The 57,671-nt window shown below is 73.0% G+C and carries 49 protein-coding genes (2 of these 49 only partly in view); 36 read left to right on the top strand and 13 right to left on the bottom strand.

Annotated elements, in window-relative coordinates:
• Both ribH and Plo01_RS03095 read left to right on the top strand, forming a co-directional pair.
• Nucleotides 1–45 carry the final stretch of a 6,7-dimethyl-8-ribityllumazine synthase gene (gene ribH / locus Plo01_RS03100; RefSeq protein ID WP_203888916.1) on the top strand. It extends 426 nt beyond the left edge of the window, so the window shows 45 of its 471 coding nt (coding positions 427–471); its start codon lies off the left edge, out of view; the stop codon is at nt 43–45.
• Nucleotides 46–182: 137 nt separating this feature from the next.
• Nucleotides 183–641, top strand: a complete 459-nt coding sequence (locus tag Plo01_RS03095; RefSeq protein ID WP_203888915.1) for a PH domain-containing protein — start codon at nt 183–185, stop codon at nt 639–641.
• Nucleotides 642–787: 146 nt separating this feature from the next.
• Here the strand turns inward: Plo01_RS03095 and Plo01_RS03090 are convergent, their stop codons facing one another.
• The 3 genes from Plo01_RS03090 to Plo01_RS03080 all read right to left on the bottom strand — a co-directional run bounded on the left by Plo01_RS03090 (nt 788) and on the right by Plo01_RS03080 (nt 5,261).
• Nucleotides 788–3,145 carry a putative bifunctional diguanylate cyclase/phosphodiesterase gene (locus tag Plo01_RS03090; RefSeq protein ID WP_203888914.1) on the bottom strand — a complete coding sequence of 786 codons (2,358 nt, stop codon included), beginning with the start codon at nt 3,143–3,145 and terminating at the stop codon, nt 788–790.
• 114 nt (nt 3,146–3,259) lie between these two features.
• Nucleotides 3,260–3,928, bottom strand: coding sequence for a potassium channel family protein (locus Plo01_RS03085; protein ID WP_239315831.1), 669 nt, complete (start codon nt 3,926–3,928; stop codon nt 3,260–3,262).
• A complete protein-coding gene (locus Plo01_RS03080) occupies nt 3,921–5,261 on the bottom strand; it encodes a TrkH family potassium uptake protein (protein WP_203888913.1) in 1,341 nt (446 codons plus the stop codon). Before Plo01_RS03080 ends, Plo01_RS03085 begins: the two co-directional genes overlap by 8 nt.
• 119 nt (nt 5,262–5,380) lie before the next feature.
• On the opposite strand from Plo01_RS03080, the gene Plo01_RS03075 reads away from it, so the two are divergent.
• Genes Plo01_RS03075 through Plo01_RS03065 form a run of 3 tightly spaced genes read left to right on the top strand, consistent with a single transcriptional unit; the run spans nt 5,381 to nt 8,053 of the window.
• Entirely contained in the window at nt 5,381–6,277 is an 897-nt protein-coding gene (locus tag Plo01_RS03075) for an AAA family ATPase (RefSeq protein WP_239315830.1), read from the top strand.
• Nucleotides 6,261–7,493 carry a vWA domain-containing protein gene (locus Plo01_RS03070; RefSeq protein WP_307837355.1) on the top strand — a complete coding sequence of 411 codons (1,233 nt, stop codon included), beginning with the start codon at nt 6,261–6,263 and terminating at the stop codon, nt 7,491–7,493. The genes Plo01_RS03075 and Plo01_RS03070 overlap by 17 nt, the downstream gene beginning before the upstream one ends.
• On the top strand, nt 7,490–8,053 hold the full coding sequence (locus Plo01_RS03065) for a nucleotidyltransferase family protein (protein ID WP_203888912.1): 564 nt from the start codon (nt 7,490–7,492) through the stop codon (nt 8,051–8,053). The genes Plo01_RS03070 and Plo01_RS03065 overlap by 4 nt, the downstream gene beginning before the upstream one ends.
• A 145-nt stretch (nt 8,054–8,198) precedes the next feature.
• On the opposite strand, the gene Plo01_RS03060 is transcribed toward Plo01_RS03065, so the two are convergent.
• A complete protein-coding gene (locus Plo01_RS03060) occupies nt 8,199–9,074 on the bottom strand; it encodes an endonuclease/exonuclease/phosphatase family protein (protein WP_239315829.1) in 876 nt (291 codons plus the stop codon).
• 186 nt (nt 9,075–9,260) lie between these two features.
• Here Plo01_RS03060 and Plo01_RS03055 point away from each other — a divergent pair, with 186 nt between their 5' ends.
• The 8 genes from Plo01_RS03055 (at nt 9,261) to Plo01_RS03020 (ending at nt 17,132) form a co-directional block, all read left to right on the top strand.
• A complete protein-coding gene (locus Plo01_RS03055; protein WP_203888910.1) occupies nt 9,261–10,301 on the top strand; it encodes an LLM class F420-dependent oxidoreductase in 1,041 nt (346 codons plus the stop codon).
• 459 nt (nt 10,302–10,760) lie between these two features.
• Nucleotides 10,761–12,086 carry a dicarboxylate/amino acid:cation symporter gene (locus Plo01_RS03050; RefSeq protein ID WP_203888909.1) on the top strand — a complete coding sequence of 442 codons (1,326 nt, stop codon included), beginning with the start codon at nt 10,761–10,763 and terminating at the stop codon, nt 12,084–12,086.
• Nucleotides 12,087–12,319: 233 nt separating this feature from the next.
• Nucleotides 12,320–13,423, top strand: a complete 1,104-nt coding sequence (locus tag Plo01_RS03045) for a M24 family metallopeptidase (protein WP_203888908.1) — start codon at nt 12,320–12,322, stop codon at nt 13,421–13,423.
• A 26-nt stretch (nt 13,424–13,449) separates the two neighbouring features.
• On the top strand, nt 13,450–14,010 hold the full coding sequence (gene efp / locus Plo01_RS03040) for an elongation factor P (RefSeq protein ID WP_203888907.1): 561 nt from the start codon (nt 13,450–13,452) through the stop codon (nt 14,008–14,010).
• Nucleotides 14,010–14,420 carry a transcription antitermination factor NusB gene (gene nusB / locus Plo01_RS03035; protein WP_203888906.1) on the top strand — a complete coding sequence of 137 codons (411 nt, stop codon included), beginning with the start codon at nt 14,010–14,012 and terminating at the stop codon, nt 14,418–14,420. Before efp ends, nusB begins: the two co-directional genes overlap by 1 nt.
• A gap of 131 nt (nt 14,421–14,551) precedes the next feature.
• Nucleotides 14,552–15,310, top strand: a complete 759-nt coding sequence (locus Plo01_RS03030) for a class I SAM-dependent methyltransferase (protein ID WP_203888905.1) — start codon at nt 14,552–14,554, stop codon at nt 15,308–15,310.
• Between the two features lie 37 nt (nt 15,311–15,347).
• Nucleotides 15,348–16,586, top strand: coding sequence for a DNA polymerase IV (locus Plo01_RS03025; RefSeq protein WP_203888904.1), 1,239 nt, complete (start codon nt 15,348–15,350; stop codon nt 16,584–16,586).
• Nucleotides 16,587–16,733: 147 nt separating this feature from the next.
• Complete coding sequence (locus tag Plo01_RS03020; RefSeq protein WP_203888903.1) at nt 16,734–17,132, top strand: SCO2097 family morphological protein; 399 nt, start codon at nt 16,734–16,736, stop codon at nt 17,130–17,132.
• 319 nt (nt 17,133–17,451) lie between these two features.
• Here Plo01_RS03020 and Plo01_RS03015 read toward each other — a convergent pair whose 3' ends face one another.
• Genes Plo01_RS03015 through Plo01_RS03005 form a run of 3 tightly spaced genes read right to left on the bottom strand, consistent with a single transcriptional unit; the run spans nt 17,452 to nt 22,170 of the window.
• Nucleotides 17,452–19,884 (bottom strand): transglutaminase TgpA family protein, encoded by a 2,433-nt coding sequence (locus Plo01_RS03015; protein ID WP_203888902.1) that lies wholly within the window; start codon nt 19,882–19,884, stop codon nt 17,452–17,454.
• The gene (locus Plo01_RS03010; protein WP_307837353.1) at nt 19,881–21,137 is read right to left on the bottom strand and encodes a DUF58 domain-containing protein; all 1,257 of its coding nucleotides are present in this window, start codon (nt 21,135–21,137) and stop codon (nt 19,881–19,883) included. Before Plo01_RS03010 ends, Plo01_RS03015 begins: the two co-directional genes overlap by 4 nt.
• Before the next feature lie 55 nt (nt 21,138–21,192).
• Nucleotides 21,193–22,170 (bottom strand): AAA family ATPase, encoded by a 978-nt coding sequence (locus tag Plo01_RS03005; protein ID WP_203888900.1) that lies wholly within the window; start codon nt 22,168–22,170, stop codon nt 21,193–21,195.
• A 597-nt stretch (nt 22,171–22,767) separates the two neighbouring features.
• Between Plo01_RS03005 and mraZ the strand changes: the two genes are divergently transcribed.
• The 18 genes from mraZ to Plo01_RS40825 all read left to right on the top strand — a co-directional run bounded on the left by mraZ (nt 22,768) and on the right by Plo01_RS40825 (nt 43,874).
• The gene (gene mraZ, locus Plo01_RS03000) at nt 22,768–23,199 is read left to right on the top strand and encodes a division/cell wall cluster transcriptional repressor MraZ (RefSeq protein ID WP_203888899.1); all 432 of its coding nucleotides are present in this window, start codon (nt 22,768–22,770) and stop codon (nt 23,197–23,199) included.
• Nucleotides 23,200–23,565: 366 nt separating this feature from the next.
• On the top strand, nt 23,566–24,564 hold the full coding sequence (gene rsmH, locus Plo01_RS02995) for a 16S rRNA (cytosine(1402)-N(4))-methyltransferase RsmH (protein ID WP_203888935.1): 999 nt from the start codon (nt 23,566–23,568) through the stop codon (nt 24,562–24,564).
• Nucleotides 24,551–25,111 carry a cell division protein FtsL gene (gene ftsL, locus Plo01_RS02990; protein WP_203888898.1) on the top strand — a complete coding sequence of 187 codons (561 nt, stop codon included), beginning with the start codon at nt 24,551–24,553 and terminating at the stop codon, nt 25,109–25,111. The genes rsmH and ftsL overlap by 14 nt, the downstream gene beginning before the upstream one ends.
• Before the next feature lie 683 nt (nt 25,112–25,794).
• Nucleotides 25,795–27,522: a peptidoglycan D,D-transpeptidase FtsI family protein gene (locus Plo01_RS02985; RefSeq protein ID WP_203888897.1), complete on the top strand. Its 1,728-nt coding sequence runs from the start codon at nt 25,795–25,797 to the stop codon at nt 27,520–27,522.
• Between the two features lie 40 nt (nt 27,523–27,562).
• On the top strand, nt 27,563–29,107 hold the full coding sequence (locus Plo01_RS02980) for a UDP-N-acetylmuramoyl-L-alanyl-D-glutamate--2,6-diaminopimelate ligase (RefSeq protein WP_203888896.1): 1,545 nt from the start codon (nt 27,563–27,565) through the stop codon (nt 29,105–29,107).
• Nucleotides 29,108–29,119: 12 nt separating this feature from the next.
• On the top strand, nt 29,120–30,607 hold the full coding sequence (locus Plo01_RS02975) for a UDP-N-acetylmuramoyl-tripeptide--D-alanyl-D-alanine ligase (RefSeq protein WP_203888895.1): 1,488 nt from the start codon (nt 29,120–29,122) through the stop codon (nt 30,605–30,607).
• Entirely contained in the window at nt 30,604–31,659 is a 1,056-nt protein-coding gene (gene mraY / locus Plo01_RS02970; protein ID WP_203888894.1) for a phospho-N-acetylmuramoyl-pentapeptide-transferase, read from the top strand. Before Plo01_RS02975 ends, mraY begins: the two co-directional genes overlap by 4 nt.
• A 47-nt stretch (nt 31,660–31,706) precedes the next feature.
• Nucleotides 31,707–33,083 carry a UDP-N-acetylmuramoyl-L-alanine--D-glutamate ligase gene (gene murD, locus Plo01_RS02965; RefSeq protein WP_203888893.1) on the top strand — a complete coding sequence of 459 codons (1,377 nt, stop codon included), beginning with the start codon at nt 31,707–31,709 and terminating at the stop codon, nt 33,081–33,083.
• Nucleotides 33,080–34,492 (top strand): putative lipid II flippase FtsW, encoded by a 1,413-nt coding sequence (ftsW, locus tag Plo01_RS02960; RefSeq protein ID WP_203888892.1) that lies wholly within the window; start codon nt 33,080–33,082, stop codon nt 34,490–34,492. Before murD ends, ftsW begins: the two co-directional genes overlap by 4 nt.
• Nucleotides 34,493–34,519: 27 nt before the next feature.
• Nucleotides 34,520–35,608, top strand: a complete 1,089-nt coding sequence (gene murG, locus Plo01_RS02955; RefSeq protein ID WP_203888891.1) for an undecaprenyldiphospho-muramoylpentapeptide beta-N-acetylglucosaminyltransferase — start codon at nt 34,520–34,522, stop codon at nt 35,606–35,608.
• A complete protein-coding gene (gene murC, locus Plo01_RS02950) occupies nt 35,608–37,014 on the top strand; it encodes a UDP-N-acetylmuramate--L-alanine ligase (protein ID WP_203888890.1) in 1,407 nt (468 codons plus the stop codon). Before murG ends, murC begins: the two co-directional genes overlap by 1 nt.
• Before the next feature lie 60 nt (nt 37,015–37,074).
• Nucleotides 37,075–37,839 (top strand): cell division protein FtsQ/DivIB, encoded by a 765-nt coding sequence (locus Plo01_RS02945; RefSeq protein WP_239315828.1) that lies wholly within the window; start codon nt 37,075–37,077, stop codon nt 37,837–37,839.
• Nucleotides 37,840–38,089: 250 nt separating this feature from the next.
• Nucleotides 38,090–39,454 (top strand): cell division protein FtsZ, encoded by a 1,365-nt coding sequence (gene ftsZ, locus Plo01_RS02940; protein WP_203888889.1) that lies wholly within the window; start codon nt 38,090–38,092, stop codon nt 39,452–39,454.
• A 104-nt stretch (nt 39,455–39,558) separates the two neighbouring features.
• The gene (locus Plo01_RS02935; protein WP_203888888.1) at nt 39,559–40,263 is read left to right on the top strand and encodes a YggS family pyridoxal phosphate-dependent enzyme; all 705 of its coding nucleotides are present in this window, start codon (nt 39,559–39,561) and stop codon (nt 40,261–40,263) included.
• Between the two features lie 120 nt (nt 40,264–40,383).
• Nucleotides 40,384–40,890: a cell division protein SepF gene (locus tag Plo01_RS02930; RefSeq protein ID WP_203888887.1), complete on the top strand. Its 507-nt coding sequence runs from the start codon at nt 40,384–40,386 to the stop codon at nt 40,888–40,890.
• Between the two features lie 79 nt (nt 40,891–40,969).
• Complete coding sequence (locus Plo01_RS02925; protein WP_203888886.1) at nt 40,970–41,263, top strand: YggT family protein; 294 nt, start codon at nt 40,970–40,972, stop codon at nt 41,261–41,263.
• Nucleotides 41,264–41,314: 51 nt separating this feature from the next.
• Nucleotides 41,315–42,169: a DivIVA domain-containing protein gene (locus Plo01_RS02920; RefSeq protein WP_239315827.1), complete on the top strand. Its 855-nt coding sequence runs from the start codon at nt 41,315–41,317 to the stop codon at nt 42,167–42,169.
• 79 nt (nt 42,170–42,248) lie between these two features.
• Entirely contained in the window at nt 42,249–43,874 is a 1,626-nt protein-coding gene (locus Plo01_RS40825) for a hypothetical protein (RefSeq protein WP_203888885.1), read from the top strand.
• 264 nt (nt 43,875–44,138) lie between these two features.
• Here Plo01_RS40825 and ileS read toward each other — a convergent pair whose 3' ends face one another.
• Nucleotides 44,139–47,306 carry an isoleucine--tRNA ligase gene (gene ileS, locus Plo01_RS02910; RefSeq protein WP_203888884.1) on the bottom strand — a complete coding sequence of 1,056 codons (3,168 nt, stop codon included), beginning with the start codon at nt 47,304–47,306 and terminating at the stop codon, nt 44,139–44,141.
• 464 nt (nt 47,307–47,770) lie between these two features.
• Between ileS and Plo01_RS02905 the strand changes: the two genes are divergently transcribed.
• The 3 genes from Plo01_RS02905 (at nt 47,771) to Plo01_RS02895 (ending at nt 49,811) form a co-directional block, all read left to right on the top strand.
• Nucleotides 47,771–48,190: a TraR/DksA family transcriptional regulator gene (locus tag Plo01_RS02905; RefSeq protein ID WP_203888883.1), complete on the top strand. Its 420-nt coding sequence runs from the start codon at nt 47,771–47,773 to the stop codon at nt 48,188–48,190.
• A 164-nt stretch (nt 48,191–48,354) separates the two neighbouring features.
• Nucleotides 48,355–48,879: a signal peptidase II gene (locus Plo01_RS02900; protein WP_203888882.1), complete on the top strand. Its 525-nt coding sequence runs from the start codon at nt 48,355–48,357 to the stop codon at nt 48,877–48,879.
• 2 nt (nt 48,880–48,881) lie between these two features.
• Nucleotides 48,882–49,811: an RluA family pseudouridine synthase gene (locus tag Plo01_RS02895; protein WP_203888881.1), complete on the top strand. Its 930-nt coding sequence runs from the start codon at nt 48,882–48,884 to the stop codon at nt 49,809–49,811.
• A gap of 9 nt (nt 49,812–49,820) precedes the next feature.
• Here Plo01_RS02895 and Plo01_RS02890 read toward each other — a convergent pair whose 3' ends face one another.
• Both Plo01_RS02890 and Plo01_RS02885 read right to left on the bottom strand, forming a co-directional pair.
• Entirely contained in the window at nt 49,821–51,401 is a 1,581-nt protein-coding gene (locus Plo01_RS02890; RefSeq protein WP_203888880.1) for a serine/threonine protein kinase, read from the bottom strand.
• A gap of 56 nt (nt 51,402–51,457) precedes the next feature.
• Nucleotides 51,458–53,647: an MMPL family transporter gene (locus Plo01_RS02885; RefSeq protein ID WP_203888879.1), complete on the bottom strand. Its 2,190-nt coding sequence runs from the start codon at nt 53,645–53,647 to the stop codon at nt 51,458–51,460.
• 121 nt (nt 53,648–53,768) lie between these two features.
• Between Plo01_RS02885 and Plo01_RS02880 the strand changes: the two genes are divergently transcribed.
• Both Plo01_RS02880 and Plo01_RS02875 read left to right on the top strand, forming a co-directional pair.
• A complete protein-coding gene (locus tag Plo01_RS02880; protein ID WP_239315826.1) occupies nt 53,769–54,455 on the top strand; it encodes a response regulator transcription factor in 687 nt (228 codons plus the stop codon).
• Nucleotides 54,455–55,837, top strand: coding sequence for a sensor histidine kinase (locus Plo01_RS02875; protein ID WP_203888877.1), 1,383 nt, complete (start codon nt 54,455–54,457; stop codon nt 55,835–55,837). Before Plo01_RS02880 ends, Plo01_RS02875 begins: the two co-directional genes overlap by 1 nt.
• On the opposite strand, the gene Plo01_RS02870 is transcribed toward Plo01_RS02875, so the two are convergent.
• The 3 genes in view from Plo01_RS02870 to Plo01_RS02860 are tightly spaced (at most 37 nt apart) and all read right to left on the bottom strand, a layout consistent with a single transcriptional unit that may run on beyond the window.
• Nucleotides 55,806–56,117: an AzlD domain-containing protein gene (locus Plo01_RS02870; RefSeq protein ID WP_203888876.1), complete on the bottom strand. Its 312-nt coding sequence runs from the start codon at nt 56,115–56,117 to the stop codon at nt 55,806–55,808. The genes Plo01_RS02875 and Plo01_RS02870 overlap by 32 nt on opposite strands.
• Nucleotides 56,118–56,154: 37 nt before the next feature.
• Nucleotides 56,155–56,835 carry an AzlC family ABC transporter permease gene (locus Plo01_RS02865; RefSeq protein ID WP_203888875.1) on the bottom strand — a complete coding sequence of 227 codons (681 nt, stop codon included), beginning with the start codon at nt 56,833–56,835 and terminating at the stop codon, nt 56,155–56,157.
• Between the two features lie 10 nt (nt 56,836–56,845).
• Nucleotides 56,846–57,671: the 3' portion of an AraC family transcriptional regulator gene (locus Plo01_RS02860; RefSeq protein WP_203888874.1), read on the bottom strand. 38 nt of this gene lie beyond the right edge of the window; 826 of the gene's 864 nt are visible here — the last part of the coding sequence; its start codon lies off the right edge, out of view — the gene reads right to left on this strand; it ends in the stop codon at nt 56,846–56,848.

Here is a 57,671-nt window from a genome sequence, read left to right as displayed (position 1 = left end):
GCCGCGCTGGAGACCGCTCTGATCCTGCGGGACCTGCGGGGCTGACGGGGACCGGCGCGGGGGGCGCGGCCTCCCGCCCCCGGTCCGGGCGGTGCGGTGGCGTGCGCGGGGGCGGCGGTGCGGTGCGGTAGGTTTCCTTCGGCGCCCGACCGGCCGCCCCCGCAGAGGAAAGTGATCTTCAGGTGAGCTCCGACATGGTCCCCGTCCCGTCCCTGCCCGTCGTGTGGCGGCCGAAGACGGGACGGATCGTGGCGTACGTCCTCGCGCTGGTGATCATGATCGGGGCCGTGGTCATGGCGGTCTTCCTGCCGCCGCCGTTCACCGTCTTCGACAAGGTCGGAGTGGTGGCGCTCGCCGGACTGGTCGCCTGGGTGCTGCACCTGCTCGGCCGGTGCCGGGTGGAGGCGGACGAGCGCGGGATCACCCTGGTCAACGGCCTGCGGGTGCACCGCTACGAGTGGGCCGAGGTGCTCTCGGTCACCCTGGTCGAGGGCGAGCCCTGGGCGAAGATCGACTTCTCCGACGGGATGACCATCGGGGCGATGGGCCTCCAGGGATCGGAGAAGTCACGCACCGTGCTCCAGGTCCGCGAGTTCGCCGCGCTCATCCGCGAACGCGGCGAGGCCAACGAGTCCCGCTGAACCTATGGCGACGCTGCGCGTCGCGGCTCGGGGGCTGGTGACCGGTGCCTTCCCTCGTCGCTCATCCGCTGCGCTCCTTCGCTCCTCAGTCCAGCGCACCGGCGCCCCCTCGCGGGCCTATGGCGACGCTGCGCGTCGCGGCGGGCTCAGGTCGTGAGGGCGGGCGGCTCCCATGACGCCGGGCCCGGGTTCGTGGTGCGCGTCTGCAGGATCTGCTCGATCTTGTCCGGCGACAGCGGCGGCGCGAAGTGGTACCCCTGGGCCAGCCGGTAGCCCAGCTGGTGGAGACGCTCGGCCTGGGCCGCGGTCTCCACGCCCTCGGCCACCGCCCGCAGCCGCAGCGCCTGGGCGATGTGCGCCAGCGAGGTGGCGATCGCCGCCTGCTCGGTGCTGCCGGTCACGCCGTCGACGAACAGCTTGTCCACCTTCAGCACGTCCACCGGGCAGGTGCGCAGCAGGCCGAGCGAGGAGTGGCCGGTGCCGAAGTCGTCCAGCGCGATCGGCACACCGAGGGCCTGGACGGCCTGGACCGTCTCCAGCGCGCGCCCGCCGTCGAACACGGCGGTCTCGGTGATCTCCAGCAGCAGGTCGGACGGGCGCAGCCCGTGCCGGCGCAGCGCGTCGGCGACGGTCTGGGCGAAGGCCGGTTCGAGCAGCTGCCGGGCCGAGACGTTCACGCTCATCTTGGCGGGTGCGGCCGGGCCGTACTGCCGCTGCCAGAGGGCCATCTGCCGGCACGCCTCGTACAGCACCCAGGTGCCGATGTCGACGATCATGCCGGTGCGTTCGGCGACCGGGATGAACTCCGCCGGGGAGACGAGGCCGCGCTCCGGGTGACGCCAGCGCACCAGCGCCTCCACCCCGGACAGCTCGCCGTCGGGCAGGGTGACCACCGGCTGGTAGAGCAGGAACAGCTCGCCGCGGGCCGGGGCGTGGCGCAACTCGGCGCTGAGCCGGGCGTTCTCGACGGCGCGGGCGTCCATGTCCTGGGCGTAGCGCACGCAGCGGCGCTTGCCCAGCTCCTTGGCGGAGTACATGGCCACGTCGGCGCGGCGCAGCAGCTCGCTGGCGTTCATCTCCTCCCCGCCCTCGACCAGGCCGATGCTGGCCTGCACGAGCAGCTCGTGGCCGTCGGCGGCGACCGGCGTGCCGAGCGCCGCGATGATCCGATCGATGATCTGGTCGGCCTCGGCGGAGGTCACGTCGTTCAGCAGCACGGCGAACTCGTCGCCGCCCAGGCGGGCGACCGTGTCGCCCCGCCGCACGCACTCCTGCAGCCGGTCGGCGACGGCCACCAGGAGGGCGTCGCCCACCGCGTGCCCGAGCCGGTCGTTGACGCCCTTGAAGTCGTCCAGATCGATCAGGGCCAGCGCGACGCCGCGCTGCGGGGTGCCGGCCAGGGCGCCGGTGGCGCGCTCGGTGAACAGGGCCCGGTTGGCGAGCCGGGTCAGCGCGTCGTGGCTGGCCTGGTGGGACAGCTGATCCTGGAGGCTGGCGTTGTCGTAGAAGGACACGATCTGGCGCAGCACCACCAGGGCGGTGATGGCGATCGTCCCGGCCGCGAGCACGCGGAGCTCCGTGCTGGAGTTCTGGGCCGAGATGAGGAGCATGGCGCCCGTCGCCGCGATGGCGCCGTACGGCAGCAGGCTGAACGGCCGCCGCCGTCGCTGCGGGGCGCGGGCGGGCTCGTCCATGACCTGCCACTGCCGTTCGACGGCGAGCCCGGTGAGGAAGGCGATGAGCGGGACGGCGAGGCTGGTGCTGGAGAGGTACGGCCGGTCGTGGAGGAGCGGGGCGAGCGCGCTGCTGGCCGCGCCCACGACGACCGACATCCCCAGGGCCGTCAGGACACGGCGGTGCAGCGGGCCGGCGCCGGTCAGCGCCAGCTTGACGGCGGTGAGCACCTCGAGGAAGCACAGCGCGACGACCGTGAGCACCGACGAGGACGTGCCCGTGGCGGAGAGCAGGCTCGGCGCGGTGCGCAGCGTCAGGTGCCACGCGAACAGCGTCGCGGCCAGCATGACGACCCCCGCGTCGAGCCCCAGGGTCAGCAGGGTTCTGCGTGAGCGCTGCCCGATCGGCAGCCGCAGCAGCGCCCAGATGGTGACCACCAGGGCGCCGAGGAACAGTCCCATGGCCACCGGCCCGACATGACGCTCGGGGAGACCGGGCGTGGTCAAGGACTGGTGGAGACCGGCCAGCAGGCCGGCCGAGAGAAGGCACATGGACGCGGCCAGGCGCCGCCAGAACGACCGCAGCGCCCCGGCCAGCGACCTCGAGACGCGGGCGCAGGCGAACGCGGCCAGCACGGTGGAGACGATGGACGGGATCCGGGCCGGGAGAGGCCATCCCGGCGGGAACGCCATCGCGAGGGCGAACCAGCCGGTGCTGAGCACGGCGAGCGCGGTGAGGGCCCAGAACGTCGGCCGGGCCCGGACGCGGCTCAGGACGGTGGGTGTGGTCGTGAGCGAGGGGGCGGTCCGTTCCCGCAGGTCAGCTGTCATCGTTCCGCCCTCCGCCATGCCGTGTTCATCTCCATGACGATGGACTCATCGGCGGGCGGGCGCCGGTCCTGAGGCGTTCTCGCCCCCCGATCGAGCGGGCGGTCCGGCTCCGGCTCAGGTCTCCTCGGAGAACCGCTCGGTCCCCTCGGCGTCCCCCGTGACGAGCAGGGTGTCACCGGCCTGGATGACGGTGTCGGGGGTGGCGTAGGTGAACCCGGCCCCGGGCTTCTTGACGCCGACGACGGTCACGCCGTACGTCTTGCGGATGCCGAGCTCGCGCAGCGCCCGGCCCTCGGCCCAGCCGGGGGCCTTCGTCTTGATCAGCGCGTAGTCCTCGTCGATCTCGACGTAGTCGAGCATCCGGCCGGTGACCAGGTGGGCGACCCGCTCGCCCATGTCGGCCTCGGGCTGCACCACGTGGTGGGCGCCGACCCGCCGCAGGATCTGCGCGTGCTGACGGCTGATCGCCTTGGCCCAGATGTCGGCCAGGCCCAGGTCGACCAGGATCGACGTGGTCAGCACGCTCGACTCGATGTCGGTGCCGATGCCGACCACGGCCCGGCCGAACTCGCCGGCGCCCAGCTGCGACATCGCGTCGGCGTCGGTGGAGTCGGCGCAGACGACGTGGGTGAGCCGCCCGGAGAAGTCCTGCAGGTTCCGGGAGTCGTTGTCCACGCCGAGGACCTCGACGCCGCGCAGGACGAGCTCGGTGGCGAGCGCGCCGCCGAACCGGCCGAGACCGATGACCATGACCGCGTCGCCGCGGTTCACCTTGTCAGCCAACGAGGGGTCGCTCCTCCGGGTAGCGGAACCTGCGGGTCTGGACGTTCAGCGCGAGCGCGGCGCCGAGGGTCACCGGGCCGAGCCGTCCGATGAACATCAGGGTCGTCAGGACCAGGTGCCCGGTGGGGCCGACGCCGGCGGTGATCCCCGTGGAGAGCCCGACCGTGCCGAACGCGGAGACCACCTCGAACAGTACGCGATCGAGGGTGAAGGGCGTCAGCACCATCATGACCAGCGTGCCGAGGACCACGGCGGCCACGCTGAGCAGGGCGATGGTGAGCGCCTGGCGCTGGATGTGCTCGGCGATGCGGCGGCGGCCCGCCGTGACGTCCGGCTCGCCGCGGATCTCGGCCAGGATGACGTAGCCGAGCAGGGCGAACGTGGTCACCTTGATGCCGCCGCCGGTGCTCGCGCTGCCCGCGCCGATGAACATCAGCACGTCGCTGACCAGCCAGGTGTTCTCGTGCATCTGAGAGGTGTCGACCGAGTTCAGCCCGCCGCTGCGGGTCATCGCGCTGTGGAAGAACCCGGCCAGGATCCGCAGGCCGGGAGCGAGAGGACCGAACGTCGCCGGGTTGTTCCACTCCAGGATCGTGACCGCCAGGGCGCCGCCGAACAGCAGGACCGCGGTCGCCCCCAAGGTGATCTTGGCGTGCAGCGACCATCGGGAGGGCCGCCGCCAGTCCTTGCGCAGGACGGCGTAGACGGGGAAGCCCAGCCCCCCGGCGACCACGGCCAAGGCCAGCGGCAGGCAGATCCACACGTCGTCGACGAAGCGCATGATGCTGTCGGGCCACAGCGCGAACCCGGCGTTGGTGAACGCCGAGACGGAATGGAAGATCCCGTAGTAGAGGGCGCGTCCGAACGGCTCGCCGTACCCGGTCATGAAGCGGACGGTGAGGAACGCGGCCGTCACCGCCTCCGCCAGAAGCGTGATCTTGACGACGCCCACGATCACCTGACGGACGTCGCCCGGCCCCAGGGTCTTGGTCTCGGCCTGCGTGTTGAGCCGCGCGCGCAGTCCCAGCTTCCCGGAGACGATCACCGCGAGGATCGAGGCGAGCGACATGATCCCGATTCCGCCGATCTGGATCAGCGTCAGGATCACGACTTCGCCGAACACCGTCCAGTGCGCGGCGGTGTCGTGCACGGCCAGGCCGGTGACGCACACCGCGGAGGTCGCGGTGAACAGCGCCGAGACCCACGAGGCCTCCTCGCCCTCCGCGACGGAGATCGGGAGTGAGAGCAGCGCCGTACCGACCAGGATCACCGCGAGGAACGCGACGACGACGACTCTCGACGGGGTGTTGATCTGTCTGGCCGCGTAGTTCACCGGGAAGAGAATACGCCTGCTTCCATCCGTCTTCGATCACATACACCCTGATCGGTCCTCATGTCGGGCCGCCCGCCGGGCGCTGGCCCGCCGTACCGCCCAGGACGTAGCCTGAGGCGGTGCTGAGGCGGACGAACACGGCATCGGACCTCCAGTCGCCCGGACGGCTCGCGGAGCTGCTCGGCCGGGAGGCGTACCTGGCCGACGAGGGGCTGGCCACGGCGGCCTTCCTCGCCCTGCGCATGGGGCGGCCCCTGTTCCTGGAGGGCGAGGCCGGGGTCGGCAAGACCGAGCTGGCCCGGACGCTCGCCGCCGTGCTGGACGCGCCGCTGATCCGGCTCCAGTGCTACGAGGGCCTCGACGGCTCCCAGGTCCTCTACGACTGGGACTTCGCCCGCCAGCTCCTGCACCTGAAGGCGGCCGAGGCGAGCGGGGTCACCGACGCCGCCCGGCTGGAGGGGGAGGTGTACGACCGGCGCTTCCTGATCGCCCGGCCGCTGCTGCGCGCGGTCGAGACCCAGCCGTGCGTGCTGCTCATCGACGAGATCGACCGGGCCGACGTGGAGTTCGAGGCGATCCTGCTGGAGGTCCTGTCCGACTTCGCGATCTCCATTCCGGAGCTCGGCACGGTCCGCGCCCCGACCCCGCCGGTGGTCGTGCTGACGTCCAACCGCACCCGCGAGGTCCACGACGCGCTGAAACGGCGCTGCCTCTACCACTGGCTGGAGCACCCCTCCTTCGAGCGCGAGGTGGCGATCCTGATGCGCAGGCTCCCCGAGTGCTCGGCCGTCCTCGCCGAGCAGGTCGCCGGGGCGGCCCGGCGGCTCCGCGAGGCCGACCTGGTCAAGCCGCCCGGGATCGCCGAGACCCTCGACTGGACCGAGGCCCTGCTGACCCTCGGCGCCCGCGAGCTCGACCCCGGCCTGGCCGCGGCCACGCTGGGCGCCCTGCTCAAGCACCGCGAGGACCACGAGGTCGTGCTCGCGAACGGATTCCCCGGTGCGCCCCGCGGCTGACGGCCCCGGCCTCCCGGACGCCGACGACCCGGGCCTCCCGGACGCCGAGGACCCGGGCCTCCCGGCGGGGGGCGGCTCCGGTCTCCCCGAGACGGCGGCCGGGGAACTGGTCACGGTCATGACGGGGTTCGCCAGGACGCTGCGGGCCGCCGGCGTGCCCGCCGATCACGAGCGGACCCAGAACCTGCTGCGCGCCCTGTCCTGCCTGGACGCCTCCCGGCCCGGCGACGTCTACTGGGCGGGCCGGCTCACCCTGTGCTCCTCCGCCGACGACCTGCCCCGCTACGACCGGGTCTTCCGCGCCTACTTCGGCGGCCTGCGCGCGGGCCGCGCCCGGCCGGGCGCCGTCACCCTCATCCGGTACGCCTCCCTGGCCGGGGAGTCCCGGGACCGGGGGGAGGGCGGCGAGGAGAGTCCGGCGCTCGCCGCGGGGGCGAGCGCGGCGGAGGTGCTGCGCCACCGCGACGTGGCCGCGATGAGCGCGGCGGAGCTGGCCGAGGCGCACCGGATGCTCGCCCTGCTCAGGACCGTCAGGGAGCGGCGCGAGTCACGGCGTTTCCGGCCGGCGCGCCGGGGGCGGCTGGACCCCCGCAGGACGATCCGGGAGGCCCTGCGGCGCGGCGGCGAGACCGCCAGGCTCCGCTACCGGGAGCACCGGACCAAACCGCGCCGGGTCGTGCTGGTGGTGGACGTGAGCGGGTCCATGACCCCCTACGCCGACACCCTGCTGCGGCTGGCCCACGCGGTGGTCAGGTCGGAGCCCCGCGCCACCGAGGTGTTCAGCGCCGGCACCCGCCTGACCCGGCTCACCGCCGAACTGCGCCACCGCGACCCCCAGGCGGCGATGACCGCCGTCTCGCGCGCCATCCCCGACTGGAGCGGCGGGACCCGGCTGGGCGAGGAGATCCGCCGGCTCCTGGCCCTGGGCGACGCGCGGGGCGCGACGGTGGTGATCGCCTCCGACGGCTGGGAGCGCGGCGACGTCTCGCTGCTCGGCGCGGAGATGGCCCGGCTGTCCCGTACGGCGCACCGGGTGATCTGGGTGAACCCGCACAAGGGCCATGAGGGCTACCAGCCGCTGACCGGCGGGATGCGCGCGGCGCTGCCGTACGTCGACGACTTCGTGGCCGGGCACAGCCTCGCCGCCTTCGAGGAGCTGGCCGGGCTGCTGGCGGGGGTGCGGGAACGGCCGCGACGGGGAAGGAGGCTTCCATGAGATCGCACGTCGCGGGGCTGCTGCTGGCGGCCGGATCGGGGTCGCGCCTGGGCACGCCGAAGGCGCTGGTGGAGTATCGGGGAGAGCGTCTGGTGGACCGGGGGGTGCGGCTGCTGCACGACGGCGGCTGCCACCCGGTGGTGGTGGTCCTCGGAGCCGCGACCGTGCAGGTGCGCGGGGCGGTGACCGTGCGCAACCCCGGCTGGCGGTCCGGGATGGGCTCCTCGCTCCGGACCGGCCTCGACGCGCTCCCCCCGGACGCCCGGTACGTGGTGGTCGCGCTGGTGGACCAGCCGCTCATCGGGGCGCCGGTGGTGCGGCGGCTGGCCCGGGCGGCGCTGGAGGGTGCGACACTCGCCGTGGCCACGTACGGCGGCGAGCGGCGGAACCCGGTGCTGATCGCCAGGGAGCACTTCGCGGGGGTCGCCGAGCTGGCCGTCGGCGACGTCGGGGCCCGGCCGTTCCTGCGCGCCCACCCCGAGCTGGTGGTCGAGGTGCCCTGCGACGACGCGGGCGATCCCGCCGACATCGACACGCCCGCCGACCTCGCGCGGCTGTGAGCCGGGCGGGCGGAACGCCCTGGGCCGCGTGCCGTCCGGTGACGGGGCGTTCAGCGGCGGGCCGGTTCGGCGACCGGCGGGTCATTCGGTGACGGGTCGTCCGGTCGCGGGCCGTTCAGCGACGGGTCGTCCGGTCGCGGGCCGTTCAGAGGCGCAGGGAGGCCACGGCGGCGCGGTGGTCGCTGCCGACGGCGTGCTCGACGCTCGCGCTGGTCGCGGTGAGGCCGCGGTAGAGGATGTGGTCGGGTCGCGTGACCGGGAAGGAGGCCGGCCAGGTGAAGCCGAAGCCGGCGCCCGCCTCCAGGTGGGCGTCGGAGAGCGGCGGCACCAGGCCGGAGCGCTTGCGGTCGGTGGTGGCGGTGTTGAGGTCGCCCAGGAGCAGCAGGTTCTCGCTGCCGTCCGCCTCGATGACCCGCCGCGCGTGGGCGAGGGTGTGGTCCCGCTGGGCCGTCTCGCCGGGCCGGGCCGAGGCGAGGTGCATGACGTAGACCGTCACCTCCCCCCTCGGCGTCTCCACGACGGCGCGCAGCGCGCGGGTCCAGCCCAGGCCGATGTCCACCGTGCGGTGCCCGGTGATCGGGAAGCGGCTCCACAGCCCGATCGTGCTCACCTGCACCCGGTGCGGGAAGCGCTTGTCGAGCTCCTTGGCCGCGGGACCGCCGGGGGTCAGCTCCTGGGCGGCGAACAGGTCCCGGTCCTTGGCCACGGCGCGCACGGCCTTGCCGGAGTCGGAGTTGGCCACGCCCACGTTGAGGGTGGCGACCGCCAGGTCGCTCGGCCCGCCCGGTGCGGTGCGCAGCAGAGCGGGACCGAACATGATCCCCCACACCACCCCGGGGAGCACCGCGGCGGCGACCGCCTTCCGGGAGCGGGTGAGCAGCGCGCCGAGCACCAGCAGCGGGACGGCGGCGCCCAGCCAGGGGAGCAGGCTCTCCAGCACCGTGGTGAACCCGCCCAGTTCCGGCAGGAGCCGGTGTCCGCCGAGGAGCAGGGCCAGCGCCACCGCCCCCGCGATGATCACCCGTCTCAGCGTGGGCCCCCTTCTCTGCCGGAGTAGAAAGGGGTTGATGCCCCAAAATGCGTAGGCTACCCGGCTTGGTTGGGGAATGCGCGGGCTTGGTGCTCGGCCGTCTACTCGATAGCCTTTGTTGCGGAGACAACGGAACAACATTCGGTTTTTGCGGCGCGACCGGAAGGACGAACCACGATGCGCATCGGTATGGCCCTGAACTACTCGGGCGGCTTCAAGGAGACGGTGGCCGAGCTGGCCGACTACGAGAAGGTCGGCCTCGACATCGTCTTCGTCGCCGAGGCCTACAGCTTCGACGCGGTCAGCCAGATGGGCTACATCGCGGCCAAGACCGAGCGGCTGCAGATCGCCTCGGGCATCCTGCCGGTCTACTCCCGGACCCCGACGCTGCTGGCCATGACCGCCGCGGGCATGGACTACGTCTCCGACGGCCGCTTCACCCTCGGCCTGGGAGCCTCCGGCCCGCAGGTCATCGAGGGCTTCCACGGCGTGCCGTACACCGCGCCGCTGGGCCGTACCCGCGAGGTCATCGAGATCTGCCGCCAGGTCTGGAAGCGCGAGCGCGTCACCTACGAGGGCAAGCACTACACGGTCCCGCTCCCCGCCGACCAGGGCACCGGCCTGGGCAAGCCCCTCAAGCTCATCAACCACCCGGTCCGCGACCGCATCCCGGTCGTGATCGCCGCCATCGGCCCCAAGAACGTCGAGCTCGCCGCCGAGATCGCCGAGGGCTGGGAGCCGATCTTCTACATGCCGGAGAAGGCCGCCGACGTCTGGGGCCCCTCCATCGCCGCCGGAAAGGCCAAGCGCGACCCCGCCCTGGGTGAGCTGGACGTCATCGCCCAGGCGAGCCTGGCCATCGGCGACGACGTGTCCGGCTGGCTGGAGCTGGGCCGCCCGATGGCCGCGCTCTACATCGGCGGCATGGGCGCCAAGGGCAAGAACTTCTACAACGACCTGGCCCGGCGCTACGGCTACGAGAAGGAGGCCGAGCAGATCCAGGAGCTCTACCTGTCCGGCAAGAAGGACGAGGCCGCCGCGCTGGTCCCGCAGGAGCTCCTGGAGTCGATGTCGCTGATCGGCTCGGAGGGCTTCGTCCGCGACCGCATCCAGGCGATGCGCGAGTCGGGCGTGACGACGATCAACGTCACCCCGCTGGCCCGCACGCACGAGGAGCGCATCCGCCTCATCGAGAAGGTCAAGGAGCTCGTCTCCTGACCTCCTCCGCGGAGCCCTCTCTTCGCTGAACCCCTTCCCGGGGACCCTCCGTCCCCGGGCGCTCCGGTCTTCCGGGCCCTCGCACGCCATCCCCGGGACTCCCTCCGTACGGCGGGGCTCCGGGCGGCCGCTCGAACACGGGCGGCCGCCCGGGGCCCCGCTTCTCTCGTTTCCGTAAACGGATGGTAACGGAGAGTTATGTCTCTCCCGGGCGGAGTCTGCGCCGGCCCCGGGGTGACCGGGCGGGCCGGAGGGGCGCCATCGTGTTCCACATCACATCGACGATGCGGAATCAGCCCTGTTCACGAGCTGTTCAAGCCCTCTGTGAGGTTCTCCCTGGTGCTCGTGCGGCTGGTCGGCCGACTCCACGTCGACCTGTGCCGCCTCAACAGCGATCTCTGTCGCTGAACGCGCTTCCGTATCCCCATTCCTCACCCGCATGACCGTGTCCGCCCCGGCATGCCCTTTTCGAAAGTCGCGTTCGTGAAGAGATTCTCCTTCTCCCTGCAGTTGCTGCTGGGCCTCGTCGTCGGCGTCGCCCTCGGGTTCGTCGCCAGGGCCGGCGAGGTCACCTGGCTCGCCGACACCCTGACCGAGGTCGGCAGGATCTTCGTCCAGCTCCTCAAGCTCGCCGTCCCGCCGCTGGTCTTCACCGCCGTCGTGGTCAGCGTGGCCAACCTGCGCAACGTCAACGGGGCCGCCCGGCTCGCCGGCAGGACCCTCCTCTGGTTCATGATCACGTCGCTGGCCGCGGTCGCCGCCGCCATCGGCCTCGGCCTGCTCATCAACCCCGGCCAGGGCGTCACCATCGCCACCGAGGGTGCCGAGCCCGTGGACCTGGAGGGCGCCGGAACCTGGATCGACTTCCTGACCGGCATCGTCCCCACCAACATCGTCACCGCCTTCACCGAGCTCAACGTCCTCCAGATCGTCTTCCTGGGAGTCGTCCTCGGCGCCGCCGCGATGGCGGTCGGCGAGAAGGCCGAGCCGTTCCTCGCCTTCAGCCGCTCCGTCCTGGAACTGGTGCAGAAGGCCCTGTGGTGGGTCATCCGCCTGGCCCCGATCGGCACCGCGGGCCTGATCGGCAAGTCCGTGGCCACCTACGGCTGGGACCTGCTGGCCCCGCTGGCCAAGCTCAGCGCCGGCGTCTACATCGGCTCCGCCGTCGTGCTGCTGGTGATCTACCCGGTGCTGCTCTCCCTCGTCGGCAGGGTCAGCCCGCTGACCTTCTACCGCAAGGCCTGGCCCGCCATCGAGCTGGCGTTCGTCTCCCGCTCCTCGGTCGGCACCATGCCGCTGACCCAGCGGATCGTCGTCGACCGGCTCGGCGTCGACCGCGACTACGCCTCCTTCGCGGTGCCGTTCGGCGCCACCACCAAGATGGACGGCTGCGCCGCGGTCTACCCCGCCCTCGCCGCCATCTTCGTGGCGCAGGTCTTCGGTCTCCCGCTCGGCCTCGACGACTACCTGCTGATCGCCTTCGTCTCCGTGGTCGGCTCCGCCGCCACCGCGGGCCTGACCGGCGCGATCGTGATGCTGACCCTCACCCTGAGCACGCTCGGCCTGCCGCTGGAGGGCGTGGGCCTGCTGCTGGCCGTCGACCCGATCCTCGACATGATCCGCACGGCCACCAACGTGGCCGGGCAGATGGTCGTCCCGGTGCTGGTGGGCAGGGCCGAGGGCCGTCTGGACACGGCGGTCTTCAACGCCCCGCCGCAGCCCCTCGACGAGGCCCCCCGGCAGGACGCCGAGACCGGCGAGGATCGCGAGCTCGTCTCCGCCTGAGCGCCCGAGCCGTTCACCCCTCCGCCCCCGGCCCCGCGCTTCCCCGGCCGGGGGCGGAGCAGCCCGTCGCCACCGCGGCTCCGAGGGGTGAGCGGGAGGGCGCGAGGTGTCCCGCGCCAGGGCATGTCCCGGAGAAGCGCCAGGGCATGCCCTGGAGAAGAGGCGCTGGACGCGGGCAGCGACTGTGGCGCCGATCGTGTTGCCGGCGGCGGCATGGTCAATAGCATTCAGGCATGACCTCCACCCATTCGGGCGCCCCGTCCGGCACACACGCCGGGCGCCGCGAGCGTCTCGCGGCCCTGCTCCCCGCTCACGAGGCGGACGCGATCCTGGTCACCCGCGCCGTCAACGTCCGCTACCTGACCGGCCTGGTCAGCTCCAACGCGGCCGTGCTCGTCACCGCCGACGGCACGGCCGTCCTCGCCACCGACTCCCGCTACGCCGAGGCCGCCCGGGCGCTCTGCGAGGGCATCGAGGTCGTCGAGCAGCGCGACGTCGCCGGCGTCCTCGTCGCCCGTGCCCCCCGGGTCGCCGTCGAGGCCCACCACATGCCCGTCGCCGACTACTTCCGCCTCGGCGAGCGACCGGGAACGGACCTGATCCGGCTCACCGGGCTGGTGGAGTCGGTACGCCGGATCAAGGACGAGGCCGAGATCGAACTGATCCGCACCGCGTGCGACCTCACCGACCGGGCCTTCGCCGACGTGCTGCCCATGCTGCGGCCGGGGACGACCGAGCGGGAGATCGCCCGGGCGCTGGAGGCGCGGATGGCGGAACTGGGCGCCGACAAGCCCGCCTTCGCCACGATCGTGGCGTCCGGGCCCAACGGCTCCGTGCCGCACCACATGCCGACCGACCGGCCGCTGGAGCGCGGGGACCTGGTCACGATGGACTTCGGGGCGCTGTACGGGGGCTACCACGCCGACATGACCAGGACCGTGGCGATCGGCGAGCCCGACGCCTGGCAGCGCGAGCTGTACGAGCTGGTGCGCGCCGCCCAGCGCGCGGGCCGGCGTGCCGTACGGCCCGGCGCCGCCGCCCACGAGGTCGACGCGGCGGCCCGCGACGTGATCGTCGCGGCGGGGTACGGCGAGCGGTTCAGCCACGGCCTCGGCCACGGTGTGGGCCTGGAGATCCACGAGGAGCCGTTCCTGTCCCCGGCGAAGCCGGAGCCCGGGCGGGAGCACGGTAGACTTGACGATCGAGTTCCGGTCACCGTTGAGCCCGGGGTCTACCTGCCGGGTAAGGGCGGTGTCCGCATCGAGGACACACTCGTGACGCGTCAGGACGGACCGGAGCTCCTCACACGGACGACCAAAGAGCTGCTTGTCCTTTAAAGAGCGGCCGTACGCAGGAGAGACCAGTGGCGACGACGAACGACCTCAAAAACGGCCTTGTGCTCAAGCTCGAGGGCGGTGAGCTCTGGACGGTTGTGGAGTTCCAGCACGTCAAGCCCGGCAAGGGCGGCGCGTTCGTGCGCACCAAGCTGAAGAACGTGATGTCCGGCAAGGTCGTCGACAAGACCTTCAACGCGGGCGTCAAGGTCGAGGTGGCCAACGTCGACAAGCGCGAGATGCAGTTCTCCTACATGGACGGCGACGACTTCGTCTTCATGGACACCGAGACCTACGACATGCTCCACGTCTCCCGGGCCGCGGTCGGCGACTCCGCCAACTACCTGCTGGAGAACATGCTCGCCACCGTGGCGGTCAACGAGGGCAACGTGCTCTACGTCGACCTGCCCGCGGCCGTCGAGCTGATCATCGCCGAGACCGAGCCCGGCCTGCAGGGCGACCGCTCCACCGGCGGCACCAAGCCGGCCAAGCTGGAGACCGGCGCGGAGATCAAGGTTCCGCTGTTCATCACCACGGGCGAGAAGGTCAAGGTCGACACCCGCACCGGCGATTACCTCGGCCGGGCCTGATGTCGGCACGGGGTAAGGCGCGCAGGCGCGCGCTGGACATCCTGTTCGAGGCCGAGGCACGAGGCGAGGACCCGCTGCGGGTCCTCGCCGAACGCCTGGAGCGGAAAGAACCCCCGGTCAACGAGTACACCGCGACCCTCGTCGAGGGCGTGTGCCGCCATCGGGCCCGCATCGACGAGCTGATCACCACCTACGCCGAGGGCTGGACGCTCGACCGCATGCCCGCGGTCGACCGCAACCTGCTCCGCGGCGGCACCTACGAGCTGCTCTGGATGCCCGACGTCCCCGAGGGCGTCGTCATCAGCGAGTGGGTCGGCCTGGCCTCGGAGCTGTCGACGGACGAGTCCCCGCAGTTCGTCAACGGCCTGCTGGCCCGCTTCAAGCAGCTCAAGCCGTCCCTGGCGCTGTGAGGGGCCCCGCGCGGCGGTTCCCCGGGGAAGATCCGTCCCGGGCGCTCCCCGGGGGAGATCCGTCCCGGGCGGGCGCCGGGGGCCGCGCGGCGTAAGCTGGGCTCGTCACCGAACGAGGAGGCGATCCTAAGTTGCACGCCGTAGGCCTCTCACGCACATCGGGCACCCCGGCGGTCCGCACCGCCGTCGTCTGGGACGTCCTGCGGACAGTGCTGGCCGGCCAGGTGGCCGCGACCGGCCGCGGGCGGCTCGACATCGTCGACGCCGGAGGCGGCACCGGCGGGTTCGCCGTGCCGCTGGCCGAGCTCGGGCACGCCGTCACGGTCGTCGACCCCAGCCCCGACTCGCTGGCCGCGCTGGAGCGCCGTGCCGCCGAGGCCGGGGTGCGGGTGCGGGCGCTGCAGGGCGACGCCGCCGACCTGGGAGAGCTTCTCCCGGCGGGCGCCGCCGATCTGGTGCTCTGCCACAGTGTCCTGGAGTACGTCGACGACCCCGTCAGCGCGCTGGCGGCCATGGGCGGCCTGCTGCGCGAGGGCGGAGCGGTCAGCGTGCTGGCGGCCAACCCGCTCGCCGCCGCGCTGCACCGCGCGGCCGCCGGCCGCTTCGACGAGGCCCGCCAGGTCCTGGACGATTCCCGGGGACGCTGGGGCGACCGGGACCCCACGCCCCGGCGCTTCACCCGCGAGTCGCTGACCGGGCTCCTGGCGGCCACCGGGTTCACGCCGGGGGAGGCGCACGGGGTGCGGATCTTCGCCGACCTGGTGCCGAGCAGGCTGCTCGACGGCGAGCCGGGGGCGGCGAGCGCCCTGACCGCCCTGGAGCAGGCCGCGGCGGAGCATCCGGTCCTGCGGGACATCGCGACCCAGCTGCACATCCTCGGTCACCGGTGAGACTTGCATCGAACGTCTGTTCGCATAGGATGGCGCCGTGTCGAGAAAGCAGCAGGTGCCGCGGCCCGGTTCGGACCTGGGTGACGACGACACCGGCTGTTCCATCCTCCATGTGGACATGGACGCCTTCTTCGCCAGCGTCGAGCTGCGCGAGCGCCCGGAGCTGGCGGGCATGCCCGTCATCATCGGCGCGCCCGGCGCGCGGGGCGTGGTGCTCAGCGCCACCTACGAGGCCAGGAGGTTCGGGGTGCACTCGGCGATGCCCATGACCCGGGCCCGCAGGCTCTGCCCCCAGGCCGTGATCATCCCGCCGAGCCGCGGGAAGTACACCGAGGTCTCCCGGCGGGTCATGGAGATCTTCCATGAGATCACCCCCGAGGTCGAGCCGATAGCCTCCGACGAGGCATTCCTCGACGTGGCCGGGGCGCGCAAGCGGCTCGGCCGCCCGGCCGTGATCGCCGCCATGATCCGTGAGCGGGTCGCCGCCGAGCACGGCATCACCTGCTCGGTCGGGGTGGCGAGCACCAAGTTCGTGGCCAAGCTGGCCTCGCAGCACTGCAAGCCCGACGGCCTGCTCGTCGTCCCCGCGGCGAAGGTGGTGGAGTTCCTCCACCCGCTGCCGGTGGCGGCCCTGTGGGGCGTGGGGGAGCGCACGGAGCAGTCCCTGGCGCGCCTCGGGATCAGGACCGTGGGAGATCTCGCCGAGACCCCCGTGGACACGCTCCGGCACGAGCTCGGCCACGCGGTCGGCGCCCACCTGGCGGCCCTGGCCTGGGGCCGCGACGAGCGCCGGGTGACGCCGCACGCGCCGGACAAGAGCATCGGAGCCGAAGAGACATTCGTCACAGATGTTGATGATCCAATACGGATTCGCAGGGAGCTGCTCCGGCTCTCGGAGCGGGTCGCCGCCCGGCTCCGGGAGGGTGGCCACGTCGGCCGCACGGTGATCGTCAAGCTCCGCCGCGCGGACTTCACGACCCTCTCCCGGTCCCGGACGCTGCGGGATCCCACCGACGTCGCGCAGGAGCTCTACGCGACCGCCTGCGACCTCTACGCCGCCTCAGGCCTGGAAAACACGGCGCTCCGGCTCGTCGGGGTGCGGGTGGAGAGCCTGTCCCCGGCCGACGGGGCGGTCCGGCAGCTCAGCCTCGGGGAACGCGAGTCGGGCTGGCGGGAGGCCGAGCGGGCGATGGACCGGGCGGCCCGCAGGTTCGGCCGGGACGTCGTGCTCCCGGCCTCGCTCATGCCCCCTCCGTTTGATGAAATGGACCCATGACGTCGCCTCCGGTTTGGACTACGTTGGACGTTTTCTTTCGTCTACGTCTACAGCCTCGTATTCTGGGGATAACCGACCGCGAGGTTCGGACACCCCGTGTCGTCCGTCACCGTCTTCCCCGTCCTGGGGCCGTCCTTGGGAGGCGCCGTGCCGCTCTCTGAGCACGAGCAGCGCCTGCTCGACCAGATCGAGCAGGCCCTCTACGCCGAGGACCCGAAGTGGGCCAATACCGTCAGGATCAGTGATCCACGCAGTCATTACAAGCGCCGCCTGGTCAAGGCCTCCCTCGGCTTCGTCCTGGGCGTCGTCCTGTTGATGGTCGGCGTTGTGATTCAACTCATCCCGCTCGGCGTCGGCGGTTTCGTGGTCATGCTCGCCGCGTGTTTGTGGGGTCTATCCAGTTGGAAGCGGATGAACGGGTTCGGTGAGACCACCGGGTCGCCCGCTCGTCCGGAGGGCAAGCAGGGACGCCGCAGCGGCGGCTCCCGGCCCGGGTTCATGGAACGGATGGAAGAGCGCTGGCGCCGTCGCCACGACGAGCGCTGACCTTCTTCCGGCCCTCCTGGAACCGCCGACCATGACGTGAGCCGTCCCCTGCCGGGGGCGGCTCACGGCGATCCGCCGAGTGTTTCCTCGGCGACCCCGGCAAAGCCCTCAGAGCCCCGGCGACCCAAGAGCGTCCCGGGACCCCGCCGAACCTGCCGGCATCCGCGGGCCGCACGGTGGTCCGCTGAGCGTGCCGGGGATCCGTGAGCTGTGCCGGTGATCCCCGCCGGCCGTTCCGGGACCTGCCCGGCGGACGGAGGGGGCCCGGCTCGCGCCGGACCCCCTCCCCGTTCTCTTCCCGGCCGCCGCCGGAGGGCCCCTACGCGTTCCTGCGGGCGGGCCGGCCGATCCGGATGTTCTCCAGGCGGTCGAAGCCGTCGAGCATCCGCGTGCCCAGCGCCCGCGCCCGCAGCAACGTGGACGGCGGCAGCAGCACCGCCCGGATCCTCCTGCCGCGTGACACGGTGGCGGCCAGTGCCCGCCGTACCCGGCGGACGTCCTCGCGGAGCGAGCCGGTCTCGCCGGGCGTCCGGGCGAAGAGCATGCGCTCCACCGCCTCGGCCAGCTTCGCCATCGACGCCGCGGCCTCGGGGGAGAACTCGTACTGCTCGCTCAGGCGCCGGGCCAGCGCCCGGGGGCTCTCGCTGGGCTGGCGGGACATGCCGTAGTCGCACAGGGCGTCGTCGAGCTCGGCCCAGGCCGCGGCCACCCCGGCCTCGCCCCGGTTGCTCCTGACCGCCACGACGCCGGGGCCCCCGCCGGGACCCTCCCCGGCGGACCCGACGACCACCGCCGGGCGCGAGTAGACGCGGCGGCGGCGTGCGCGCTGCTCCCAGCGGAGCATCGCGGGGACCAGGAGGAGGAGCACCACGACCACGGCCCCGATGCCGATCTTGGCGGCCGTCGGCATCCCCTCGTCCACCGTGATCGGCGTACCGCCGAACTCCTGGTCGAGCAGGGGGTTGCGCCGGTTGTTCGCCGCCCCGGTGGGCGTGTCCGAGCCGGTGGGGCCGGCGCTGGGCTGCGCGGTGGGCTCGTCGTCCCCGCCGGTGGTGACCTCCGGGAAGGTATAGGGCGGCCGCGTCGCGGTGCCCTGCCCGGCGGGGCCGGACGGGGTGGGCTCGAAGCGCAGCCAGCCCGCCCCCTCGAAGTAGAGCTCGGGCCAGGCGTGCGAGTCGTGGGTGCGGACGTTCCACCGTCCGGAGACGCTGGTGCCGCCGGTGTAACCGATGGCGACCCGGGAGGGGATGTCCACGGCCCGCGCCAGCACCGCCATCGCGGCGGCGAACTGCTCGCAGTACCCGGCCCTGCTGCGCAGCACGAAGTCCGACAGCGCCGGTCCGTCGTGGCCCTGCGTGGCCAGCGTGTAGCTGAACCCGCCCGTGGTGGTGAAGAACTCCTGAAGCTTGACGGCCTTCTCGTAGGGGGTGGCGCCCGCCTCGGTGACCTCCCCGGCCTTGTCGAGGATCTCACGGGGGAGGTTGTCGGGCAGGGTCAGGTACCTCTGCTGGATCGCCTGCGGGATGGCCCCGGCGGTCTTGAGGTTCTCCGCCGTGGGCCGGGGCTCGTTGCTGACCACCTGGTAGGTGAGGCCCTCGGCGGTGTCCCGGGTGGAGAAGACCATCAGGGTGTCCCGGTCGGGCCGCCAGTCGCCCTCGATCCGGACGCGGCTCGCCGGGTACGGCAGAGGCAGGAAGTTCATGTTCCTGACCTCTTCGCTCACCGTGACCTCGAGGGACACCTGGGAGGTGGGCACGGACTGGCCCTGACCGGGCGGCGGGGGCAGCGGCGCGTCGGAGATCAGGTCGTCGGGGCGGCCCTTGGTCTCCGGCATCGTCCACTGCTCGCCGTCGAAGTTGTCCAGCGAGTAGAGCCGCAGGTAGCGCGGCAAGTTGTCGCTGGTGGTGTAGGTCAGGACGGTGGAGTTGCCCGGGAGCGAGAGCTCCCCGCGCAGGTTGACGATCGGGTTGGGAATGCTGATCGAGTTGCCTCCCCGGCCGTTGCCGTCCCCCACGCCGAACCCGAACAGCGGGTCGGGCTCCAGGGTGGGCAGCAGGGACGGCAGCAGGATGGCCAGCGCGACCGCGGTGACGCCGACCCGCTTGCCCGACAGCCGCAGGGTCCCGGTGTCGGCGGCGGGGCGGGGCGCGATGAAGGACGGGGTCCGGCGCACCAGCACCGCCCGGCCCCAGTGGCTGACCCGCTCCTGCCCGTCGGCGACCAGCAGTCCCAGGAACCCCAGCGCGCCGATGACGACCGTCGGCCAGCTGAGCGGGTCGCCCAGGAACGAGGCCGGCACCACGAACAGCGAGAGCAGCGGCAGCCCGGCCAGCGCGCTCCGCCGCAGCCGGGCGGAGCAGAAGTCGACCATGATCGCGATCAGCCCGACGCCGCCGCAGGTCAGCAGGACGATTCCGGCGTTGTCCGGGACGGGGACGGCGAAGCGCTGGATGTCGGCGAAGCCGGCGGCGACCAGCCGGAGCAGTCCGACGAGCGACTCCTTGGTGGGCACCACCCGGGCCCAGGCCTCGTCCCCGGTGAACACCGCCGTCAGGTAGATCCAGAACGCGAACAGCTGGGCCAGGGGCGCCAGCCAGTTCGGCAGCGTGTAGCGGGTGGCCAGCATGCCGACCGAGGTGACCACGAGGATGGCCCCGAGGCTCGCCCAGAACCAGGCGCCCGCCTGGAACAGGGGGTAGAGCGTGAGGGCGACCGCTCCGGTGGCCACGCCCGCCGCGATGGGAAGTCTCATGAACCACCGTTCCCGCTGAGTGCGAATCTCCCGCGTTGCCCGGCGGCCGGCCACACGCTCGCGATCGAGACGCCCGCGGGCAGCCGCACGATGCGCCAGCCCGCTCCGGCGAGCGTCGCCTGCGCCGCCTGGTACTCCTCGCCGTCGCAGAGGTCGGGCCGCTCCCAGCCCGCCACGTCCAGCATGACGGCCACGCCGGTCATGTTGCCGTGCCGGACCCGGGCGAGCTTCTGCGCCTCCTCGACGGTGACGCCGCCCAGCACGGCCACGACGAGTCCGTCGCCGCCGCCCTGCCGAAGGGCGGCGACGCCGTACTCCAGCGACCGCGCCGAACTGGTCCGCACCACCGCCAGCGTGTCCAGCAGCGACCAGCTCAGCCCGGTGTCGGTCAGATGCTCGGGACCTTGGTCGGTGACCAGCCGCAGCCCCAGCCCCTCACGGGCCAGGTGCACGCCGATCGAGGCCGCGGCCGAGACCGCCGCCTCGAAGGAGGAGCGCGGCCCCTCGCCCCGGTGCGCGTACCTCCGCGTGTCCAGCAGGAGCGCGCCGCGGCTCTGCCACTGCTGCTCCTCGCGCCGGACCATCAGCTCGCCGTACCTGGCGGTCGAGCGCCAGTGCACCCGCCGCAGGTCGTCGCCCTGCCGGTACTCGCGCGGGGCGACGTCGTCGTCGCCGGCGGCGGCCACGCTCCGGGTACGGCTGTCGCCCCCGCCCGTCCACTCGCCGGACAGGCGGACGTGGGGCAGCGGCACCACCTGCGGGGTCACCACCAGGGTGTCGCTCACGGTGAACGACCGGGTCAGCTCGACCAGGCCGAAGGGGTCGCCGATCCGGATCGAGAGCGGGCCGATGACGAACCTGCCGCGCAGGTCCGAGCGGACCCGGTAGTCGATCTCCCGGATGCCCCGGGGCTCCACCCGGTCCAGGACGAACCTGGGACGGGCCCCGAGGGCGTAGGGGACGGTGTCCTCGATCATCAGCAGGCCGGTGGGCAGCCGGGTCACGTTCTCCAGCCGGAGGGTCACCGTGGCCTCGCTGCCCGCCTCGGCCCGGGGCGGGTCGAGGCGCCGCGCGCAGCTGAGCCGGTAGCGGGTCCGGGCCACCACCATGGCCGCGAGCAGGGGCAGGGAGACGATGAGCACCCCGATCCTCAGCAGGTCGTGCTCGCCCAGGAAGAACGCGCACATCAGCGCGGCGAGACCGGAGCCGATGAAGGAGCGGCCGCGGGTGGTGAGCGCTCTCAAGCCGGACATCACGCCACCGCCCCGTCCCGCGGGACGGCGGCCGCCGGTCCGGCGCCGCGCCCGCTCATCGGGCCTGCGCCTCGGGTACGGGCACCCGGCGGACCAGGTCGGTGATCACCTGCTCGGGCAGGCGGCGCTGGCCCTGGGCCTCGACGCTGGGCAGCAGGCGGTGGGCGAGGACGGGCAGGGACAGGGCCTGGAGGTCGTCGGGGATGACGTAGTCACGGCCGGCGAGCGCCGCGTGCGCCCGCGCGGCGCGGACGAGCTGCAGGGTCGAGCGCGGGGAGGCGCCGAGCCGCAGGTCGGGGGAGTGCCGGGTGGCGGTCACCAGGTCGATCGCGTACCGCTTGATCGACTGGGAGACGTAGATCGCGCGGACCGCCTCGATCAGCGCCTTGACCTCGGCGGTGGTGGCCACCGGCTCCAGCTTGTCGATCGGGGAGGCCGAGCCGTGCACGTCGAGCATCTCCAGTTCGGCGGCGGGCTCGGGGTAGCCCATCGCGATCCGCGCGGTGAAGCGGTCGCGCTGCGCCTCGGGGAGGGGGTAGGTGCCCTCCATCTCGATGGGGTTCTGGGTGGCGATCACCATGAAGGGGGCGTCGAGCTGGTAGGTCACCCCGTCGACGGTGACCTGGTGCTCCTCCATGCACTCCAGCAGGGCGGACTGCGTCTTGGGGGAGGCCCGGTTGATCTCGTCGCCGACCACGATGTTGGCGAACACCGGTCCGGGCTTGAACTCGAACTCACGGGTCTGCTGGTTGTAGGCGCTGACCCCGGTGATGTCGCTGGGCAGCAGGTCGGGGGTGAACTGGACGCGGCGTACGGGGCAGTCGATGGATCGTGCCAGCGCCTTGGCGAGCATCGTCTTCCCGACACCGGGCACGTCCTCGATGAGGAGGTGCCCCTCGGCGAGCAATACGGTCAAGGTCAAGCGGACGACGTCGCTCTTGCCCTCGATCACCGATTCGATCGCCTCGCGGATCCGGTGCGCGGTGGCGACCAGATCGTCGAGCCGAGGTGGGACGTCATGGGTTACTGCCACCAGGCCTCCATGAGGGTGCGGCGGGGCGCGCCGGGGGGTACACGTCAAAACTCGGCGGGGCCTGGGCGGCCCCTTCTTATCCCATTGTGAGTACCGACACTACGACGCCGTGGGTTCCAGGGCGACTTTATGCGGCATCGGGGCTGTTTTGTGGATGAACATGCCACAGTGTGCGGCGCGATCGTCGCGTTCTCACGCGGCGGACGTACGGATCTCGTGACACACGGCGGCCCGCGCTCCACTGCGCTCCACCACTTTCCTCCACCGGTTCTTCTCCCTACCACTCTGCCCCACTTTCCGTGCTCTCCTCCGGGGCGCCGCCGGCTCCCCGCCGGGCCCCTCCCGGTTTCGCCGGGGGCTTGCGTCCGCGTGATCGTCCGGCTTGTGACGGCATATCCGACACGCCGGTTGGCAGTCAGGGGCCTCTGGTCGGCCCCACTCCGCACCACCCCTCCTGAACTGGGGAAATATCGGCGGATTCGCGCGTGAACACGGTTGGAATCAGTTGACGGTGGAGAGAAGTGGAGTATGGTGGTGCGCAGTGGAGGGCAGAGGCTGTAGCGCTGAGCGCTCCGCTAGGCACGGGAGGTGGGGCCGGTGTTCCTCGGCACCCATCATCCGCGCCTCGACGACAAGGGACGGCTGTTCCTGCCGGCGAAGTACCGTGAGGAGCTGGCGGAGGGTCTGGTGATCACCAAAGGCCAGGAGCGCTGCCTCTACGTCTTTCCCGTAGAGGAGTTCAGGCGCATCACCGAGGCCCTGCGCACGGCGCCGGTGACCGCCAAGGCGGTCCGTGACTACAGCCGTGTCTTCTTCGCCAGCGCGTCCGACGAGGTCGCCGACAAGCAGGGGCGTATCACCATCCCGCAGGCTCTGCGGGAATACGCCAGCCTGCGCCGTGACTGCGTGGTCATCGGAGCCAACACCCGGTTGGAGATCTGGGACGCGCAGGCCTGGGACACCTATCTGGCCGACCAAGAGCAGGCGTTCGCCGATCTGTCGGAGGAGGTGCTGCCAGGGATTCTGTGATTCCACGGTCGACTTATCGGTGAAACGTCGTTCGGCGAGGTCTCCACCCGCAACCAGCCGCATGCCAGCTGATGCACCTTCCCCGGTGTCAGGTGGACGAGCGGATACGCGGGTGCGGATGGGGACCTGGCCGGACGGCCCGGAGTGGGGGCCGGTAAGGGCCTTTCCGATGACTTCGCACTCTGCCGCGCGGCGCCCGGACGGCGCCGCGTCGCGTTCTCGCCCTCTAGGGTCTGTTCGTGGGAGCAGGCCCCGGGCGAGGTCCCGGACCGGAAAGGGCTCCAGCACACCGATGAACGTCCGCCGCACATCCGCGAGCGGGGCGGCGTAGAGGGGGGTGGCGCCGCGATGCGCGCCGAGAAGGACATGTCCGATCTTCAGGCTCCGGGCGGTGACGTCCCCGCCGGTGCCCCCGCCCACGTCCCCGTGATGCTCGACCGCGTGCTCGAACTGCTGGCCCCCGCGCTGGACCGGCCCGAGCCCGTCCTCGTCGACGCGAACCTCGGTCTCGGCGGTCACGCCGAGGCGCTGCTGGCCGCCCACCCCTCGCTCCATCTCATCGGGATCGACCGAGACCCCACGGCGATCGAGCGTTCCACGGCCCGGCTGGCGCCGTACGCCGGCCGGACCACCCTGGTCCGCGCGGTCTCGGACGAGCTGCCCGAGGTGCTGGCCGAGGCAGGCCGGCCCCGGGTCGACGGCGTCCTGTTCGACCTGGGCGTCTCCTCGCCCCAGCTCGACGAGGCCGAACGCGGCTTCGCCTACTCCTACGACGCGCCGCTGGACATGCGGATGGACCGGGACGAGGAGCTGACGGCGGAGATCGTCGTCAACACCTACCCCGTCGGAGAGCTGATCCGGATCCTCCGGGATTACGGCGAAGAAAGATTCGCCCCGCGTGTCGCGCACCTAATAGCAAAGGAACGGGGCAAGGAAGCCATAACGTCGACCAAGAGGCTTGCGGAGATCGTCCGGACGGCGATCCCCGCAGCCACGCGGAGAACCGGGGGAAACCCCGCAAAAAGGACTTTCCAGGCGTTGCGAATCGAGGTGAACGCGGAGTTGACAGCATTGGAACGCGCCCTGCCCGCCGCGCTCGACGCGCTGACGCTCGGCGGGCGCGCCGTCGTGCTCGCCTATCACTCCCTCGAGGACCGGCTGACCAAGCAGGTCTTCGCGGCGCGGACCAGGGACACCGGCCCTCCGGGCCTCCCCGTCCCGCTCCCGGCCCACCAGCCGCGGTTCGCGTTCGTGACGAGGGGAGCAGAACTCCCGGGCGAAGAGGAGGTGGCCCGCAACCCGCGGGCGGCCTCCGCCCGGTGCAGGGCGGTAGAGAGGATCCGTGAGGCAGTTGACGAGGAGTGAGTCAGACGTCCGTCGCGCCGTTCCCGGCCGCGGCGCACGGCCCGCGCGCGTTCCCCGCGCGACGCCGCCCAGGCGCAGGCCCAGGCCGGTCGAGGCCGAGCCCGCCGCCCGGCCCGCGGCTCCGGGTCCCGTCGCGGCTCAGCCTCCGGCCGCGCTCCGGGCCCCCGCCGAGGCGCGCTCCCCGGGTGCGGCCCCCCGCCGGGGCCGCGCGCCGCGCGCTCCCTTCGTCCTGCTCCTGGTCGGCCTGCTCTGCGGCGGGCTGGTCACGCTGCTGCTGCTCAACACCGTCCTGGCCCAGGGATCCTTCCGGGAGAGCGATCTGCGCAACGACATCACCGAGCTGACCCTGGCCAAGGAAACACGGGAGAACGACAACAGGCGCGCGGAGCAGCCCGGCGTGATCGCCGGCGACGCGGAGAAGCGGGGCCGGCGGCCCGACTGGGACTCCGTCAACGCGCTCGACCCCGGAGACCCCGCCGGCGCCCCGGGCGCCGGCGACGTCCGGATGCCCGGCGGGCAGAAGCCGGTGGAGAGCACGGACCGGTGAAGGACAGCGGTGGCCGCGGTCCGGGATCCGGCCGCGGCGGTTCCGGCCGTCGCGGCCCGGGCCGTCCCGAAGGCCAGGGAAGGCCGGGCGGCGCGGACCGGCAGGGGCGCCCGGACGGTCCGGAGGGCACGGGCCGGTCCGGCCTGCCGGGTCCGCCGGGCGCGGGACGGCCGCGCCCCCCGGGCGGGCAGGCGGGCTCGGGCGAGCCGCGACGGCCGGGCCGCACGGACGGCACGGCGCGGCCGGGTCGCAGGGATGAGAACAGGCAGCCGGGCCGCACGGACGGCACGGCGCGGCCTGGGCGTGCGGACGGGACCGCGAGGTCCGGCCGGGCCGACGGGACCGCGAGGCCGGACAGGGGCGCGGGCGCGCGACCGGGGCGCGAGGAGGGGACGGCGCGTTCCGGAGCGCCCGGAAGGCCGCGGCGCCCCGAGGGCTCACGCCCCGAGCGGCCGCGCTCTGACAGGCCGCGTTCCGAGACGTCGCGCTCTGACAGGTCGCGTCCCGAGACCTCACGTTCCGAGACGTCGCGCTCTGAAGGGGCGCGCTCCGAGCGGCCGCGTCCCGAGGCGGCGCGCCCCGGCGCGGCGCGGCGCGGGGACGGCTCCGGGGCGGGCAGGCCGCCCCGGCCGCCGCGTGCCCCCAGGCCCCCCCAGCCGCCCCGGGCGCCGCGCCCGCCCGCGATGCTGCGCCTGGGCAACCCCAACAGGCGCATCCACATCGGCCTGATCGTCATGACGTTCGTGCTGTCCATCTTCGCCGGGCGCCTGGTCCAGCTCCAGGGCCTGGACTCCAAGGTGTACGTGGCGGAGGCGGCCCAGCGGCGCGTCCAGGAGGAGAAGATCCCCGCGCGGCGCGGTTCGGTCACCGACGTCAACGGGCACGAGCTCGCCCTGACGATCGAGGCGCGCGAGATCTTCCTCGATCCCGCGGTGGTCGTTCCCGGCGAGCGCGACAAGGTGGCCACGACGCTGGCCGCGGAGCTCGGCGTGCCGGAGGACCAGGTCGCGGCCAAGCTCGCCGACCCCGCCAAGCACTACGTCCCGCTGGCGACCGTCACCCCGGCGGTGGCGCGCAAGGTGCTGGCGCACGAGTTCAAGGGCGTCGGGAGCAAGCACAAGTACCTCAGGGACTACCCCGGCGGCGACCTCGCCGGCAGCCTGATCGGTTTCGTCGGCGACGACGGCTACGGGCTGAGCGGCATGGAACTGCTCCACAACAAGCTGCTCGCCGGGCGCGACGGCGAGCAGATCATGGAGACCGGGCGCGACGGCGAGCGGATCCCGATGACCCGCACCACCCGCCAGACCCCGGTGGCGGGCAGGGACGTGCGGCTCACCATCGACCGGGACATCCAGTGGGCCGCGCAGCAGTCGATCACCGAGCAGGTGAGGGCCACCGGCGCCCGTACCGGCAGCGTCATCGTGATGGACGTGCAGACCGGCCAGGTGGTGGCCGCCGCCAACGCCCCCGAGCTGGACCTGAAGAACTGGAAGAAGACCCCCTCGGAGGGCTGGGTCAACCGGGCCGTGGCCGACGTGTTCGAGCCCGGCAGCACCAACAAGGTGATCACCGCCGCCGCCGCGCTGGAGTCGGGGGCCGTGCGGCCCGAGACCGTGTTCACGGTGAAGGACGAGATCAGGTGCGCCGACCGGGTGCTGCGCGACTCGCACCCGCACCCCACCGAGCGGCTGACCTTCTCCGGCGTGGTCGCCACCTCCAGCAACGTGGGCACCATCCTCGCCGCCCAGAAGGTGGGGGACCGCAGGCTCCACGACATGCTGCGGCGCTTCGGGTTCGGCTCCAAGCCAGGCGCGGGCTTCTACGGGGAGGAGGCCGGGCTGCTGCCGTCCTGGCAGAACTGGTCGGGCAGCCAGCGCTGCACGATCGCCTACGGGCAGGGCGTCTCGGTCACCGCGCTCCAGACGGCCAGCGTCTACCAGACCATCGCCAACGGCGGGATCCGGGTCGCCCCGTCGATCGTGGCGGGCGCCACCGACGCGAACGGCGCGTTCGTGCCGGCGCCGCCGGGCAAGCGGACGCGGGTGGTCGGCGAGCGCACCGCCAGGGAGGTCACCACGATGCTGGAGGCCGCGGTGAGCGAGGACGGCACCGGCACGCTGGCCGCGATCGACGGCTACCGGGTGGCCGGCAAGACCGGCACCGCGATGCGCTACGACGCCGCATGCCAGGGCTACTGCGGCTACACCGCGACCTTCGTCGGCTTCGCCCCGGCCGACAAGCCGCGCCTGGTGGTCCTGGCGGTGATCCAGGACCCCCGCGAGGGCCACTACGGCGGGGAGATCGCCGCCCCCGTGTTCAGGAAGGTGATGACGTTCGCGTTGAAGAGCAAGAAGGTCCCGCCCACCGGAACGACGCCGCCCGCGGTGCGGATACGCGCCGGGGAGTGAGCGGGAACGGTACGCTCTCGCCGTGCGTCCCCCGTCGTCCATGCGACCTTCAACCAGTTCACCCCGGCCGCTGTCCGGGCTAGCGAGCCTGCTCGGCGCGCCTTCGGGCACGTCGCGGACGGCGCTGGCCGCGGTCTCGGGAGTCACCATCGACTCGCGCCAGGTCCGGCGCGGAGACCTCTACGTCGCGCTGCCCGGAGCCACGGCGCACGGCGCCGACTTCGCCGCGCAGGCGCTGTCCGCCGGGGCCGCCGCGATCCTGACCGACCCCGAGGGCCGCGAGGCCGCGGTCGCGACCGGGCTGCCGGTCCTGGTGGTCGACGACCCGCGGGCCCTGCTCGGCCGGGTCGCCGCCTGGGTGTACGGCGATCCCGCGCGGGAGGTGACGGTCATCGGCGTCACCGGCACCAGCGGCAAGTCCACCACCACCTTCCTGCTCGAAGCCGGGCTGCGGGCCGCCGGCCACCGGACCGGTCTGATCGGCGGGGTCGAGATCCACGCGGGCGACCTGCGCTTCGCGCCCAAGCTGACCACGCCGGAGGCCAGCGACCTGCAGGGCCTGTTCGCCCTCATGCGGGAGGAGGGCGTGACCGCCGCCGCGATGGAGGTCTCCAGCCACGCGCTGGCGCTGGGCCGCGTCGACTCCGTCTTCTACGACGTCGCGCTGTTCACCAACCTCTCCCAGGACCACCTGGACTTCCACAAGGACCTCGACGACTACTTCGCGACCAAGGCCCGGCTGTTCACGCCGGAGATGAGCCGCGTGGGCGTCGTCAACGTCGACGACGCCCACGGGCGGGAGCTCCTCGGCCGGGCCGGGATCCCGATGACCACCTTCTCCGCCCGGGGCGCCGGGGAGGCCGAGTGGCGGGCCGTGGACGTGCGCCTGGGGGCCGACGGCAGCGTCTTCCGGGTCGCCGGTCCCGGCGGCGTGGAGGAGGACGTCACGCTCGCCCTGCCGGGCCCGTTCAACGTGGCCAACGCGCTGGGCGCGATCGTCTCCCTGGTGGAGGCGGGCGTGCCGCTGCGCACCGCCGTGGCGGGCGTGGGCGCCCTGCCCGGGGTGCCCGGCCGGATGGAGCGGGTCCCGGGCGCCGAGGACTTCCAGGTGATCGTCGACTACTCCCACAAGCCGGGCGCGGTGGAGTCGGTGCTGCGCTCGGTGCGCGAGGTCACGGCCGGGAGGCTGACCGTGGTGCTGGGCTGCGGGGGCGACCGGGACAGGGGCAAACGCCCGATGATGGGGGAGGCCGCCGCCCGCCTGGCGGATGTGGCTATCCTCACCAGCGACAACCCTCGCTCGGAGGACCCCCTGCGGATCCTGGCCGAGATGATGGACGGAGTCCTCGGCGTGCCCGAGGAGGAGCGCGCACATGTGATCATTGAGCCGGACCGGGCCGCGGCCATCGACCTGGCGATCGCCCGGGCGGGTTTCGGCGACGTCGTCGTCGTGGCCGGCAAGGGCCACGAGCAAGGTCAGTATGTCGGCGATCAGGTTCTCCCGTTCGACGACAGGCAGGTGGTGGCCGACGCGATCGTCAGACGGCGGAACCGGACCGGGCGCCGAAGCACGTATGGAGAGTAGGGAAGCCACATCATGATCCCGTTGCCACTGGCCAGGATCGCCGAGATAACCTCGGGCGCCCTCACGGGCATGACCGATCCCCGCGCGGTGGTGCGCGGCCCGGTCGTCATCGACTCCCGGGCCGCCGTACCGGGGTCGCTGTTCGTCGCCTTCAAGGGCGAGCGGGCCGACGGGCACGACTTCGCCGCCCAGGCCGTCGAGGCCGGCGCGGTGGCCGTGCTGGCGGAGCGGGCGCTGGAGGTCCCGACGGTGATCGTCAGTGACACGAAGGCCGCGCTGGCGGCCCTCGCGGCGGCCGTCTGCGCCGAGCTGCCCCGCTCCACGATCATCGGCGTGACCGGCTCGGCCGGCAAGACCACCACCAAGGACCTGCTGGCCCGCCTCACCGCCAGGATCGGCCCGACGATCGCCCCGGCCGGCTCGTTCAACAACGAGATCGGCCACCCGCTGACCGTCCTGAAGGCCGACGAGACCACCCGCTACCAGGTGCTGGAGCTCAGCGCCCGCAACGTCGGGCACATCTCCTACCTGGCCCGCATCGCCCCGCCGAAGATCGGCGTGGTCCTCAACGTCGGCACCGCCCACCTGGGCGTCTTCGGCGGCAAGGAGGCGATCGCCCGGGCCAAGGGCGAGCTGGTGGAGGCGCTGCCCGCCGACGGCGTGGCCGTGCTGAACGCCGACGACCCGCTGGTGGCCGCGATGGCCGAGCGCACCGCCGCCCGGGTCACCTGGTACGGCCGGGCCGCCGAGGCCACCGTACGGGCCGAGGGCGTGACCGTCGACGAGCGGGGCCGCCCCTCCTTCACGCTGCGCACCCCCTCGGGCGCCGCGCCGGTCGCCCTGCGCCTGTACGGCGAGCACGCCGTGGAGAACGCCCTGGCCGCCGCCGCGGCCGCCTACGAGCTCGGCCTGCCGGTCGCCACCATCGCCGAGGAGCTGTCGGAGGCCGAGCCCCGCAGCCGCTGGCGGATGGAGGTCACCGACCGCGCCGACGGCGTCACCGTGATCAACGACGCCTACAACGCCAATCCCGACTCCATGCGCGCGGCCTTCGGCGCCCTGGACGCCCTGGCGGGGGCCCGCCGCCGCTTCGCGGTCGTCGCCTCCCTGCAGGAGCTGGGTGAGGAGAGCGACGCGCTGAACGAGGGCGTGGGCCGTCTCGCCGGGGGCGCGGGGCTGACGGGGCTGTTCGTCGTCGGCCGGGACGCCGGGCCGATCCTGGCCGGGGCCCGCGCCGCGGGAGCCGTACCGGACGGGGCTCAGGAGGCCGCTGCGGGCGCGGGAGCAGCCGCCCCGGGCGCGGAGGCCCCCGAGGCCGTCGCGCCGCCCCCGCCGCCGGACGGCCCGCGCACCGTCGTGACCCACGTCCCGGACGTGGCGGCGGCCGCGACCGCCCTGGAGGCGGTGCTGAAGCCCGGCGACGTGGTCCTGCTCAAGGGGCCGCGCGTCGCGGGGCTGGAGCGGGTGGCCGAGGCGCTGCTCGGGGGTGACGGCCGGTGAGGGACATCCTCATCGCCGCGGCGGTGGGCCTGCTGCTGTCCATCTTCGGCACCCCCCTGGCGATCCGCCTGTTCTCCCGCCGCGGCTACGGCCAGAGCATCCGCGAGGAGGGGCCCTCCGGCCACCACGACAAGCGCGGCACCCCCACCATGGGCGGCACGGTGATCGTGATCTCCGCGCTCATCGCCTACGGGGTGGCCCACCTCATCCCGCCGCACGAGGTGACGGTCTCCGGCCTGCTCGTGCTCTTCCTGATGACGGGGCTCGGCGCGGTCGGCTTCCTCGACGACTTCATCAAGATCTACAAGCAGCGCAGCCTCGGCCTGCGCAGCGGCGCCAAGGCGCTCGGCCAGCTCATCGTGGGCGCGGTCTTCGCGGTCCTGGTGACCCGGTTCCCCGACGCCTACGCCATCACCCCGGCCGAGACCCGGGTGTCGTTCCTGCGCGACTTCGGTCCCTCGATCGGCATCGTCGGGTTCACGATCTGGGTGCTCATCATGATCGTGGGATTCTCCAACGCGGTGAACCTCACCGACGGCCTCGACGGCCTGGCCAGCGGGGCCACCGGCGCGGTGCTGGCCTCCTACATCCTGATCGGCAACTGGCAGCTCCGTAACAGCTGCACCAGCCAGCTCGGCCCGAACTGCTACTGGGTCCGCGACCCGCTGGACCTGGCCGTGGTCGCCGCCGCCGTGCTCGGCGCGCTGATCGGCTTCCTGTGGTGGAACGCCCCGCCCGCGAAGATCTTCATGGGCGACACCGGCTCGCTGGCCCTCGGCGGCGTGATCGCCGGTCTGGCCATCACCACCCGCACCCAGCTGCTGCTGATCATCCTGGCCGGGATGTGCGTGGTGATCACCATGTCGGTGATGATCCAGGTCGGCTTCTTCAAGATGACCGGGAAACGGGTGTTCCGGATGGCCCCGCTCCAGCACCACTTCGAGCTGGCGGGCTGGGCGGAGACGACCATCGTGGTCCGCTTCTGGATCGTCGCGGGCCTGTTCGCCGCGACCGGTCTCGGCCTGTTCTACGTCGAATGGGTGCCCAAGTGATCCCGGCTCCGCCGCGTCGCTCCTCCCAGTAAGGATCCGTAGTCCGAATGTTCTGTGTCCTGGGCGCCGGGGTCTCCGGCGCCGCCGCCGCCCGCCTGCTGGCCCGGCGCGGCGAGCGGGTGGTGGTCCTGGAGGCCGTGGACGGGGAGCGGCAGCGCGCCGTCGCCGCCGAGCTCGCCGCGCTGGGGGTCGAGGTCCGTTTCGGCGAGCCCGCCGGGCTGCCCGAGGGCACCTCGACGGCCGTCGCCACCGGCTGGCCGCCGCACCACCCGCTGCTGGTCGCCGCGGCCGGGGCCGGGATCGAGGTGATCGGCGAGGTCGAGCTGGCCTGGCGGCTGCGTCCCGGGGACGCGGCGCCGTGGCTGGCGCTGACCGGCACCAACGGCAAGACCACCGCGGTGCGGATGCTCACCTCGATGCTGACGGCGGCCGGGCGCAAGGCGCTCGCGGTCGGCAACGTGGGCGTCCCGGTCGTGGAGGCCGTCGCCGGGCCGTACGACGTCCTGGCCGTGGAGCTGTCCAGCTTCCAGCTGCACCGCGCGCCCAGCGTCGCCCCGCACGCCGCCGCGGTGCTCAACGTCGCCCCCGACCACCTCGACTGGCACGGCTCCATGGAGGAGTACGCCCGGGCCAAGGGGGAGATCTTCGCCAGGGCCGGGACGGTGGTCTACAACGCCGACGACGAGTGGTCGGCCCGCCTGGCGGCGCCGTACCCCGGGGCGATCGGCTTCACGCTGCGGACGCCGGGTCCCGGACAGGTCGGCGTGGTCGAGGACCTGCTGGTGGACCGGGCGTTCACCGGCGACCCCGTCCGCACCGCCGAGGAGCTCGCCTCGCTGGAGGACGTCCGGCCCTTCGCGCCGCACAACGTGGCCAACGCGCTGGCCGCGGCCGCCCTGGCCCGGGCCTTCGGGGTGTCCTGCGAGGCCGTGCGGCAGGGGCTGCGGGACTTCGTGCCGGACCCGCACCGGATCGCGCACGTCGCCCGGGTCGCCGAGGTCGACTACGTCGACGACTCCAAGGCCACCAACCCGCACGCCGCCGCCGCGTCCCTGGCCGCCTACCCGGCGATCGTCTGGGTGGCCGGCGGGCAGCTGAAGGGCGCCGACGTGGACGAGCTCGTACGGCAGGCCGCCCCCCGGTTGCGCGGCGCCGTGCTCCTGGGCGCCGACCGCGAGCGGATCCGCCGGGCCCTGGCGCGACACGCCGAGAATGTCCCGGTGGTCGAGGTGGCGGGGCAGGACACTGGGGTCATGGACCGTGTCGTCACCGAAGCCGCCCGGCTCGCCACCCCCGGAGACACCGTGCTGCTGGCCCCGGCGGGAGCCTCCCTGGACATGTTCACCGGCTACCCGGCCCGGGGGGAGGCGTTCGCCCGGGCCGTGCACCGGCTCGCGGCCCTGCGGGGGGAGGACGGCGGATGAGCCCCGGCGTCACGCCGGAGGAGGCGTCCGCCTCCCGGAGGATCCGTCCCGTGCGGGAGGGCGACCCGGCCTCGCAGAAGAGCGGTCCCGCCCGGGAGGGCGACCCGGCGGCCGCGCCGGAGGGCGCCGTCCCGGAAGCGTCCCCGAAGCGCCCGCCCGCGCGGGGGGCCTCGGCCGAGGGCCTGCCGGCGCGCCTGCGCGAGCTGCTGGGACGTCCCCTCTTCTCCTACCACCTGCTCCTGGGCGTCAGCGCGCTGCTGGTGGCCCTGGGGCTGATGATGGTCCTGTCCGCCTCCAGCGTCGAGGCGCTGCAGGAGACGGGGGACCCGTTCTACTGGTTCCTCAAGCAGTCGATCTCCGCCGCGATCGGCATCCCGATCATGTGGGCCTGTTCGCGGCTGCCGGTGCGGTTCTTCCGGCTGGCCGGATATCCGCTGATGGCGCTGTCCATCATCGGCCTGGTGATGGTGCTGTTCGTCGGCACCTCCCAGCTCGGCGCCCAGCGCTGGATCGACCTGGGGCCGATCTACCTGCAGCCGTCCGAGCCCGCCAAGCTGGGCCTGCTGCTGTGGGGCGCGGACCTGCTGTCCCGCAGGGCCCGCAACGGGGTGATCGAGTGGCGTCACCTGTTCATCCCGCTGATGCCGGGAACCGCCATCATGGCGGTCATGGTGATGCTCGGCAGCGACCTGGGCACCACGATCGTCCTGCTGGCGATCTTCCTGGCGCTGCTGTGGGTGGTCGGAGCCCCGCTGCGGCTGTTCGGCGGCATCCTCGGGGTCGCGGTGCTCGCCACCGTCGTGATGATCGTCACCGAGGGATACCGCTCGGACCGGATCGAGGGCTGGCTCAACCCCTGGGCCAACGCCGACGGCACGGGCTACCAGGCGGTCCAGGGACAGATCGCGATGGGCAGCGGCGGCTGGTTCGGGATCGGGCTGGGGTCCAGCCGGGCGAAGTGGAACTGGCTCCCGCACGCCGAGAGCGACTTCATCTTCGCCATCCTCGGCGAGGAGCTCGGCCTGATGGGGACGCTGGTCGTGGTCGCGCTGTTCGGCCTGCTCGGCTACGCCGGGCTGCGGGTCGCCACCCGGGTCAGGGATCCGTTCGTCCGGCTCGCCTCGGCCGCCGCGACGGCCTGGATCGTGGGCCAGGCGATCGTCAACATCGGCGCGGTCATCGGCGTCCTGCCCATCACCGGCATCCCGCTGCCGCTGGTCTCCTACGGCGGATCGGCGCTGTTGCCGACGCTCGCCGCGCTCGGCATGCTGCTGTCGTTCGCCAAACAGGAGCCCGGTGCGCGCGACGCTCTCCTCGCACGTGGCCCCGGACCGGCGGCGCGGGCTCTAAGCTGGCTTGGCCTGGGCGGCCCCGGAACGACGAGGCGGCCGGGGCGCGGAAGACGATGAGTGAGACATAAGCGAAAGGACCGACCTGTGAGAGTGGTCCTCGCCGGCGGCGGGACGGCCGGTCACATCGAACCGGCGCTGGCCCTGGCCGACGCGCTGCGGCAACTGGATCCGACCATCGGGATCACCTGTCTCGGCACGGAACGGGGCCTCGAGACGAGGCTCGTCCCCGCCCGGGGATACGAGCTCGAACTCGTGCCCGCCGTGCCGCTGCCCCGTGCGCTGACACCGCAGCTGCTGACCGTGCCCGGACGTCTGGCGGGCGCCATCTCCACGACGGCGCAGATCATGGACCGGGTCGGGGCCGACATCCTGGTCGGCTTCGGCGGTTACGTGGCCACCCCCGCCTACCTGGCGGCCCGGCGGCGCGGCGTGCCGATCGTGGTGCACGAGGCCAACCCCCGTCCCGGCCTCGCCAACCGGCTCGGCGCGCGGCTGACCGACCACGTGTTCACCGGCCACCGGGACACCCCCCTGGCCAAGGCGGAGCACATCGGGATCCCGCTCCGGCGCGAGATCGTCGGCCTGGACCGGCTGTCCATGGGCGACAAGGCGCGCTCCTGGTTCGGGCTGGAGGCCGACCTGCCCACCCTGCTGGTCACGGGCGGCTCCCAGGGCGCGCGATCGCTCAACCGGGCGGCGCTGGCCGCCGCCCCCGCGCTGCGCCGCGCGGGCGTGCAGGTGCTGCACGTCATCGGCCCGAAGAACACGCTGGAGCAGGAGCCGCCCCCCGGCGACCCGCAGTACGTCGTGCTGCAGTACGTCGACCGGATGGACCTGGCCTACGCCGCCGCCGACTTCGCCCTGTGCCGCAGCGGGGCCATGACGTGCGCCGAGCTGACCGCGGTGGGCCTGCCCGCCGCCTACGTCCCGCTCCCGCACGGCAACGGCGAGCAGCGGCTCAACGCCGCGCCGATCGTCCAGGCGGGCGGCGGGGTCATGATCGACGACGCCGACCTGACGCCGGAGTGGATCATCGGCCACGTGCTGCCGATCCTGTCCGACCCCGAGCGGGTGGTGGCCATGTCGGAGGCCGCGTCCCGGATGGGCCGCAAGGACGCCGACGTGGCGCTGGCCCGGAGGGTGCTCCAGATCGCGGCGCAGGGGAGAGCATGATGAGCCTGGTCAAACTGGTGGAGCCGGTCGCGGCCGAGGATCTCGGACGGGTCCACTTCATCGGGATCGGCGGGGCCGGCATGTCCGGAATCGCGCGCATCCTCCTCAAGCGGGGCGTCCCGGTCTCCGGCAGCGACGCGCGCGGCTCGGAGATGGTGACCGCCCTGCGCGAGCTGGGCGGCGTCGTCCACATCGGCCACGCCGCCTCGCACATCAGGAACGTCGACACCGTGGTGGTCTCCACCGCGATCCGCGACTCCAACCCCGAGCTGGGCGAGGCGCTCCGGCAGGGCCTGCGGGTGATCCCCCGGGCCGCCGCGCTGGCCTCGGTGATGGCCGGACGGGCCGCGGTGGCGGTGGCCGGGACGCACGGCAAGACCACCACCACCTCGATGCTCACGGTGGCGCTGCAGCAGTGCGGCGCCGATCCGTCCTACTGCGTCGGCGGCCAGCTGGTCACCACGGGTCTGGGCGCCGACGAGGGCACGGGCGAGGTGTTCGTGGCCGAGGCGGACGAGAGCGACGGCTCCTTCCTGATGCTGGCCCCCGACATCGCGGTGGTGACCAACGTCGAGCCGGACCACCTCGACAACTACGGCGATCCGCAGGCGGTCCACGACAGCTTCGCCCGCTTCGTCGAGCGGATCGGCACCTCCCTGGTGGTGTGCCTCGACGATCCCGGCTCGGCGGCGCTGGTGCCGCTCGCCCGCGGGCGCGGCCTGAAGGTGATCACGTACGGCGAGGCCGAGGACGCCGACCTCCACGTGGGGGACATCGTCCCCGACGGCATGGGCGTGCGGTTCACGGTCCGCGGCCACGGCGAGGTCAGGCTGGCCGTTCCGGGCCGGCACAACGCGCTCAACGCCGCCTCCGTCATCGCCGTGGCCGCGGAGCTGGGCGTGTCCTTCTCCGCCATATGCGAGGGTCTGGCCGCCTTCACCGGGGCCAAGCGGCGCTTCGAGGCCAAGGGCGAGACCGGGGGGGTGGCGGTCTTCGACAGCTACGCCCACCACCCGACCGAGCTGGCCGCCGACCTGCGGGCCGCGCGGGACGTGGTGGCCTCCTTCTCCGGCTCCGGCCGGGTCATCGCGGTCTTCCAGCCGCACCTCTACTCGCGCACCAGGTTCTTCGCCGAGGAGTTCGGCGCCGCCCTGGGGCTGGCCGACGAGGCGATCGTCCTGGACGTGTACGGCGCGCGCGAGGACCCCGAGCCGGGAGTCTCCGGCGCCCTGGTGGCCGACAAGGTGCCGCTGCCGTCCGCCCAGGTCGCCTACGCCCCTCAGCGCGAGGCCGTGCCCGCGCTGGTGGCCGACAGGGCGAGGCCGGGCGACATCGTCCTCACCATGGGCGCGGGCGACGTGACCGAGCTGGGCCCCATGATCGTTGCGGAGCTGTCCTCCCGGTGAGAGAACGATCCCCCGGCGGCGACGCGGCGGCGTCGCCGTCGAACCCGCGAGGGGGCGCCGGTGCGCTGGACTGAGGAGCGCGCGCTGCGAAGCGAGCGTGGGACGAGGGAAGGCACCGGTTACCAGCCCCCGAGCCGCGACGCGGCGGCGTCGCCGTCGAACAGGGTGTGGCGGACGGCTTTCCTGGCGCTGCTCACCGTGGGGGTCGTGGGCACGGCGGCGTGGCTGGTGTTCGTCTCGCCGGTCCTGGGCGTCCGGGAGATCCGGGTGTCGGGCAACCTCGCCGTGCCGGCCGCGGAGGTCCGGGGGGCGGCGGGGGTGGCCGAGGGCACGCCCCTGGCCACCGTGGACCTGGCCGAGGTCGAGGGGCGTGTGGCCGCGATCCGTCGGGTCGAGTCGGCGCGGGCCGACCGGCGCTGGCCCGGGACGCTGGTGATCGAGGTGGTCGAGCGGGAGCCGGTGGCGGCGGTGGCGATGGGCGCCAAGACCGCGCTGGTGGACCGGCACGGGGTGGTGGTCGAGATCAAGGACGTCGCCCCGCCGACCCTGCCGGTGCTCCGGTTGTCCAGCCCGGGGCCGGGCGATCCGGCGACCGGGGCGGCGCTGGCCGTGGTGAGCACGCTGCCGCGGGAACTGCTGGTGCGGGTCGCGGAGGTGCTGGTGCCGTCCCCCGAGGCCGTCTCACTCCGTCTGAGGGACGGCCGCTCGGTGATGTGGGGAGGGAGCGACCGGGCCGAGGAGAAGGCGCGGGTGCTGACCGTCCTGCTCCGGCGACCGGCGGACTCCTATGATGTGAGCTCGCCGGATGTCGTGGCGGTGGAGTGACCTCTCCCCGAGGTCGCGCGCGGTCCCGGGGCGCCCGCCGGGGCGTCTGGCGAAAAGGACAGGTGCGACACGCCGGGCGTGCTTGCGGCGCGGTTAGTTGACCCGCCTGGAGCGTAGCTCCTACTGTCCGTATCAATCCTCAGGTTGACATAAATCTAAATCTCAACTTGAGGTTGAGGGTTGAAGAAAACGACGGCACGACCCCGTGCCGCATGAAATTGCAAGTCAACGAGCGGAAAGGCCCCTCGTCGTGGCAGCACCGCAGAACTACCTCGCGGTCATCAAGGTTGTTGGAATCGGCGGCGGCGGAGTCAACGCCGTCAACCGGATGATCGAGGAGGGACTCAAGGGCGTCGAGTTCATCGCCATCAACACCGACGCCCAGGCGCTGCTCATGAGTGACGCCGACGTCAAACTGGATGTCGGGCGTGAGCTCACGCGCGGTCTCGGTGCGGGGGCCAACCCCGAGGTCGGCCGGAAGGCGGCGGAGGACCACCGCGAGGAGATCGAAGAGGTCATCAAGGGCGCCGACATGGTGTTCGTGACGGCGGGAGAGGGCGGTGGCACGGGCACCGGAGGCGCTCCGGTCGTCGCGAACATCGCGCGGTCCCTGGGCGCCCTGACCATAGGCGTGGTGACCCGCCCCTTCAGCTTCGAGGGCCGCCGCAGGGCGATGCAGGCCGAGGCCGGCATCGAGACCCTCCGTGCGGAGGTCGACACCCTCATCGTGATCCCGAACGACCGGCTGCTGTCGATCTCGGACCGCCAGGTGAGCGTGCTGGACGCCTTCAAGGCGGCCGACCAGGTCCTGCTCTCCGGTGTCCAGGGCATCACGGACCTCATCACCACCCCGGGTCTGATCAACCTCGACTTCGCCGACGTGAAGTCGGTCATGTCCGACGCGGGCTCGGCGCTGATGGGCATCGGCCACGCCCGCGGCGACGACCGGTCGGTCGCGGCGGCGGAGATGGCGGTCTCCAGCCCGCTGCTGGAGGCGAGCATCGACGGCGCGCACGGCGTGCTGCTCTCGATCGCGGGCGGCTCCGACCTCGGCCTGTTCGAGATCAACGAGGCGGCCCAGCTCGTCTCCAACGCGGCGGCCCCGGACGCCAACATCATCTTCGGTACGGTCATCGACGACGCCCTCGGCGACGAGGTCCGGGTCACGGTGATCGCGGCCGGGTTCGACGAGCCCCTGGCGCCCAGCCAGACCACGGCGCCCCAGGGGGCCGCGCGTGCGCCGGCGGCCCGCCCGGCGGCTCCGCCGCCTCCGGCCGCTCCCGTCCGCCCGGCGACTCCCACGGTGAAGAGCGAACCCCGGCCCGAGCCCAGGGCCGTGCAGCCGCCGCCCCCGCCGGTGCGGCCGGTCACCCCTGCGCCGCTCCAGCCCGCTCCGGTGGCGGAGGCCCCGTCCGCGCCGCCGCCGGTCCAGCTGGCCTCTCCGGTGGAGCCGGAGCCGCGGCGCGCGGAGGAGCACCCGCAGGTGTCCATCCCGCGGCCGACGCCCGAGCCGGCGCAGCCGACCTCCATCGTGCCGAGGCCCGCCGACCGCAAGGGTCCGGTGATCTTCGAGGAGCAGGGCGAGGACCTGGACGTCCCCGACTTCCTGAAGTGATCTTCCGGAAGTGACATTGCTCACGCCGGGGCCGGTGACAGCCGGTCCCGCTCCGGCCGCGAGAATAGATTCCGCCTGTTTGTCGGTATTTGAGCGGCGGGAACGTGACAGCGGAAACACGACGAGATGAGATCGCGGCCGGGCTGGCGGAGGTCGAGGCGCAGATCGCCGAGGCGTGCCGGGCGGCGGGCCGGGCGCGCGAGGAGCTGACCCTCATCGCGGTGAGCAAGACCTATCCCGCCTCCGACGTGCGGCTCCTGGCCGGGCTCGGGGTGCGGGACGTGGGCGAGAACCGCGACCAGGAGGCTTCCGGCAAAGCGCGCGAATGCGCCGACCTCGCCCTCACCTGGCATTTCATCGGCCAGCTGCAGACCAACAAGGTCCGCTCCGTGGTCGGCTACGCCGACGTCGTGCACTCGGTGGACCGCCCGCGCCTGGTCGCCGCGCTCAGCGGCGAGGCGGTCAGGGCCGGCCGCGAGGTCACCTGCCTGGTGCAGGTGGCGCTGGACGGCGATCCGGGACGGGGCGGCGCCCGGCCGGCGGACGTGGCCGCCCTGGCGGACGAGGTGGCCGGGGCTCCGGGGCTCCGGCTGGGCGGGGTGATGGCGGTGGCTCCGCTGGGGGAGGAACCGGGCAAGGCGTTCGCCCGCCTGTGGGAGATCGCGCAGGCCGTACAGGACGCGCACCCGGGGGCCGGTGTGATTTCCGCGGGAATGAGCGGAGATCTCGCCGAGGCCGTGGCGAACGGCGCGACACACCTCCGCGTCGGTACGGCGTTGCTCGGTCGCCGCAAGCCCTTCGTCAGGTAATGTCCCTCCAAGTGGGCCTTGGCGTTCACGGGTTCAGTCAGTGGTCGATCGGCGGTGAGCTCCAAGGGGGGATGGCTGCCACCCCGGGTCAATCGAAGTAAGACGGAGGAAGAAGCAGCGATGGCCGGCGCGATGCGCAAGATGGCGGTCTACCTCGGTCTTGTGGAGGACGACCGCTACGAGAGGTACGACGTCTACCCCGACGACGAGTACGAGGAGTTCGACGACTCGCGGCGCGGCGGCGACGAACGGGCCGGCACGGTCCACGAACGCGAGGACGACACCGCAGACCCCGGGGTTCCCGCTCCGAGGCCCGCCACGGCCGTTCTGGAGCGCCGCACGACCGATCTGGCGCGCATCACGACGCTTCATCCCCGCACCTACAACGAGGCGCGGACGATCGGGGAGCACTTCCGCGACGGCACCCCGGTCATCATGAACCTGACGGAGATGGTTGACAGCGACGCGAAGCGGCTCGTCGATTTCGCGGCAGGTCTCGTCTTTGGCCTACACGGGAGCATCGAACGTGTTACCAACAAGGTGTTCCTGTTGTCCCCTGCCAATGTCGAGGTGACCGCCGAGGACAAGGCCCGAATCGCGGAACGCGGGTTCTTCAACCAGAGTTAGAGTTCCACTATGCACATCGAGTCGAAGCCCACCCCGTCCTTCTGGGGGCAGCTGACCAGGACGGAGGCAGGACAGCAGCGTGGAGATCGTTAGCGGGATCCTGGTCCTCGTCCTGGCCCTCTACCTGGTTCTGCTGATCGGCAGAATGATCTTTGAGACGGTGCAGGCGTTCGCGCGCCAGTGGCGTCCCACGGGGGTCGTCCTGGTGCTGGCGGAGGCCGTATACACGGCGACCGACCCACCTCTCAAGTTCCTCCGCCGTTTCATTCCGCCACTCCGGTTGGGTACGGTTGCCTTTGACCTAAGCTTCACAGTGCTCTTCATTGTGGTCTTGGTCTTGATCCAACTCGTGTCCGCGCTTCCACCTCGTTGATCGGGTACCGTCCCTCAGGACAGACTCCAAGCGCGCCAAGGAGACCGAAAAATGCCGCTGACACCCGCTGATGTGCGGAACAAGCAGTTCAGTACGACCAGGCTCAGGCCCGGCTACGACGAGGAAGAGGTCGACGCCTTCCTCGACGAGGTCGAGTCCGAGCTGGACCGCCTCATTCAGGAGAATGAGGAGCTCCGCGCCAAGCTTGCGGAGTGCATGCGGGGCAAGGTGCCCGGCGGGATGGGCATGGCCATGGCGCCGGCGCCCGTCGAGCCCAAGCCCGAGATGATGATGCCGCCGCAGCCGGAGCCGATGCGGGCTCCCGAGCCGGTGCAGCAGCCCGTCCCCGTCGGAATGGGCATGCCCCCGGCCGAGGACAACATGGACACCGCGGCCCGCGTGCTCGCCCTGGCCCAGCAGACGGCCGACCAGGCGATCGCCGACGCCCGCCGGGAGGCGGACGAGACGGTGACCCGCGCCCGCCGCGAGGCCGACGACATCCTGGCCAAGGCTCGCCGCCAGGCCGAGCAGGTCATCGGCGACGCCCGCGCCCGCGCCGAGACGCTGGAGCGCGACGCGCAGGAGCGCCACCGCCAGGCCATGGGCTCGCTGGTGCAGAACCGCGACGAGCTCGAGCGCAAGGTCGAGGAGCTGCGCAGCTTCGAGCGCGAGTACCGCAGCCGCCTCAAGCTCTACCTGGAGAACCAGCTGGCGGAGCTGAACGTCGCGGCCGAGGGCAGCGGCGGCTTCCCGATCGTGGGCGGCCCGCCCGCCATGTCCCACGCCGGCGCCCCCGGGCCCCAGCAGCCCCTGCAGGCCGGTCCCGCCAACCCGTTCGGCGGTGAGCCCTCGCCGCACCCCGGGGCCTTCCAGGGTGCCGAGGGACCGCACAACGATCGTCGCTGACGAGACCGTCGCTAAGGTGTCGGGTCATTCCCCCTGACCCGTACCCGGGAGTTCTCCTGTGATCCTTATCAGCGCTGGTTTGGTGTTGACGGCCGTCGTCCTGCTCATCGCGGGCGTCGTGCTGGGCGAGCCGCCCCTGGTCATATGGTCGATCGCGGTCAGTATGCTGTCCGCGGTCTTCCTGGTGATCGGGGCGTTGCTGCGACGCCATGAACTGTTCCCCGGCGGAGGCCGTGCCGGGGCGGTTCCACCGTCCCCCCACCCGGGGGCGGGACCGGCCGGGCCGATGCCCGCACCGTCCATGGCGTCCCCTCCGCAGCACGTCCCGGCGGGCCGGCCCGCCGCGGTGCCGCACGGCGTGCGCCAGACGGCCCCGGTCGCGGCTCCGACCCGCCCGGTTCCGGCCGGACGGCAGGGCCCGCTGGACGCCGAGTCGATCGTCCTGGTGATCCCCGGCCGCAGGCGTTACCACGTCGCCGGGTGCCGCCAGCTGGCCGGCAGGGACCACGAGGAGCTGACCCACGAGGAGGCCCGGGAAGAGGGCTTCACCCCGTGCACCGCGTGCCTGCCCGAGTTCACCGCCGGACTCGCGCCGCAGGACGACGCTCCCGCACAGGGACGCCAGGACGCTCCCGCGCAGGAACAGGACGCTCCCGCGCAGGTCCAGGAGCCCGCCAGGCCGCGGACCGCCGTGGAGCAGGACTCCCCGGCGTCCTTCGCGGAGCAGGCGCCCGCGGCCCCCGCCGGGCCCGCGCCCGCCGAGTCGGCCGGCTCCCGACCGGCGCCCGCCGGACCGGCCGACCCCGAGGTCACCACCCGGTTCACCCCTCCTTACGCGCCGGCCGCCTCGGGCGGCGCTCCGCCGAACCGGCCGGCCGCCCCGCCCGCCACCCCGGCGTTCCCGGTTCAGGCACCGGCCGCCCCGCCCGCCGAGGACGCCGCGGCGACCAGCTGGTTCAGCCGCGACATCGTGACTCCTCCGGCGACCGCGCCGAAGCCCGGCGCCGAACCGGAGCCCGTCGCGGAGGAGAAGGAGACGGAGCCCGAATCCGCGGAGCTCGCGGAGCCCGCGGAGTCCGCGGACCCCATGGGCTCCCCGTCCGACATCCGGCCGGAGGACAGCGCCTCCGAGACCGTGGCCGTGAAGCCTCCCGTGACGGAGCCGGAAGGCCCCGCCGCTCGGAGACTTCCCACGGAGTCCGCCGCCGAGCGCGAGGACGTCGTGGAGCAGAACGGCGCATCCGAGCCGGTGGAGCCGGCCGAGACCGCACCCGGGCGCGCCGGGCAGCAGGTGTCGGCCGACTCCACCTCGGCAGAGGAGCCGGCGGCGGCGACGTCTCCCGGCGAGCCTGAGACGCCTCAGGAGAAGACCGGGCCGCCTGTCACCGAGGCGGCCGGGACGTCCTCCCCCGAGGAGAGGCAAGAGGAGAAGAAGGTCGCCGAGGCGCTGGCCGACGACGACACCGACACCTCGCCCAGGGGAATCCCCGCCGTCGTGGTCGAGGAGGCCGAGGACGGCGCTCCGCCGGAAGACGACCGGGCCGGTGCGGACCGCCCCGGAACCGTGAAGGTCATCGTGGGCACCCGCCGTTTCCACGGCACCGCCTGCCCCCTCATCAGGGGCGTGGACGACGACGGCCTGCAGACCATGTCCCGGGCCGAGGCCGAGGAGGCCGGTCTGAGCGCTTGCTCGGTCTGCCAGTAGCGGGCGGCTCCATGATCAGCCCCCTGACCGGCTGATCGCCGTTCACGGCGCCGGACCCCGCCGTGCCCCGTCTCGCCGTACCGGCGCCGTGTCCGCTGCTCCTGAGGACGGAGGGCGCCTCCGCGCCCGAGGAGACACGTTGTGCACCGGGTGAACGCGTCGCGAGTGCTGGAGGGACGTGCTGGGCGCCTGAGGGAGGCGTCGAGCGCCGGGTGAACGTGAGGAGGGCCCGGGGGTGATCCCGGGCCCTCCTCGTGTTCCGGGTCAGGCGGTGGCGCGGCGGAGCTGGAAGGTGAGGCCGAGGTCGGAGTCCTGGTGGGACGGGACCTCCTCGGCGGCGCCCTCGGTGACGGACAGCGCGAGCACCTCGTCGGCCACGACGCCGCCCTGGGCGCGCAGGGCCTCGGCCAGGTCGGCGTCGTCGGTGGACCACCACAGGTCGATCCGGTCGGTGATGGCCAGGCCCGTGGTCTTGCGGGCCTCCTGGACCAGGCGGATCACGTCGCGGATCAGGCCGGAGCGGCGCAGCTCGTCGGTGATGGCCAGGTCGAGGGCGACGGTCTCGCCGGTGCCGGTGTCGACGGCCCCGGTCTCCACCGCCCAGCCGGACTTCGGCTGCTCGGTGACGATCACGTCCTCGCCGGTCAGCTCCACCGTGCCCAGCTCGCCGGCCTCCAGCGAGACCGGCGACCCGGCGCGCAGGGCCCGGGCCAGCTCCCCGGCGTCGGCGGCGGCCACCGCGGCGGCCACCAGCTTCGTCTGGGAGCCGAACCGCTTGCCCAGCGCCCGGAAGTTGGGCTTGACGGTGAAGGAGACCAGGTCGGCGGAGAATCCCGACAGGTCCTCCAGGGCCTGCACGTTGAGCTCCTCGGCGATCAGCCCGCGCAGCTCGGCGGAGAGCGCGGCCCAGCCGGGGGCGCCGACCAGCGCGCGGCCGAGCGGCTGGCGGGTCTTGACCCCGCTGGAGGCGCGGGCCGAGCGGCCCAGCTCCACCAGGCGGCGGACCAGCGCCATCTGCTCCGACAGCGCCGGGTCCAGCAGGGCGGAGTTCACCTGCGGCCAGGAGGCCAGGTGCACCGAGGAGGGGCTGCCCTCCTCGCGGAGCACGTCCCAGACGTAGTCGGTGGTGAACGGCACCACCGGCGCCATCAGGCGGGTGACGGTCTCCAGGCACTCGTACAGGGTGGCGAAGGCGGAGACGTCGCCCGACCAGAACCGGCGGCGGGAGCGCCGCACGTACCAGTTGGACAGGTCGTCGAGGAACTCGGCCAGCCGCCGCCCGACCCGGGCGGTGTCGAACTCGTCCATCGAGGAGGTGACCTCGGCCACCGTCCGGTGCAGCTCGGCCAGGGCCCACCGGTCGATCAGCGGGCGCTCGCCGTACGCCGGAGCCTGGTCGATCATGGAGGGGGCCCAGGACTCGGCGCCGGCGTAGAGCGTGAAGAACGAGGCCGTGTTCCAGTAGGTCAGCAGGACCTTGCGGACGATCTCCTCCAGGGCCGCGTGGCCCACCCGGCGGGCCGCCCAGGGCGAGCCGGAGCAGGCCATGAACCAGCGCAGGGCGTCGGCGCCGTGCTGCTCCATCAGCGGGATCGGCTGCAGCACGTTGCCCAGGTGCTTGCTCATCTTGCGGCCGTCCTCGGCCAGGATCAGGCCGAGGCAGAGCACGTTCTCGTAGGAGGAGCGGCCGAAGACCAGGGTGCCGACCGCCATCAGCGAGTAGAACCAGCCGCGGGTCTGGTCGGTCCCCTCGCAGATGAACTGCGCCGGGTAGGCGGTCTCCAGCATCTCGGGGTTCTGGTACGGCGCGCCCCACTGGGCGAACGGCATCGAGCCCGAGTCGTACCAGGCGTCGATCACGTCGGGCACCCGGCGCGCCTCGGCCCCGCAGGAGGGGCAGGGCAGCACGACGTCGTCCACGTAGGGGCGGTGCGGGTCGAGGCCGGAGACGTCCTGGCCGGACAGCTCGCTCAGCTCGGCCAGCGAGCCGACGCAGGTGACGTGCGACTCGTCGGCGGAGCAGACCCACAGCGGGAGCGGGGTGCCCCAGTAACGGGAACGGGACAGCGACCAGTCGACGTTGTTGCGCAGCCACTCGCCGAAGCGGCCCCACTTGATCGTCTCGGGGTACCAGCTGGTCTTCTCGTTCTCGGCGAGGAGCTGGTCCTTGATCGAGGTGGTGCGGATGTACCAGGCGGGCAGGGCGTAGTACAGCAGCGCGGTGTGGCAGCGCCAGCAGTGCGGGTAGCTGTGCTCGAAGTGGCTGCCCCGGTACAGCAGGCCGCGCTCGCGCAGGTCCGCGGTCAGGCCCTCGTCGGCGTCCTTGAAGAACTGCCCGCCGACCTGCGGCACGTCGTCCAGGAAGCGGCCGTCGGGGCCGATCGGGTTGACCACCGGCAGGCCGTACCGCTTGCAGGTCGTCATGTCGTCGGCGCCGAAGGCGGGGGCCTGGTGGACCAGGCCGGTGCCGTCCTCGGTGGTGACGTAGTCGCCGAGGACCACGTAGTGGGCGCCGGGGACGTCGACCAGCTCGAACGGCCGCGCGTAGGCGGTGTGCTCCAGCTCGGCGCCCTGGAAGGTGGCGACCACTTCGGCGTCCTCGCCCAGCGCGGCGTGCAGCAGCGCCGCGGCCACGACCAGCACCTCGTCGGAGCCGGCGGGGCGGGCGGCGACGTAGGTGACCTCGGGGTGCACCGCCACCGCGGTGTTGGACACCAGGGTCCAGGGCGTGGTGGTCCAGATCAGCAGGGACGCGCCGAGCTCGGCCAGCGGGCCGGAGCGCACGGGCATGCGGACGTAGACCGACGGGCTGGAGACGGTCTCGTAGCCGCCGGGCTGGCCCAGCTCGTGGTCGGACAGGCCGGTGCCGCAGCGTGGGCAGTACGGCGTGATCCGGAAGTCACGGAAGAGGAGATCCTTGTCGAAGATTACTTTGAGCGACCACCAGACGGACTCGACGTAGGCCGGGTCCATCGTGCGGTAGGCCTGGGACAGGTCGATCCAGTAACCCATCCGCTCGGTCATCTCTTCGAAGGCGTCCACGTGGCGCAGCACTGACTCGCGGCAGCGCGCGTTGAACTCGGCGATGCCGTACGCCTCGATGTCCTTCTTGCCGGACAGGCCGAGCTCTTTCTCGATGCCGACCTCGACGGGCAGGCCGTGGCAGTCCCAGCCGGCCTTGCGGGGCACGCTGTAGCCCTGCATGGACTTGTATCGGGGGAGGACGTCCTTGAAGACGCGGGCCTCGACGTGGTGGACGCCGGGCATGCCGTTGGCGGTGGGCGGGCCCTCGTAGAAGACCCAGGCGGGGCCGCCGGAGTTCTGCTCGACCGAGCGCTCGAAGATCTTGCCGTCCCGCCAGCGGTCAAGCACCTCGTGTTCGAGCGCGGGCAGGTCGACCTGCGCGGGAAGGGGGCGGAAATAGGCGGACATCGGTGGCGGGACCTCCACGCTGGTGCTGGCAGTGGCGTGGAGGGACGAGACCGTACGGCCCCGCGGTACCACCCTCCTTGACTTCCGGGTGACGGAAGTCCTCTTCTTTCGGGTGCTGCCGGGTCTACTGGGTCTCCTGGCGGGCAGGGGACCGTTCTTCCGGCGGCTCGGGGGTGATGTTCCCTCCGGATCTCGCCCCGGGCTCCCACCGTCCCCGGGTCGCTCGTGCGAGGGGGTCCGGACGTACTCGTCCCCGTCAACGCCTTGCGAACTCAAACGATAACGCACGCGGGGCCTTCCCTGCCTCTCGATATCCGGTGCCGAGCGGAATGAGAGGGAAGAGGGCGGATAGTACGGGATTGGTAAAGAGGTTAGTGGGGCGTTTGCCGTTCTGTTATGGGCGGCCTAAGCTTCCCGCACCGTTTACCGCCCTGGTAGGGGTCCGATCGAGTGAGGAGGCCTACATGGCCACGACCGTACGCGCGGAGAAGAACGCGGTGGTTCCGGCACAGAACGGTCCCGCCGCCCCCTGGACGGCCGAGGAGCTCGCCGAGGTCCGCGAGCGGCTGGCCGTGGAGATCGAGGAGCTGAACGCCGAGATCGCCCGGGCGGAGTCGGAGATCGCGTCCAACGACGTCACCGACGGTGCGGGAGACGACCAGGCGGACGCCGGGGCCCGGACGTATCAACGGGAACGTGAGATCGCCCTTACCCTGAATTCGCGCGACCTCGTCGCGCAGAATGAGCGAGCGATCGCCCGGATCGACGCGGGGACCTACGGAGTGTGCGAATCGTGCCACCAGCCGATCGGCAAGGAGCGCCTGCAGGCGTTCCCGAGGGCGACGCTGTGCGTGGCCTGCAAGCAGCGGGAGGAGCGTCGCTGACCGGCGATGAGGAGCTGACCGGGACGTCACCGGACGGTGTCGTCCCGGGAGGCCCGGCCGGTGGTGTTCCGGAGAGCCCGGCCGGTTCCGCCGGTGACGTCGGGGGGGAGCCGGCCGCCGTCCCGGAGGACGGAGCCGCGTCCGCCGCTTCAACCGCCCCGCCGGTGGCGCGGCGCATCGCCGTGCTCGCGACGATCGCGCCGATCGTCTACATCCTCGACCTGGTCACGAAGACCGTCGTGCTGAGGACCCTCGAGGGCCGGGACCCGCTGGTCCTCATCCCCGGCCTGCTCCAGTTCCGGGTGCTCTTCAACCCCGGGGCGGCCTTCAACCTCGGCGTCGGGATGACGATCGTCTTCACCTGCGTGGCGACCGGAGTGGTGATCGCGATCCTGCGCACCGCGCGCCACCTGCGCAGCCTGCCGTGGGCCGTCACCCTCGGCCTGCTGCTCGGCGGGGCGCTGGGCAACCTGACCGACCGGGTCTTCCGCTGGCCCTCGGGCTTCGGCCGGGACGCCCCGTTCCAGGGCCACGTCGTGGACTTCATCGAGACCTTCCCCGGTCACTTCCCGGTCTGGAACGTCGCCGACGCCGGGATCGTCTGCGGCGGCATCCTCGCGGTGTTCTTCGCCTGGCGGGGCTACCAGATCGACGGGACGCGCGACACCGGGCAGAAAGGAGGCGCGTGAGCATGGCCGACCACAGGAGTCTCCCGGTCCCCGACGGGCTGGAGGGCGAGCGTCTGGACGCCGCCCTGTCCCGGCTGTTCGGACTGTCCCGGACCCGCGCGGCCGAACTGATCGCCTCCGGCGACGTGCTGGTGGACGGCGCGCCCGCGGCCAAGTCCGACCGGGTCCAGGGCGGGGAGTGGCTGGACGTCACCCTGCCGCCGCCGCCCAGCGCGCCCATGCCGGTGGCCGAGCCCATCCCCGGCATGACGATCGTCCACGAGGACGACGACATCGTGGTCGTCAACAAGCCCGTCGGTGTGGCCGCCCACCCGACCACCGGCTGGACCGGCCCCACCGTGATCGGCGGACTGCTCGGCGCCGGCCACCGGGTGGCCACCAGCGGCGCCGCCGAGCGGCAGGGAATCGTGCACCGCCTGGACGCCAACACCACCGGCGCGATGGTGGTGGCCAAGAGCGAGCACGCCTACTCCCACCTGAAGCGGGCCTTCAAGGAGCGCACGGTGGACAAGCGCTACCACGCGCTGGTCCAGGGCCATCCCGACCCGCTGCGCGGCACCGTGGACGCGCCGATCGACCGGCACCCCTTCGGCGACGGCAGGTTCGCGGTCGTGGCCGGAGGCAAGCCCTCGATCACCCACTACGACACGATCGAGGCGTTCCGCTCGGCGACCCTGCTGGACATCAAGCTGGAGACCGGGCGGACCCACCAGATCCGCGTCCACATGTCGGCGCTGCGCCACCCGTGCGTCGGCGACATGCTGTACGGCGCCGACCCGACCCTGGCCGCGCGCCTGGGCGTCGGCCGGCAGTGGCTGCACGCCGTCTCCCTGGCCTTCGAGCATCCCTCGACGGGCGAATGGGTCAGTTTCACCACCGACTACCCGGCCGACCTGGCCCACGCCCTGAAGGCCGTCAGCGGCGACATGTAACGGGCGTGCTCACCCCTTGCCCTTCCCCTTGCCCTTCAGGCCGGCCTTGACCGTCTTGCCGGCCTTGACCTTCTCCCCGGACCCGCCGGGACCGGAGGCGTTCAGCCCGCTGCCGGGATCGACCTGCCCGGGGGAGCCGCCGTCCTCGCCGTTCCCGCCGGAATCCTGACCGGTGCCCTCTCCTCCGTCGTCGCCGGACCCGTTCTCCGAGCCGTCGCCGGAGCCTTCGCCCGACTCGTCCGGGGAGGGCCGCTGCGAGGGGCGCTTCGAGGCGCTCTCCGAGGGTTTCGCGGACGGTTCCGCCGTGCGCTTCTCGCGGCCGCGCGAGGTCGGCGGGGAGGAGGGGACGCTCGCCCCGGTTTCCGCGGGCGGGCCGCTCGCGTCCTCGGTGGACCTCGGGTCGGCGGGCTCCGAGGACTCCCCCCCGAGGGAGGGGACGCTCACCGAGGCGGGCGCCTTGCGCGGTTCCACGACCGCGTCCTTCGAGGTGATCCAGGCTGTCGCGCCGGCGGTCAAGGCGACCGCGACGGTCGCCGCCGCGGTCGCGGCGATCACGGAACGGCGCCGCCCCGGCCGGGGAACGGCCCCGGCGAGCAGCCCGGGCCCGGAGACCGGGGGCTGCGGGGGGACGGCGGACGGCGGCACGGGCGGGACGGCCTGCGGGACGCCGGACAGTGCGGCCTGCGGGGCGGCGGCCGGTGCGGCCTGCGACCGGGGGCCGGCCTCGGCCGGCGGAACGATCGGCACGGACGGCATGGTGGGTTCGGGGGCGGTCCCGGAGACGATCGCCATCAGGTGCCGCTGCACCTCGGGGGCGGACATCCGGTGCGCGGGATCCTTGCGGAGCAGGCCGCAGATCACCGGTCCCAGCGCCCCGGCGCGCCGGAGCGGGGCCGGGGCGTCGTGCATGACCGCGGCGAGCGTGGCCAGCGGATGAGCGCGCTGGAAGGGGGAGTGCCCCTCGATCGCCATGTAGAGCGTCACGCCGAGCGACCACATGTCCGAGGCGAACTCCGCCGGGCCGCCGGCGGCCCGTTCCGGGGCGATGAAGGCCGGGGTGCCGATGATCGCCCCGGTCCTGGTCACCGAGGAGTCGCCCTCCAGGACGGCGATGCCGAAGTCCGTCAGCACAGCCCGGCCGTCGGTCGCCATCAGCACGTTGTCCGGTTTGACGTCGCGGTGCAGCACGCCCACGCGGTGCGCGGCGACCAGCGCCCCGAGCACGTCGAGCCCGATCCGGGCCACCTCGTACGGGGTCAGGGGGCCGTCCTCCCTGATCACGGCCCCGAGCGTCCGGGAGTCCACGAGCTGCATGACGATCCACGGCCGTCCGCGCTCCTCGATGACGTCGTAGACCGTCGCCACGCCTGGATGGCCGATTCGTCCGGCGGCGCGTGCCTCCCGGAGTGTGCGGACGGTGAAGACCTCGCGTTCCGGGGCGGTCAGGTCGGGGGAGGGGACGACCTCCTTGACCGCCACCTGCCGGCCGAGCACCTCGTCCTGTGCCCGCCAGACCGTGCCCATCCCCCCGTGACCGATGTGCTCGAGTAGTCGATACCGGTCGCCGATGAGCTCCTGAGAATCGGACATGAGCCTGCGGCTACCCTCGATCCAGCGGGATAATCCGGGCGATTCGCATAGTTCCTCTAGTTCGTCGCGGCGACGTCCATCGCGCTCCCCTCGTTCACCGCGCGTCCAGTCCGTCGCGGCGACGGCGCCACCCGCAGCGGCCGGGCCGCCCAGGCGGGCAGCCACCAGTTCCACCGGCCCATCATCGCGACCACCGCCGGGACCAGAACGCCCCGGATGAGCGTCGCGTCCAGCAGGATGCCCAGGGCCAGGCCGCTGGCGAACACCTTCACGTCCAGCTCGGGGGTCATGGCCAGCGCGGCGAAGGAGACGAACAGGATCAGCGCGGCCGAGGTGACCAGGCGTCCGGTACGGCCCACGCCCTCGACCACCGCGTGGCCGGTGTCGCCCGACCTGTCGTACTCCTCCCGCATCCTGGCCAGGATGAACACCTCGTAGTCCATGCTGAGGCCGTACAGGAACGCGAAGATCGTCAAGGGGACGAACTCGCCGATCGAGCCGGTCGGCTGGATGCCGAGCAGCTCGCGGGTGCCCCAGCCGTACTGCCAGAGCAGGACCATCGCGCCGACCACCGCCCCCAGTGAGAGCAGGTTGAGCGCGATCGCCTTGAGCGGCAGCAGCAGGGAGCGGAACGCCCGCGCCAGCGTCACGAACGTGACCAGGGCGATCAGCGCGAGCATCCAGGGGAAGGCCCCGTAGGCATGCTCCTGGAAGTCCATGCTCTGCGCGGCGCCGCCGCCGACCCGGACGTCCGCCCCGGCCGCCTCCCGGACCCGGGCGACGGTCTCCCGCCCGGCGTCGGCGCCGCTCTCCGCGACCGGCAGCACGGTGACGACCGCGGTGCCGTCCCGCCGCCAGGACGCGTCGTCCGGCGCCAGCACGGTGGACACGCCCTCGACGGCCCTGATCCGCGCGACGGCCCGCGCCGGGTCGCCGGTGACCAGCGCGTCGAACGGGGTGATGGAACCGGCCGGGACGCCCGCCCGGCGCAGCGCGGCCAGCCCCTCGTACCCGGGGCCCGAGGCGCGCAGGTCGCCGCTCTCGGGCAGGCCGAGATCGACCTCGAGCGCGGCCACGGCCAGGACGGCCAGCAGACCGCCGGCCAGCAGCGCGGCGGGCCGGCGCAGCCGTACCACCCCGCGCGCCCAGGCCGACCAGGCGCGCCCGGCCTCCGCCTCCCGGCGGGACGGCGCGGCCCCCGCCGCGCCGCGCCCGCGCTCCAGGCGCCGCCCGGTGAGGGCGAGCAGGACCGGGAGCACGGTGAGCGTGACGGCCACGCTCGCCGCCGCGATGACCATCCCGGCCAGGCCGAGGCTGCGCAGGAACGGCACCGGCAGCACGACCATGGTCACCAGGCCGATCGCGACCGCGACCCCGCTGAACAGCACCGCCCGCCCCGCTCCCCGCATCGCCCGGTGCACGGCCTCGTCGCCGCGGTGCCCGCGGGCCCGTTCCTCCCGCCAGCGGGCCACCAGCAGCAGCGAGTAGTCGACGGCGATGCCCAGACCGAGCAGCGGCATGGTGGTCAGCGCCACGTCGTGCACGGTCATCACCAGCGTCAGCAGCAGGATCACGGCGAACGACACGAAGATCGCCAGAGTGGAGATCAGGAGCGGCACGAGCGCCAGGGCCGAACGGAAGACGAGGAACAGAACGACCACGGCGGCGGCCACGCCGATGCCGATCTTGGCGGGGACGTCCACGCCGCCCGCGTCCACGCTCGGCGCGAGGGCGTCCAGGCCGGTGACGTGCACGGTGCTGCCCGGCGGCAGGATCGGGGTCATCGCCGCCGCGATCACCGGGCCCTCGTCGGGCGTCTCGCCCAGGCCGCCGCCCGGCGGGCTGCCGTCCGAGTACGTGCCGGGGAAGACCAGCCCGAACGTGGTCCGGCCGTCCGCGCCGACGAGCCGCGGGTCGCCGGTGCCGGCGTAGGAGACCACGCGGGCCCGGGGCAGCTCCGCCGAGACGGCCGCGAACGCCCTGCCGATCACCTCCCTGTTCCCCTCCGCCCGCATGCCGGCGGGCAGGACCACGACCGGCACGAACGGCCGCTGGTAGCCGCCGTTGCCGTAGATCCGGACGATCTCCCGGTTGGCCTCGAAGGCGGGCATCCCGGGGTGGGCGTACTCCTCGGACAGGCGCTGGATCGCGAACGGGGTCGCGGCCAGTCCCGCCAGGAACGCGAATACGGCCAGCAGTGTGACCAGCCGTTTGTGTCTCAGGACGGAAGCCGAGAATCTCTCCATGGCCTCCAGCGCACCAGAGTGATCTTCAGCGGCCGTGCGGCCGTTCTCGGAGAACTCTGTGAATCCGGTTTCACAGAGTTCTCCAAGAGCTTTTGAAGATCGGCCGGGGGAGACTGGCGGGGTGAGCCGGATACTGGTGGTGGACGACGAGCCGTACCTCGCCGACCTCGTGGCGACCGCCCTGCGCTACGAGGGCTTCGAGACGGCGGTGGCGGGAACGGGCGCGGAGGCGCTGGCGGCGGCCGGTTCCTTCCGTCCCGACCTGATCGTCCTGGACGTGATGCTGCCCGACGTGCCCGGGACCGAGGTGTGCCGGCGGATCAGGACCGCCGGGTCGCAGGTGCCGGTGGTGTTCCTCACCGCCCGTGACGCGACCGAGGACAAGATCGGCGGGTTGCGGATGGGCGGGGACGACTACGTCACCAAGCCGTTCAGCCTGGAGGAGCTCATCGCCCGGATCGGGGCGGTGCTGCGGCGGACGGAGCGCGCCGGGCCGGAGACCGGCCGGCTGGCCTTCGCCGACCTCGTCATCGACGAGGACGCCTACGAGGTCCGGCGGGACGGGCGGCGCATCGACCTGACCCCCACGGAGTTCAAGCTGCTGCGCTTCCTGACCGCCAACGCGGGCCGGCTGGTCTCCAAGCGGCAGATCCTCGACCACGTGTGGGAGTACGACTTCGGCGGCAACGACGGCGTCGTGCAGACCTACATCAGCTACCTGCGCCGCAAGGTCGACGCCTCGGACCCGCCCCTCATCCACACCGTGCCCCGCGTGGGCTACGTCCTGCGGCTGCCGAGGGAAGACTGATGCCGCCCCGCCCCGCCGCCTCTCCCGGGCCTGTTGCTTCCCCCGAGCCTGTTGCTTCCCCCGAGTCCGCCGCTTCTCCGGGGCCCGCCGCGCCCGCCCGGGGCAGGGGGCGCCGGGGCTTCCCCGGACTGCTCCGTCCACGGCTGCCGGTCTCCCTGCGCGGCCGGCTGGTCGTGACGGTCGTCGGCCTGGTCGCCCTCGCCCTCGGCACGGTCGCCGGGGCCACCTTCGGCGCGCTGCAGGACTGGCGCGGGCACAACGGCGCCCGGCTGCTGGCCATGGACACGCCGCAGGCCCGGTTCGCGGCCTCGAACGAGCTGACCGAGCGCCTCGCCCACGTCATGGTCGTCTCGTCCGCGGTGGTCCTGGCCGGACTGACCCTGCTCGCCGCCCACCTGCTCCGCCGGGGCCTGCGCCCGCTGGACCGGATCGTGGAGACGGCGGCGGACATCGGCGCGGGCGACCTCGACCGCCGGATCGACGCGGCCCCGGCCGGCAGCGAGGTGGGCCGCCTCGGCCACGCCCTCAACGCGATGCTCGGCCAGATCGAGGAGGCGTTCCGGGAGCGGGAGGAGTCGCGGGACCGGCTGCGCCGCTTCGTCGCCGACGCCTCCCACGAGCTGCGCACGCCCATCGCCACCATCCGCGGCTACGCCGAGCTGTTCCGGCGCGGCGCGGCCACCCGCCCCGAGGACCTGGCCACGGCGATGCGCAGGATCGAGGCGGAGGCGGCCCGGATGGGAGCGCTGGTGGACGAGATGCTCCTGCTCGCCCGCCTGGACCAGGGCCGCCCGCTGGAACGCGCCCCGGTCGAGCTGACCGGGCTGGTGGCCGACGCGGTGGCCGACGCCCTCGCCGTCGAACCGGACCGCCCGATCTCCGCCGAGTACGGCGGGCCGGTCGAGGTGCCCGGCGACGAGGCCCGGCTCCGCCAGGCGGCCGGCAACCTGCTGGCCAACGTGCTGGCCCACACCCCGCCGGGCAGCCCGGCCGCCGTCCGGGTCCGGCGGGCCGGCGGGGAGGCGGTGATCGAGGTCGCCGACGAGGGGCCCGGCCTCACCGAGGAGCAGCGGACGCTCGTCTTCGAGCGCTTCTACCGCGTCCCCCGCGCCGCCGGCCGTGCCAGGGAGGAGGGCCGGGGCGGGGCGGGACTCGGCCTGTCCATCGTGGCCGCGGTCGCCGCGGCCCACGGCGGCCGGGCGGAGGCGGACTCCCGCCCCGGAGGGGGCGCGATCTTCCGCGTGACGCTCCCGGCTGCCGGTCGCGCGCCGTCCCCGGCCGCGGGCGGTGCGACGGCTCCCGTCACCGATCCTGCGACGTCCCCGGCCGCGGGCGGTGCGACGGCCCCCGTCACAGACCGGCCAGGCGGAGCAGGGCCGTGACGGCGGCCGCCGCCGCGAGGACCAGCAGGAACGGCGCGCGCAGCAGCAGCGCCAGCACGGCGGCCCCCAGCCCGGCGGTGCGCGGCCAGTCCAGTTCCAGGGCCTGGCCGTGGGCGAAGGTCTGCACCGCGATCAGCGCGGCCAGCAGCGCCACCGGGACCAGGGCGGAGAAGCGCTGCACGCCCGGGTGGTCGAGGACCCTCCGCGGCGCCGAGAGCCCGGCCAGCTTCAACGCGTAGCAGCCCAGGCAGACGGCCACGACGGCCTGCCACACGCTCATCGGCCTCCTCCCCGCACGAGAGGTGTCGGACGGCGGGTCATCGCGGCCTCCTCAGGACCAGGGCGAGCACGGGCACGGCCGCCAGGAGCACGGGCACGCCCGGCGGGACGAACGGGGTGGCGGCCAGCGCGACCGCGACGCCGCCCGCGGCGGCCGCCCGCAGCGTCCGGGTCTCGGGGTCCTTCGCGGTCAGCCGCGGCCAGAGGATGGCCAGGAACGTCGCCGGGCCCACCGCGTCCAGGCCGAACACCGCGGGGTCGGCGACCCGGGAGGTGCCCACCGCGCCGAGCAGGGTGGTGGCGTTCCAAGTGAGGTAGAGGCTGACGAAGGTGACGAAGAAGCCGGTCCTGGCCGCCTCCTCGTCGGGCTGGGCCAGGGCCACCGCGGTGGTCTCGTCGATCACTCCCTGGGCGACCGGGAACCTGCGCCAGCCCCGGGCCCCGAGCAGGTCGGCCAGGCGCAGGCCGTACAGGCTGTTGCGCACGCCGAGCAGCAGCGCGCCCGCGGCGCCCGCGACGAGGCTGCCGCCGCCCGCCACGACCCCGGCCAGCGCGAACTGGGAGGCGCCGGTGAAGGCGAACAGGCTCAGCACGCACGCCTGGGCCACGCTCAGCCCGGCGGTCACCGCGGCGGCGCCGAACGCCAGCCCGGACAGCCCCACCGCGAGTCCCACGCCCAGCCCGTCCCTGATGGCTGAGGAACGAGTGGTTGTTTCCATGGAACGGAGGTTATGTCCAGTTCGCCGGTGCGGTCTTGTACGTTCCTGCGCGCTGGTAGGCCACCGGGGGCACACCCACGATCCGCTTGAAATGCCTGTTCAGGTGGGCCTGGTCGACGAAGCCGACCTCCGCGGCGACCCGTGCGGCGGGCGTCCCGGCGTCGAGCAGGGAGCGGGCGCGCCGTACCCGGAGCGTGTTCAGGTAGGCGTGCGGCGGAAGGCCGGTCGCGGCCTTGAACGCGCGCAGCAGGGTGAAGGGCCGCGCCTCCACCGCCCGGGCCAGGTCCTCCAGCGTCGGCGGGTCGGCCAGGCGATCGTGCAGGATCTCCCGCGCCAGCCGGACCGCGCGGTCCCCGGCGGCCGGTCGCCGCCGGGCCGGGCGGTAGGCGGCGTGGTGCACGACCAGGGCGCCGAACGCCGTGCGGGCGAGGGTCGAGGAGGCCAGGTCGTCGCCGCGCTCGGCGGCGAGATGGGCGGCGCGCAGCAGCGGGGCGGCGCGCGAGCCGTCCACGACGGTCTCCGGGAAGTACGGCGTGCCCCGCCCGGCCAGCAGCTCCTCCGCGATGTCGGCGATCACCTGGACGGACGGGTAGAGCATCCGGTAGGCCCAGCCGTCCGGCACGCCCGCGTGGCCGGTGTGCACCTGCTCGGGATCGACCAGGACCACGGACCCGGAGCCGGCGCGGTGCCGGGAGCCCCGGTAGTCGAACTCCTCGACCCCGGACAGGATCACCCCGATCGCGTACTCCTCGTGCACGTGCCGGGTGAACCGGTGCGTGACGTAACGGGCCTTGAGCAGGTCCACCCCCGGCAGCGCGGGGTTGCGCCAGAACCGC

Origin of the sequence: Planobispora longispora, assembly GCF_016863135.1 — a bacterium.
GTDB lineage: Bacteria > Actinomycetota > Actinomycetes > Streptosporangiales > Streptosporangiaceae > Planobispora > Planobispora longispora.
This window is presented reverse-complemented; position numbering and strand designations above follow the sequence as displayed.

Excerpts from the sequence above, each read along its gene's own strand:
- Plo01_RS03090 (WP_203888914.1), bottom strand. The coding sequence starts at position 3,145 with ATGACAGCTGACCTGCGGGAACGGACCGCCCCCTCGCTCACGACCACA.
- Plo01_RS03065 (WP_203888912.1), top strand. The coding sequence starts at position 7,490 with ATGAGATCGCACGTCGCGGGGCTGCTGCTGGCGGCCGGATCGGGGTCG.
- Plo01_RS03055 (WP_203888910.1), top strand. The coding sequence starts at position 9,261 with ATGCGCATCGGTATGGCCCTGAACTACTCGGGCGGCTTCAAGGAGACG.
- Plo01_RS03050 (WP_203888909.1), top strand. The coding sequence starts at position 10,761 with ATGCCCTTTTCGAAAGTCGCGTTCGTGAAGAGATTCTCCTTCTCCCTG.
- Plo01_RS03045 (WP_203888908.1), top strand. The coding sequence starts at position 12,320 with ATGACCTCCACCCATTCGGGCGCCCCGTCCGGCACACACGCCGGGCGC.
- nusB (WP_203888906.1), top strand. The coding sequence starts at position 14,010 with ATGTCGGCACGGGGTAAGGCGCGCAGGCGCGCGCTGGACATCCTGTTC.
- Plo01_RS03015 (WP_203888902.1), bottom strand. The coding sequence starts at position 19,884 with ATGAGACTTCCCATCGCGGCGGGCGTGGCCACCGGAGCGGTCGCCCTC.
- Plo01_RS03010 (WP_307837353.1), bottom strand. The coding sequence starts at position 21,137 with ATGTCCGGCTTGAGAGCGCTCACCACCCGCGGCCGCTCCTTCATCGGC.
- rsmH (WP_203888935.1), top strand. The coding sequence starts at position 23,566 with ATGTCCGATCTTCAGGCTCCGGGCGGTGACGTCCCCGCCGGTGCCCCC.
- Plo01_RS02985 (WP_203888897.1), top strand. The coding sequence starts at position 25,795 with ATGCTGCGCCTGGGCAACCCCAACAGGCGCATCCACATCGGCCTGATC.
- Plo01_RS02980 (WP_203888896.1), top strand. The coding sequence starts at position 27,563 with ATGCGACCTTCAACCAGTTCACCCCGGCCGCTGTCCGGGCTAGCGAGC.
- Plo01_RS02975 (WP_203888895.1), top strand. The coding sequence starts at position 29,120 with ATGATCCCGTTGCCACTGGCCAGGATCGCCGAGATAACCTCGGGCGCC.
- murD (WP_203888893.1), top strand. The coding sequence starts at position 31,707 with ATGTTCTGTGTCCTGGGCGCCGGGGTCTCCGGCGCCGCCGCCGCCCGC.
- ftsW (WP_203888892.1), top strand. The coding sequence starts at position 33,080 with ATGAGCCCCGGCGTCACGCCGGAGGAGGCGTCCGCCTCCCGGAGGATC.
- murC (WP_203888890.1), top strand. The coding sequence starts at position 35,608 with ATGAGCCTGGTCAAACTGGTGGAGCCGGTCGCGGCCGAGGATCTCGGA.
- Plo01_RS02930 (WP_203888887.1), top strand. The coding sequence starts at position 40,384 with ATGGCCGGCGCGATGCGCAAGATGGCGGTCTACCTCGGTCTTGTGGAG.
- Plo01_RS02920 (WP_239315827.1), top strand. The coding sequence starts at position 41,315 with ATGCCGCTGACACCCGCTGATGTGCGGAACAAGCAGTTCAGTACGACC.
- ileS (WP_203888884.1), bottom strand. The coding sequence starts at position 47,306 with ATGTCCGCCTATTTCCGCCCCCTTCCCGCGCAGGTCGACCTGCCCGCG.
- Plo01_RS02905 (WP_203888883.1), top strand. The coding sequence starts at position 47,771 with ATGGCCACGACCGTACGCGCGGAGAAGAACGCGGTGGTTCCGGCACAG.
- Plo01_RS02895 (WP_203888881.1), top strand. The coding sequence starts at position 48,882 with ATGGCCGACCACAGGAGTCTCCCGGTCCCCGACGGGCTGGAGGGCGAG.
- Plo01_RS02890 (WP_203888880.1), bottom strand. The coding sequence starts at position 51,401 with ATGTCCGATTCTCAGGAGCTCATCGGCGACCGGTATCGACTACTCGAG.
- Plo01_RS02885 (WP_203888879.1), bottom strand. The coding sequence starts at position 53,647 with ATGGAGAGATTCTCGGCTTCCGTCCTGAGACACAAACGGCTGGTCACA.
- Plo01_RS02875 (WP_203888877.1), top strand. The coding sequence starts at position 54,455 with ATGCCGCCCCGCCCCGCCGCCTCTCCCGGGCCTGTTGCTTCCCCCGAG.
- Plo01_RS02870 (WP_203888876.1), bottom strand. The coding sequence starts at position 56,117 with ATGAGCGTGTGGCAGGCCGTCGTGGCCGTCTGCCTGGGCTGCTACGCG.
- Plo01_RS02865 (WP_203888875.1), bottom strand. The coding sequence starts at position 56,835 with ATGGAAACAACCACTCGTTCCTCAGCCATCAGGGACGGGCTGGGCGTG.